The organism is Rossellomorea sp. SC111 (genome assembly GCF_024733565.1).
In the GTDB taxonomy this organism is placed as follows: domain Bacteria; phylum Bacillota; class Bacilli; order Bacillales; family Bacillaceae_B; genus Rossellomorea.
Window position 1 is genome coordinate 100,682 of sequence record NZ_JANIOC010000010.1, and the last position, 56,209, is coordinate 156,890.

At 43.5% G+C, this 56,209-nt stretch carries 60 protein-coding genes (2 of these 60 cut by a window edge); 37 read left to right on the forward strand and 23 right to left on the reverse strand.

Going from position 1 to position 56,209, the window contains the following annotated elements; all coding sequences use genetic code 11:
• The 3 genes from NQ095_RS14320 to fumC all read left to right on the forward strand — a co-directional run.
• Nucleotides 1–203, forward strand: partial view of an amino acid ABC transporter permease gene (locus NQ095_RS14320; protein ID WP_258264142.1) — the final stretch only. Its footprint begins 493 nt before the window's first position; 203 of the gene's 696 nt are visible here — the last part of the coding sequence; the start codon falls outside the window, past its left edge; it ends in the stop codon at nt 201–203.
• An 18-nt stretch (nt 204–221) separates the two neighbouring features.
• A complete protein-coding gene (locus NQ095_RS14325; RefSeq protein ID WP_258264143.1) occupies nt 222–956 on the forward strand; it encodes an amino acid ABC transporter ATP-binding protein in 735 nt (244 codons plus the stop codon).
• A gap of 154 nt (nt 957–1,110) precedes the next feature.
• Nucleotides 1,111–2,496 (forward strand): class II fumarate hydratase, encoded by a 1,386-nt coding sequence (gene fumC, locus NQ095_RS14330; RefSeq protein ID WP_258264146.1) that lies wholly within the window; start codon nt 1,111–1,113, stop codon nt 2,494–2,496.
• Between the two features lie 91 nt (nt 2,497–2,587).
• On the opposite strand, the gene NQ095_RS14335 is transcribed toward fumC, so the two are convergent.
• The gene (locus NQ095_RS14335) at nt 2,588–2,806 is read right to left on the reverse strand and encodes an alpha/beta-type small acid-soluble spore protein (RefSeq protein ID WP_034763234.1); all 219 of its coding nucleotides are present in this window, start codon (nt 2,804–2,806) and stop codon (nt 2,588–2,590) included.
• Between the two features lie 294 nt (nt 2,807–3,100).
• On the opposite strand from NQ095_RS14335, the gene NQ095_RS14340 reads away from it, so the two are divergent.
• Nucleotides 3,101–3,352 carry a hypothetical protein gene (locus tag NQ095_RS14340; protein WP_152968513.1) on the forward strand — a complete coding sequence of 84 codons (252 nt, stop codon included), beginning with the start codon at nt 3,101–3,103 and terminating at the stop codon, nt 3,350–3,352.
• A 48-nt stretch (nt 3,353–3,400) separates the two neighbouring features.
• Here the strand turns inward: NQ095_RS14340 and NQ095_RS14345 are convergent, their stop codons facing one another.
• Complete coding sequence (locus NQ095_RS14345; RefSeq protein WP_258264148.1) at nt 3,401–4,498, reverse strand: ABC transporter ATP-binding protein; 1,098 nt, start codon at nt 4,496–4,498, stop codon at nt 3,401–3,403.
• A gap of 96 nt (nt 4,499–4,594) precedes the next feature.
• Nucleotides 4,595–5,512, reverse strand: coding sequence for a PucR family transcriptional regulator (locus NQ095_RS14350; RefSeq protein WP_258264149.1), 918 nt, complete (start codon nt 5,510–5,512; stop codon nt 4,595–4,597).
• Nucleotides 5,513–5,659: 147 nt separating this feature from the next.
• On the opposite strand from NQ095_RS14350, the gene NQ095_RS14355 reads away from it, so the two are divergent.
• Complete coding sequence (locus NQ095_RS14355; protein ID WP_258264150.1) at nt 5,660–5,920, forward strand: metal-sensitive transcriptional regulator; 261 nt, start codon at nt 5,660–5,662, stop codon at nt 5,918–5,920.
• 415 nt (nt 5,921–6,335) lie between these two features.
• Here the strand turns inward: NQ095_RS14355 and NQ095_RS14360 are convergent, their stop codons facing one another.
• Nucleotides 6,336–6,524, reverse strand: coding sequence for a hypothetical protein (locus NQ095_RS14360; RefSeq protein WP_258264151.1), 189 nt, complete (start codon nt 6,522–6,524; stop codon nt 6,336–6,338).
• 98 nt (nt 6,525–6,622) lie between these two features.
• Nucleotides 6,623–6,832 (reverse strand): YheE family protein, encoded by a 210-nt coding sequence (locus NQ095_RS14365; RefSeq protein ID WP_258264241.1) that lies wholly within the window; start codon nt 6,830–6,832, stop codon nt 6,623–6,625.
• A gap of 126 nt (nt 6,833–6,958) precedes the next feature.
• Here NQ095_RS14365 and NQ095_RS14370 point away from each other — a divergent pair, with 126 nt between their 5' ends.
• Nucleotides 6,959–7,357, forward strand: a complete 399-nt coding sequence (locus tag NQ095_RS14370; RefSeq protein WP_258264152.1) for a ferritin-like domain-containing protein — start codon at nt 6,959–6,961, stop codon at nt 7,355–7,357.
• Nucleotides 7,358–7,399: 42 nt separating this feature from the next.
• On the opposite strand, the gene NQ095_RS14375 is transcribed toward NQ095_RS14370, so the two are convergent.
• From NQ095_RS14375 to NQ095_RS14390, 4 genes are read right to left on the reverse strand one after another with little or no spacing between them, the layout of a single operon-like run.
• The gene (locus NQ095_RS14375) at nt 7,400–8,572 is read right to left on the reverse strand and encodes a YheC/YheD family endospore coat-associated protein (protein WP_258264153.1); all 1,173 of its coding nucleotides are present in this window, start codon (nt 8,570–8,572) and stop codon (nt 7,400–7,402) included.
• Between the two features lie 17 nt (nt 8,573–8,589).
• Entirely contained in the window at nt 8,590–9,963 is a 1,374-nt protein-coding gene (locus tag NQ095_RS14380) for a YheC/YheD family endospore coat-associated protein (protein WP_258264154.1), read from the reverse strand.
• Complete coding sequence (locus NQ095_RS14385; protein WP_258264155.1) at nt 9,963–11,054, reverse strand: YheC/YheD family endospore coat-associated protein; 1,092 nt, start codon at nt 11,052–11,054, stop codon at nt 9,963–9,965. Before NQ095_RS14385 ends, NQ095_RS14380 begins: the two co-directional genes overlap by 1 nt.
• A 15-nt stretch (nt 11,055–11,069) precedes the next feature.
• Complete coding sequence (locus NQ095_RS14390) at nt 11,070–12,293, reverse strand: YheC/YheD family endospore coat-associated protein (protein ID WP_258264156.1); 1,224 nt, start codon at nt 12,291–12,293, stop codon at nt 11,070–11,072.
• Between the two features lie 233 nt (nt 12,294–12,526).
• Between NQ095_RS14390 and NQ095_RS14395 the strand changes: the two genes are divergently transcribed.
• The 6 genes from NQ095_RS14395 to NQ095_RS14420 all read left to right on the forward strand — a co-directional run bounded on the left by NQ095_RS14395 (nt 12,527) and on the right by NQ095_RS14420 (nt 20,173).
• Nucleotides 12,527–13,666 carry a DUF445 domain-containing protein gene (locus tag NQ095_RS14395; RefSeq protein ID WP_258264157.1) on the forward strand — a complete coding sequence of 380 codons (1,140 nt, stop codon included), beginning with the start codon at nt 12,527–12,529 and terminating at the stop codon, nt 13,664–13,666.
• Between the two features lie 74 nt (nt 13,667–13,740).
• Entirely contained in the window at nt 13,741–14,094 is a 354-nt protein-coding gene (locus tag NQ095_RS14400; RefSeq protein ID WP_258264158.1) for a YlbF/YmcA family competence regulator, read from the forward strand.
• A gap of 269 nt (nt 14,095–14,363) precedes the next feature.
• Complete coding sequence (locus NQ095_RS14405) at nt 14,364–15,236, forward strand: Cof-type HAD-IIB family hydrolase (protein WP_309137647.1); 873 nt, start codon at nt 14,364–14,366, stop codon at nt 15,234–15,236.
• A 133-nt stretch (nt 15,237–15,369) separates the two neighbouring features.
• Nucleotides 15,370–16,869: a coproporphyrinogen III oxidase gene (locus tag NQ095_RS14410; protein ID WP_258264159.1), complete on the forward strand. Its 1,500-nt coding sequence runs from the start codon at nt 15,370–15,372 to the stop codon at nt 16,867–16,869.
• Nucleotides 16,870–17,663: 794 nt separating this feature from the next.
• Entirely contained in the window at nt 17,664–19,277 is a 1,614-nt protein-coding gene (locus NQ095_RS14415) for a long-chain fatty acid--CoA ligase (RefSeq protein ID WP_258264160.1), read from the forward strand.
• A 101-nt stretch (nt 19,278–19,378) separates the two neighbouring features.
• Nucleotides 19,379–20,173, forward strand: coding sequence for an enoyl-CoA hydratase (locus NQ095_RS14420; RefSeq protein ID WP_258264161.1), 795 nt, complete (start codon nt 19,379–19,381; stop codon nt 20,171–20,173).
• A 103-nt stretch (nt 20,174–20,276) separates the two neighbouring features.
• On the opposite strand, the gene NQ095_RS14425 is transcribed toward NQ095_RS14420, so the two are convergent.
• A complete protein-coding gene (locus NQ095_RS14425; protein WP_258264162.1) occupies nt 20,277–20,462 on the reverse strand; it encodes a YhzD family protein in 186 nt (61 codons plus the stop codon).
• A gap of 192 nt (nt 20,463–20,654) precedes the next feature.
• Between NQ095_RS14425 and NQ095_RS14430 the strand changes: the two genes are divergently transcribed.
• From NQ095_RS14430 to NQ095_RS14455, 6 genes are all read left to right on the forward strand, one after another.
• Complete coding sequence (locus NQ095_RS14430; protein ID WP_258264163.1) at nt 20,655–21,554, forward strand: ABC transporter ATP-binding protein; 900 nt, start codon at nt 20,655–20,657, stop codon at nt 21,552–21,554.
• The gene (locus NQ095_RS14435) at nt 21,547–22,797 is read left to right on the forward strand and encodes an ABC transporter permease (RefSeq protein WP_258264164.1); all 1,251 of its coding nucleotides are present in this window, start codon (nt 21,547–21,549) and stop codon (nt 22,795–22,797) included. The genes NQ095_RS14430 and NQ095_RS14435 overlap by 8 nt, the downstream gene beginning before the upstream one ends.
• 143 nt (nt 22,798–22,940) lie before the next feature.
• Nucleotides 22,941–24,152 (forward strand): metallophosphoesterase family protein, encoded by a 1,212-nt coding sequence (locus NQ095_RS14440; RefSeq protein ID WP_258264165.1) that lies wholly within the window; start codon nt 22,941–22,943, stop codon nt 24,150–24,152.
• A gap of 5 nt (nt 24,153–24,157) precedes the next feature.
• Complete coding sequence (locus tag NQ095_RS14445) at nt 24,158–27,109, forward strand: ATP-binding protein (RefSeq protein ID WP_258264243.1); 2,952 nt, start codon at nt 24,158–24,160, stop codon at nt 27,107–27,109.
• A 54-nt stretch (nt 27,110–27,163) separates the two neighbouring features.
• Nucleotides 27,164–28,105, forward strand: coding sequence for a 3'-5' exoribonuclease YhaM (gene yhaM / locus NQ095_RS14450; RefSeq protein WP_258264166.1), 942 nt, complete (start codon nt 27,164–27,166; stop codon nt 28,103–28,105).
• A 117-nt stretch (nt 28,106–28,222) separates the two neighbouring features.
• Nucleotides 28,223–28,402: a sporulation YhaL family protein gene (locus NQ095_RS14455; RefSeq protein WP_258264167.1), complete on the forward strand. Its 180-nt coding sequence runs from the start codon at nt 28,223–28,225 to the stop codon at nt 28,400–28,402.
• A gap of 53 nt (nt 28,403–28,455) precedes the next feature.
• On the opposite strand, the gene NQ095_RS14460 is transcribed toward NQ095_RS14455, so the two are convergent.
• Nucleotides 28,456–29,409, reverse strand: coding sequence for a peptidylprolyl isomerase (locus NQ095_RS14460; RefSeq protein WP_258264168.1), 954 nt, complete (start codon nt 29,407–29,409; stop codon nt 28,456–28,458).
• 186 nt (nt 29,410–29,595) lie between these two features.
• Here NQ095_RS14460 and NQ095_RS14465 point away from each other — a divergent pair, with 186 nt between their 5' ends.
• From NQ095_RS14465 to NQ095_RS14475, 3 genes are all read left to right on the forward strand, one after another.
• On the forward strand, nt 29,596–29,682 hold the full coding sequence (locus NQ095_RS14465; RefSeq protein ID WP_034763301.1) for a YjcZ family sporulation protein: 87 nt from the start codon (nt 29,596–29,598) through the stop codon (nt 29,680–29,682).
• Between the two features lie 85 nt (nt 29,683–29,767).
• Nucleotides 29,768–29,851: a YjcZ family sporulation protein gene (locus NQ095_RS14470; protein WP_032089274.1), complete on the forward strand. Its 84-nt coding sequence runs from the start codon at nt 29,768–29,770 to the stop codon at nt 29,849–29,851.
• Nucleotides 29,852–29,980: 129 nt separating this feature from the next.
• Nucleotides 29,981–30,076 (forward strand): YjcZ family sporulation protein, encoded by a 96-nt coding sequence (locus NQ095_RS14475; protein ID WP_079534381.1) that lies wholly within the window; start codon nt 29,981–29,983, stop codon nt 30,074–30,076.
• A gap of 64 nt (nt 30,077–30,140) precedes the next feature.
• On the opposite strand, the gene NQ095_RS14480 is transcribed toward NQ095_RS14475, so the two are convergent.
• Both NQ095_RS14480 and NQ095_RS14485 read right to left on the reverse strand, forming a co-directional pair.
• Complete coding sequence (locus NQ095_RS14480; protein ID WP_034763303.1) at nt 30,141–30,320, reverse strand: hypothetical protein; 180 nt, start codon at nt 30,318–30,320, stop codon at nt 30,141–30,143.
• 221 nt (nt 30,321–30,541) lie between these two features.
• Entirely contained in the window at nt 30,542–31,078 is a 537-nt protein-coding gene (locus NQ095_RS14485) for a DUF3267 domain-containing protein (protein ID WP_034763304.1), read from the reverse strand.
• Nucleotides 31,079–31,261: 183 nt separating this feature from the next.
• Between NQ095_RS14485 and NQ095_RS14490 the strand changes: the two genes are divergently transcribed.
• On the forward strand, nt 31,262–31,591 hold the full coding sequence (locus NQ095_RS14490) for a YhaI family protein (RefSeq protein WP_258264169.1): 330 nt from the start codon (nt 31,262–31,264) through the stop codon (nt 31,589–31,591).
• Nucleotide 31,592: 1 nt separating this feature from the next.
• Here NQ095_RS14490 and NQ095_RS14495 read toward each other — a convergent pair whose 3' ends face one another.
• Complete coding sequence (locus tag NQ095_RS14495; RefSeq protein WP_258264171.1) at nt 31,593–32,168, reverse strand: HTH-type transcriptional regulator Hpr; 576 nt, start codon at nt 32,166–32,168, stop codon at nt 31,593–31,595.
• 372 nt (nt 32,169–32,540) lie between these two features.
• Complete coding sequence (locus NQ095_RS14500; RefSeq protein WP_258264172.1) at nt 32,541–32,912, reverse strand: YtxH domain-containing protein; 372 nt, start codon at nt 32,910–32,912, stop codon at nt 32,541–32,543.
• 165 nt (nt 32,913–33,077) lie between these two features.
• On the opposite strand from NQ095_RS14500, the gene yhzF reads away from it, so the two are divergent.
• Nucleotides 33,078–33,272: a membrane protein YhzF gene (gene yhzF, locus NQ095_RS14505; RefSeq protein ID WP_034763309.1), complete on the forward strand. Its 195-nt coding sequence runs from the start codon at nt 33,078–33,080 to the stop codon at nt 33,270–33,272.
• Between the two features lie 64 nt (nt 33,273–33,336).
• On the opposite strand, the gene NQ095_RS14510 is transcribed toward yhzF, so the two are convergent.
• The 3 genes from NQ095_RS14510 to NQ095_RS14520 all read right to left on the reverse strand — a co-directional run bounded on the left by NQ095_RS14510 (nt 33,337) and on the right by NQ095_RS14520 (nt 35,053).
• Nucleotides 33,337–33,873 carry a tryptophan transporter gene (locus NQ095_RS14510; protein ID WP_258264173.1) on the reverse strand — a complete coding sequence of 179 codons (537 nt, stop codon included), beginning with the start codon at nt 33,871–33,873 and terminating at the stop codon, nt 33,337–33,339.
• 171 nt (nt 33,874–34,044) lie between these two features.
• Nucleotides 34,045–34,467, reverse strand: coding sequence for an HIT family protein (locus NQ095_RS14515; protein WP_258264174.1), 423 nt, complete (start codon nt 34,465–34,467; stop codon nt 34,045–34,047).
• A gap of 463 nt (nt 34,468–34,930) precedes the next feature.
• Complete coding sequence (locus tag NQ095_RS14520; protein WP_258264175.1) at nt 34,931–35,053, reverse strand: hypothetical protein; 123 nt, start codon at nt 35,051–35,053, stop codon at nt 34,931–34,933.
• A 727-nt stretch (nt 35,054–35,780) separates the two neighbouring features.
• Here NQ095_RS14520 and NQ095_RS14525 point away from each other — a divergent pair.
• From NQ095_RS14525 to NQ095_RS14540, 4 genes are all read left to right on the forward strand, one after another.
• Nucleotides 35,781–36,524, forward strand: coding sequence for an ABC transporter ATP-binding protein (locus tag NQ095_RS14525; RefSeq protein WP_258264176.1), 744 nt, complete (start codon nt 35,781–35,783; stop codon nt 36,522–36,524).
• Nucleotides 36,514–37,743: an ABC transporter permease gene (locus NQ095_RS14530; RefSeq protein WP_258264177.1), complete on the forward strand. Its 1,230-nt coding sequence runs from the start codon at nt 36,514–36,516 to the stop codon at nt 37,741–37,743. The genes NQ095_RS14525 and NQ095_RS14530 overlap by 11 nt, the downstream gene beginning before the upstream one ends.
• 61 nt (nt 37,744–37,804) lie before the next feature.
• Nucleotides 37,805–38,509, forward strand: coding sequence for an EcsC family protein (locus NQ095_RS14535; protein WP_258264178.1), 705 nt, complete (start codon nt 37,805–37,807; stop codon nt 38,507–38,509).
• 142 nt (nt 38,510–38,651) lie between these two features.
• Entirely contained in the window at nt 38,652–39,059 is a 408-nt protein-coding gene (locus tag NQ095_RS14540; RefSeq protein ID WP_258264179.1) for a DoxX family protein, read from the forward strand.
• Nucleotides 39,060–39,099: 40 nt separating this feature from the next.
• Here the strand turns inward: NQ095_RS14540 and NQ095_RS14545 are convergent, their stop codons facing one another.
• A complete protein-coding gene (locus NQ095_RS14545; protein WP_309137648.1) occupies nt 39,100–40,302 on the reverse strand; it encodes a M20 family metallopeptidase in 1,203 nt (400 codons plus the stop codon).
• A gap of 95 nt (nt 40,303–40,397) precedes the next feature.
• On the opposite strand from NQ095_RS14545, the gene NQ095_RS14550 reads away from it, so the two are divergent.
• Nucleotides 40,398–40,991 (forward strand): phosphatase PAP2 family protein, encoded by a 594-nt coding sequence (locus tag NQ095_RS14550; RefSeq protein ID WP_258264180.1) that lies wholly within the window; start codon nt 40,398–40,400, stop codon nt 40,989–40,991.
• Nucleotides 40,992–41,031: 40 nt separating this feature from the next.
• Here the strand turns inward: NQ095_RS14550 and NQ095_RS14555 are convergent, their stop codons facing one another.
• Nucleotides 41,032–42,429, reverse strand: a complete 1,398-nt coding sequence (locus tag NQ095_RS14555) for a hypothetical protein (protein ID WP_258264181.1) — start codon at nt 42,427–42,429, stop codon at nt 41,032–41,034.
• 243 nt (nt 42,430–42,672) lie between these two features.
• Between NQ095_RS14555 and liaF the strand changes: the two genes are divergently transcribed.
• Genes liaF through NQ095_RS14570 form a run of 3 tightly spaced genes read left to right on the forward strand, consistent with a single transcriptional unit; the run spans nt 42,673 to nt 45,211 of the window.
• Entirely contained in the window at nt 42,673–43,485 is an 813-nt protein-coding gene (gene liaF / locus NQ095_RS14560; RefSeq protein ID WP_258264182.1) for a cell wall-active antibiotics response protein LiaF, read from the forward strand.
• Nucleotides 43,486–43,510: 25 nt separating this feature from the next.
• A complete protein-coding gene (locus NQ095_RS14565; protein WP_258264183.1) occupies nt 43,511–44,539 on the forward strand; it encodes a sensor histidine kinase in 1,029 nt (342 codons plus the stop codon).
• An 18-nt stretch (nt 44,540–44,557) separates the two neighbouring features.
• Nucleotides 44,558–45,211, forward strand: a complete 654-nt coding sequence (locus tag NQ095_RS14570; protein WP_309137649.1) for a response regulator transcription factor — start codon at nt 44,558–44,560, stop codon at nt 45,209–45,211.
• Between the two features lie 92 nt (nt 45,212–45,303).
• Here NQ095_RS14570 and NQ095_RS14575 read toward each other — a convergent pair whose 3' ends face one another.
• Together NQ095_RS14575 and NQ095_RS14580 are read right to left on the reverse strand one after the other, a co-directional pair.
• On the reverse strand, nt 45,304–45,879 hold the full coding sequence (locus tag NQ095_RS14575; protein WP_258264184.1) for a cysteine hydrolase family protein: 576 nt from the start codon (nt 45,877–45,879) through the stop codon (nt 45,304–45,306).
• Nucleotides 45,880–46,025: 146 nt separating this feature from the next.
• Nucleotides 46,026–46,532 carry an antibiotic biosynthesis monooxygenase family protein gene (locus NQ095_RS14580; RefSeq protein WP_258264185.1) on the reverse strand — a complete coding sequence of 169 codons (507 nt, stop codon included), beginning with the start codon at nt 46,530–46,532 and terminating at the stop codon, nt 46,026–46,028.
• Between the two features lie 881 nt (nt 46,533–47,413).
• On the opposite strand from NQ095_RS14580, the gene hemE reads away from it, so the two are divergent.
• The 3 genes from hemE (at nt 47,414) to hemY (ending at nt 50,978) form a co-directional block, all read left to right on the forward strand.
• Nucleotides 47,414–48,442 (forward strand): uroporphyrinogen decarboxylase, encoded by a 1,029-nt coding sequence (hemE, locus tag NQ095_RS14585; protein WP_258264186.1) that lies wholly within the window; start codon nt 47,414–47,416, stop codon nt 48,440–48,442.
• Nucleotides 48,443–48,532: 90 nt separating this feature from the next.
• The gene (hemH, locus tag NQ095_RS14590; RefSeq protein ID WP_258264187.1) at nt 48,533–49,465 is read left to right on the forward strand and encodes a ferrochelatase; all 933 of its coding nucleotides are present in this window, start codon (nt 48,533–48,535) and stop codon (nt 49,463–49,465) included.
• Between the two features lie 115 nt (nt 49,466–49,580).
• Nucleotides 49,581–50,978 carry a protoporphyrinogen oxidase gene (gene hemY / locus NQ095_RS14595; RefSeq protein WP_258264246.1) on the forward strand — a complete coding sequence of 466 codons (1,398 nt, stop codon included), beginning with the start codon at nt 49,581–49,583 and terminating at the stop codon, nt 50,976–50,978.
• A gap of 102 nt (nt 50,979–51,080) precedes the next feature.
• On the opposite strand, the gene NQ095_RS14600 is transcribed toward hemY, so the two are convergent.
• Nucleotides 51,081–52,487, reverse strand: coding sequence for a LysM peptidoglycan-binding domain-containing protein (locus NQ095_RS14600; protein ID WP_258264189.1), 1,407 nt, complete (start codon nt 52,485–52,487; stop codon nt 51,081–51,083).
• Nucleotides 52,488–52,675: 188 nt separating this feature from the next.
• Here NQ095_RS14600 and NQ095_RS14605 point away from each other — a divergent pair, with 188 nt between their 5' ends.
• From NQ095_RS14605 to NQ095_RS14615, 3 genes are all read left to right on the forward strand, one after another.
• Complete coding sequence (locus NQ095_RS14605) at nt 52,676–53,248, forward strand: TetR/AcrR family transcriptional regulator (RefSeq protein ID WP_258264190.1); 573 nt, start codon at nt 52,676–52,678, stop codon at nt 53,246–53,248.
• Nucleotides 53,249–53,373: 125 nt separating this feature from the next.
• A complete protein-coding gene (locus NQ095_RS14610; RefSeq protein ID WP_258264191.1) occupies nt 53,374–55,572 on the forward strand; it encodes a YhgE/Pip domain-containing protein in 2,199 nt (732 codons plus the stop codon).
• A 142-nt stretch (nt 55,573–55,714) separates the two neighbouring features.
• Nucleotides 55,715–56,209 carry the 5' portion of a FixH family protein gene (locus NQ095_RS14615; protein ID WP_258264192.1) on the forward strand. Its footprint extends 252 nt past the window's final position, so 495 of the gene's 747 nt are visible here — the first part of the coding sequence; the start codon lies at nt 55,715–55,717; its stop codon lies off the right edge, out of view.

The window sequence follows — 56,209 nt, forward strand, 5'->3', positions numbered from 1 at the left end:
TCAGTCTAGTGAAAGATACGTCCCTTGCATCCTTGATCTTAGTAACAGAAATGTTTAGAAAAGCCCAGGAAATCGCTGCAACGAATTATGAGTTCCTGCTCATGTATATGGAAGCAGCCGTACTTTACTGGATCATCTGCTTTATATTATCGATCATACAGGGCCGCATCGAGAACAGGCTGGATCGATATATTGCCAAGTAATTTAAAAGGAGATTGAATATGATTTCCATCAAAGGATTAACGAAACGATTTGATCAGTTAGAAGTCTTAAAGGGTATGGACGTAGAAGTCGATAAAGGGCAGGTCATCGTCCTGATCGGCCCTTCAGGCTCAGGGAAGACAACTTTCCTCCGTTGTCTGAATGCCCTTGAAATCCCGAATGACGGGACTGTTTCAATAGGAGGTACGACTGTAGACTTCACTAAGAAAGCATCGAGGCAAGAGCTTCTTCAACTAAGAAGAAAAACGGGGATGGTATTTCAAAATTATAATCTGTTCCCCCACATGACTGCTCTTGAGAACGTGATGGAAGGTCCTACGGTCGTCCAAAAGCGTAACAAGTCGGAAACAAGAAAGAAAGCCATCCAGCTCCTTGAAAAAGTGGGACTCGGAGATAAGGTCGATTACTATCCATTCCAGCTTTCAGGTGGACAGCAGCAGAGGGTCGGCATCGCAAGGGCCCTCGCCATCGAGCCGGAAGTGATGCTCTTCGATGAGCCAACCTCTGCACTTGATCCCGAACTGATAGGTGAGGTCCTCAAGGTCATGAAAGATCTTGCTGAAGAAGGCATGACAATGGTCGTCGTGACACACGAAATGCGGTTCGCGAAAGAAGCGGCCGATAAAGTCATCTTCATGGATGGGGGCCATATTGTCGAAGAAGGCACTCCTCAGGAAGTATTCGAGAATCCGACGAATGAACGGACGAAGCAATTCCTTAATTTAATACAATAAAGTGAAAAGGTGAATGGGACGTGGTCTCATTCATCTTTTTTTAAATTTTGTTCATATAGTCAACTAACGCTAATAATCTTTTCAGAAAAAGGTTAGAAGGAACGTTTTAGTGGAAATATGGTAGTAGTTGGATCATTTACAGGGAGGAATGACAATGGAATACCGTATTGAACGTGACACAATAGGAGAAATGAAGGTGCCAAAGGAAAAATATTGGGGGGCCCAGACTCAACGGAGTAAGGAAAACTTCCAGATCGGTACAGAGAAGATGCCCATCGAGGTTACATATGCCTTTGCACAGTTGAAGAAAGCGGCAGCAGTCGTCAATCATTCACTTGGAAAGCTTTCTGAAGGGAAGATGAAGGCGATTGGGATGGCATGTGATGAAATTTTGGAAGGGACATGGGATGAACATTTCCCCCTGGTTGTCTGGCAAACGGGAAGCGGGACTCAGTCCAATATGAACGTAAACGAAGTAGTGGCTTATCGTGCCAATGAACTTCTCGGTGAAAACGGCTCGGAGGAGAGGGTCCATCCCAATGATGATGTGAACATGTCTCAAAGTTCCAATGATACATTCCCGACTGCCATGCACGTAGCGGCGTATCAGGAAATTGAATCCAAGCTGTTTCCCGTGCTCCAGCAATTCACTGCAACACTGAAAGAGAAAGAAAATCAATTTCAGGATATTATTAAAATCGGCCGTACCCATCTCCAGGATGCCACGCCGTTAACTCTCGGGCAGGAAATCAGTGGATGGCGCTCCATGATGGAAAAATCCTATAGCATGATAAGAGAAAGTGTACAGCGTCTGGTCAACCTTGCCATTGGGGGAACGGCAGTAGGAACCGGGATCAATGCAGATCCAACTTTTGGTGGCAAGGTTGCGGCACAATTAGAAGTACAGACAGGCATCAAATTCGTTTCATCTGATAATAAGTTCCATGCCCTGACATCCCATGATGAAGTCGTGTTCGTCCACGGTGCCATTAAGGCATTGGCAGCGGATCTAATGAAAATTGCGAATGATGTCAGATGGCTTTCAAGCGGACCCCGAAGCGGTATAGGGGAGATGACGATACCTGCCAATGAACCAGGCAGCTCCATCATGCCGGGGAAAGTGAATCCTACGCAAAGCGAGGCTGTGACGATGGTTGCCACACAAGTGTTTGGAAATGATGCAGCCATAGGCTTTGCTGCAAGTCAGGGGAACTTTGAACTGAATGTATTCAAACCGGTCATCATTTATAATATGCTGCAATCCGTAAGGCTGCTTGCAGATGGGATAAAGTCCTTCAACGACAAATGTGTGAAGGGTTTAGAGGCAAATCGGGAGGTCATTGAAGACTTTGTGCAAAGGTCACTCATGCTCGTGACGGCACTAAACCCGCACATCGGATATGAGAAGGCGGCAGAAATTGCAAAGAAGGCCCATCAGGACGGGTCCACATTAAAAGAAGCAGCCCTCGAGTCAGGTTATCTGACAGAAGAACAGTATGATAAATGGATCGATCCTGCAGCTATGGTCCATAATAAATGATGGGAAAGCAAGGGCTTGAAATTTATTTACGACATAATGAAACTCCCGGCCTTAAGACCGGGAGTTTTAGCCATTCATATTAAATTGCTTATTATTTTTGGTACCCGCCACCGATTTGTTGTTCAGCCATTTGAACTAGGCGCTTAGTGATTTCTCCACCTACAGAACCGTTAGCACGAGCTGTTGCATCAGGTCCTAATTGTACGCCGAACTCAGAAGCGATTTCGTACTTCATTTGGTCGATTGCTTGTTGAGCTCCTGGAGCTACTAGTTGGTTAGATGAATTGCTGCGAGATTGTTGCTGTTGCATAATCTGTCATCTCCTTAGAATGTATAAGTTTTTTGGTTGGGTTAGCTGGAATTGCACCAGCCCGCTATTCCATGAGCGACCATCTTGTTATGGTGTAACCCATCGAGTGGGGTTTAGAGAAGGCTTGTTGCTGCCTTGTTACTAGGTATTATGGTTTCTCTGAAGAATAATATTCAAGGGGATGACAGGGAATTTATTCCTATTAAATCCCTGCAAGTTTTCTACATAAATCACCATGATTGTAAAAAGGCTAACACTATATAAAGATTTAGATTGAAAGTATGGTGACACATCATGAAAGCTTGCGCGTTATGTAACGGAATCGTTGAATACAGGGGACTTTGCAAAAAGTGTGGGGACTCGACAACGGATCAGGGTAGATATTATGATTTTTACGATGAGTATAGTGCGTATATGGATATTCAGCACGTGCAGTTAGCCGACGGCATTCCCAATAGCAGCTGCTCTGATACTTGTCTTCATCTCTTTACATGCATCCGGTGTGGGGAAGAAGAAGGCAAAAGTATAGACCTGACGGAATTTTAATAAAAAATGGCGCATCCTAAAAGCAGGGTGCGCCATTTTCTTATATGTTTATCGGATTCTTGACTCAGACTCTGAATCAAAGAAATGAGCTTTATTCATATCAAATGCCAGGTCGATCGTTTGACCTGCAACGATATCTGTACGGGAGTCAACGCGGGCTACAAACTCTTGTCCTTCTAATTGAGAATATAACATCGTTTCAGCACCCGTTAATTCAGATACTTCAATCTTCGCCGTGATTTTCGCACCTTGAGCAGTATCCAGGAAAAGAGGCTCGTCATGAATATCTTCAGGACGCACACCAAGTACGATGCTCTTTCCTACATGACCCTGTTCGCGAAGCACTTTCATTTTTCCTTCCGGCACAGAAACTTTCGTATTACCGATGACGAATTTCCCATCTTCCAGTGACCCGTGGAAGAAGTTCATGGCAGGTGACCCGATGAATCCGCCTACGAAAATATTCTCCGGTTTATCATATACTTCTTTAGGAGAACCAACTTGTTGAATCACACCGTCTTTCATGACAACGATACGTGTAGCCATCGTCATCGCTTCAGTCTGGTCATGTGTTACGTATATCGTTGTTGTTTGTAGACGCTGGTGAAGCTTGGCGATTTCAGCACGCATCTGTACACGAAGCTTGGCATCAAGATTGGATAAAGGCTCATCCATCAAGAATACTTTCGCATCTCGGACGATGGCACGACCAAGTGCTACACGCTGACGCTGACCACCTGATAATGCTTTCGGTTTACGATCAAGCAGTGCTTCAAGACCAAGGATCTTAGCAGCTTCCTGTACGCGACGATCAATTTCCTGTTTATCGAACTTTCGCAGTTTAAGACCGAAGGCCATATTATCATACACACTCATATGAGGGTATAGGGCATAGTTCTGAAAAACCATTGCGATGTCGCGGTCTTTTGGTGCTACATCGTTGACGCGCTTTCCGTCAATGGAGAAATCGCCTTTGGATATTTCTTCCAGACCAGCAATCATGCGCAGGGTAGTGGATTTCCCGCAGCCCGATGGACCGACAAATACGATGAATTCTTTATCTTGAATGTGAAGATTAAAGTCATTTACCGCCGTTACCTTACTATCATAAACCTTGTGGATATGTTCTAATTTTAATTCAGCCATATCTTTTCTCCTCCTCGAAATGCAATCGTTTTCATCTATAGGTTCATTGTAGAGAAAGCGGATTCAAAACGATATGGTCAACCTGCACAAAGTTGCCTAACCATTATTGGGCAGGTTGTCAGATTGGAAGCTTAAACACGCAAAGTAGGCAAGGATTCCTCCTTGAAAGCTTTTTATATCTATATTTGTTTTTTCGATAAACTTATCAATCCGGTACTGTACGCTGTTCCGGTGCATGAATAAAGTCTTGGCGGTCTGACTGATATTAGATTGATTTTCGAGAAATGCCTTGATGGTGTGAATCTGTTCAGGATCTTCAGAAAAAAAGTCGGCGACCTGTTTAAAGAAATGCTCCTCCCACTCGTGTGGAAAGTGATGGAGGGCGAATTCAGGGAGAACCGTCACAGCCGACTGGATGAATACCTGCTTATGAATGGTTCTTGAGAATGAAAATAGCTCACGCTCATGGGCAAAAAAAGTAGGTAGATGTAAATCTGCTTCATGAAACTGCCCTATGTAAAAAGAAGGGCTGACGAAGAAGTCCGATTCAATGACATGGGAAATCGACAGCAGCTGCTCCTCATCCATTGTCCACTCATGCTTCTTTTCTATAAGCAGTCCCATGCGATCGGCAAGGAAAACGAGGACGGTCCCATGTGGTAACAAATGCTGAAACGCTTCTCTCAGTTGAAGCTGATCTCTGCCTTCCTTCAGACTGAATTGAATGATGCGGAACTCTCCATCATTCATTGAGGGGACCGGACCGTTTTCCAATAAATAATTGTACCACTCGGCGGAATCGTGAGAATCATTCACAAATCCAGGTGATGGGGTGACCTCTTTAAACAAGCAATATAATAAATCCAATTCCGGCTGGGAAATGCCTGATTGATCGATCCCTATATACTCATCTTCTTGTTCGTTTGTAAACCATACTTTCGTAGACTCGATGCTTGTGGGATAATGGTGCTGAATGATGGCACCAGGATATTTTTTACGTAAAGATGTAAACATGTGATCCCTCTTTGTTCATTATTATAGTAAAAAAGGTTATAATGACATTGTACTGAAATAACAGGAGTAATCAAAGAGTGCATGATTGCAAAAGTACAATAATTTTAATACTATTGTACAATGAATAATTCTTATGGGGTGTCCTGAATGGAATATACGAAAGAAGTAACCAATCGAATGAAACGTCTTGAAGGTCAGGTCCGCGGCGTATTGAAAATGATGGAGGATGAGAAACATTGTAAGGATGTTGTGACTCAACTATCAGCTGTTCGTACTGCTGTTGACCGCACGATCGGCCTCATTGTGGCAAAGAATTTGGAAGCGTGCATACGCGAATCAGAAGAAGAGGGCATGAAGGCGGAAGATGCGATTCAAGAAGCTGTCAATATGCTCGTTAAAAGTCGATAAAAGGTAAAAGCTGCCGTAGGGAAGATTCCTGATTGGCAGCTTTTTTTGTCCAGCTTCAGGGGCTTGGGGCTCGAGGTCATAAGCCCATTCACCCAAAAAGGCAAAGAGCCTTTCCGGGTGACTCGTCTTATGCTTGTCGCCACAGGGCGAGCCACTTCCGCTTTTCTAATGTCCAGCTCCGGCGGCTAGAGGCTCGAGGTCATAAGCCAAGAATGCCAAAAAGGCCAAGTGCGCCTTTCCGGCATTCTTGTCTTATGCTTGTCGCCTCTGGACAAGCCGCCTCCGCTTTTCTAATGTCCAGCTCCGGCGGCTAGAGGCTCGAGGTCATAAGCCAAGAATGCCAAAAAGGCCAAGTACGCCTTTCCGGCATTATCGTCTTATGCTTGTCGCCTCTGAACAAGCCGCCTCCGCTTTTCTATTTCGGTGGTTCTTCGTAGTCGGTGATTTCGATCGCTTCTTCGATGTTCGTCGTGTTTTCCCTCATGTGGACGGAACCTCCGGACATACCTTCGTTGATGAAACGGTCGACATCGAGAAATGCTTTTTCTTTTCCTTCGTAATTCGTATCAGCAAGGAATTGATCGTTCTTATTGTCTTTTTTCATGCTCATCAGCCTCCTTTCTATAGTTTTAGAAAGGGAGCTGAAGTTATGCATGGGAGCAGGATTAAATTCTTTCAAACTGGGGTATTATGTAGTTTGCATCAATCATAAACATGGAAAAGCATCAGTTCGTGCAGCTGCTTCTTAAGTATCTCTTCCTTATCAGATGGAGGAATGGGACCGGTCCATTCGATCCTTCCATCTTTATGGTATGTTCCTACGTATTTCGTCCCGCTGAAATAAAAGGAAAACGTCCAGCCGGGCAGCTGTTTATTTTCGTACATGTTTTTAAATTGAAAATGTTGGATCATCATTTGTCACCTCCACTCATATTGTAAACGTTTTAATTCCAGCTGTGTAGCACCGACCGTGAAATGTATCATAAATGGGGTGCTCCTCTAATAGAATTTACTGAAGAGATAGGGGAGGGACGAAGAATGAATTCGTTTATTCGTGATTTAGAGAAGGCGATCAGTGATGAATGGACAGGTTATTATTTCTATAAAGAGCTAAAAGCGCGAACCAATAATCCACTGTACGTTGAGTTTATTGAACACGCTCAAAAAGACGAAAAAGAACATTATGAAATGTTTCAATATCTTCATTATTTATTGACGGGTGAGTATTATGAGCACAAGAAAGAAAAGGTGGGGTTCACCACCTTTAAGGAAGGGGTGCTCCGTGCACTGAAGGATGAACTTGAGGCGGCGGAATTCTACCGGGATATGCTCCTTGAGATTCCCAATCAGCAGGCGTATAAACCGCTTTTTATTGCGATGACAGATGAACAGGAACATGCTACCAGATTTTCAACCATCTATAATTCCTTACGATAAGCAATAAAGAAAAAGGTTGAACCTTGTGTCATTCACGAAGATTCAACCTTCATTGTTTTGGGCACTGAGTGTCATGAACGTACGGACAAGTTGATCTCTCCGCTTCTTCTCAATTTCTATCTCATCGAAACTCATTGGCTTTGAATTAATTTCAAACAAAACGAATCCCCTTTGTTCTCTGGGAGCAAGGTCAATGGAAAACTCCCCTACATAGCCAAACGATTTAGCCAGTTCGTCCCCGCATGTTTGAACGATCCTCGAAATTTCTTTTTTTGTTTCTGCATCCGCTACTTCCTTCAAGGAAATGATTTTACCACCGGCAGGTACATGTGTGGTGACTTCCTGGCGCTGTGACATGCGGACCCCGATACCGATCAAACGGAATTCTTCTCCTGTGTGAAGGACTAATATGCGAAAGTCGAAACGGTGTTCCTGCACTGATTTACATGGAACCGCTTCCTGCATGATCCACAGATTGCCCATAAACCATTCGTTATACGTTTGATGAAGACGGGAAATCGAAACGAACCTCTCTATTTTCTTAATGCTTTTACACAGGACTCGACCTTTGTCATCCATTTCTATCAGGCGGATTCCTTTTCCCTGTGAAGCGAGTGAATGTTTTACATATACTTTCCTATGAGTGGTCAGGAAGCGTGAAAGGGAAGCTTCATCGGTAATCAGTTCGGTCTTTGGCAGGTATGCTGTGAGTTCATCATTTTTGGATAACAGCTGGTAGATTTCCCATTTGTTAAAGAAATGGGGGTTGAAGAAAGGAATCCCATGCTTCTTGATAAAACGAAGAAGCTTTCCATAGGATTGATTTTGTTCGGCATGCCTTGATGGGACCCGGTTGTATATGACGTTTGGAACAGGAAATAGGCATCTTACCCATTTGTGTAAATCATGATTATACATGATCCCCTCAATCGAATCACCCAGAACATCCTGCGGGGAAAAAACGAAACAGATTCCTCCAGACTGCTCGACGTCCTGTTGTATCGACCGGAATAATTCAAAGTTTCCCTTATATTTATTTCTTCCTTCTTTACTTGAGACGATGCCGACTAAGGGAATCGTGGGACGATTCCTCTTTCGGTGGGAAATCGTAAATGTATAGCACTGATTGGAAGCTTTAGAGAATAAGAGAAAGGAATCCTTTGCAAAACCATAGGTGGTAATAGGTTCTTCCCCGTGAAAAAAGGTCTTCTTCATCCGGTCGTAAAGGATAATCACGGAATCATTTCCTCGGGATGATCCAGGCTTTGATGAGTGAGGAAAATCCCAAATGATAAGGCGAGTTTCCTTGTTAATAAATCAAATCTTTTTAAGTCAGGATGTGAGAATATCGATCTGCCAGGTTTTGAGTTTGCTTCAAACATCCAAATGCGATGTTTATCGTCCACACCGAAGTCGAAGCCTATTTCACCGATGAATCCTTCAAGATTCCCCTCAATGGCATGTGACAGCAATAAAGCCGCATCCTTTAAAGCCTCTTCAATGGTCTGTCTTTCACTTTCATCCGGGAACAGTTCTGAAAGGATCCTCACTTCTCCACCATTGTTCGCATGTGTTGTCACACTTCCTGCTCCGGCCACTTTTCCCGCCATTGCACTGACTTGCCAGTTGCCTTCTTCGTCTTTATTCGTATGGACCCGGAAGTCGATGGGGCGACTATTCTCTTTCAGTAAGGAGATTCCCTGCTGGACGACAAAGGAGTCCAGGTTCCTGTTTTTGAACACGTTATTGGCCAGCTGTTCCAGTGATTTAAACTTAAGTAAACGGTTCTTCTGATCTCCGTCTCTGAAACGGCAATAATACTCTTCTGTGGACCGGTTAAACGTGATTTTGTGTATTCCGTTCCCGAGACTTCCGTTTTTCGGCTTCAAATAAATATGGTTATAGGCTGAAAGCATTCGTTCCATTTCCTCAAATGATTGGAATGGTCTGGTTTCTGGAAGGAAGTGTTGAACAGTGCGATCATTTTCCAATCTCTCGAAAAGGTCGAGTTTATTGAAGAACCCTGGATTATACCACGGAATTCCGTACTCTCTTTCCAATCTCTCCTTCAGTCCCTGATATGTTTTCCGTTTTTCACTCTGCCTGTTCGGAAGTCTGTCGTAGATCACATTCGGGAAAGGGATTTCTTCGATTTCCCAGCCTTCCCCAAAATGAAAAAATCCTTTTATGAGTCCATTTTCCCAATCAATATGACGTTCACCAAATACAAATGGGATGACTCCCAAGGAAGATTGAACCGATAACAGCTTTTTGAAAAAGTGGGATCGTTGGCCGATGGGACTTAATCGGAAACTTGTGAAACCGGCAGTGAATATTCCAATCAGTACTCCTGCGTGTAAACATTTATCTTTATAATAAAGGGAGAGGGAATCCACTTTTGAAGGAAGGTGCAGCTTTTCTTGCAAACCTGTACTGATCCCCATTACATTCCGGCCATTTGGATGGCGCCTGCAGGTGGCAGGTTGTCTTCTGGTTCCAAGTATCACAGTATGTGGAAGGATGTCCTCCTCGGTTTTGAATCCAGACGGAAGGTAGAGGATGCTTTCTTCATCTTGGAAGTATTCGACTTTATATGCATGAAGCATTAGAAATCACCTCGCCTTAAGGATGAAAGAGATTGTGAGGATAGAAAGTCACAATAATCTAACGGTGCCTGATATAATGTTGATAGTTTCCCGGGATGTAATGCATCCACTACCTTATGCCCGGGCTTAGAGTTCATATCCAGGATCCATAGGGAATGATCATCCCCGATAATGAGGTCGATCCCAATTTCAAAAAGAGGAGAAAAATGATTTTCGAGAAGTATAGGGACTTCTTCCAAAATGGATGTGAGTTCCTCGTCGATAAAATCCCATGCATGCGAATCGTGTTTATCTTTCCACTCCCTGTAGGAAAGATAGGAAGCACCGCGGCTGATATTCGTCAGGATTCCATTCTCCTCCCCTTTACGGATTGCACGTTGAAATTCCCTCCATTGTCCCTTGCGATCTTTATTCATAAGAATGCGCATATCAAAAGGGGCATTTCCTTTCGTCAGGTTTGGCAGCCTTTTTTGACAAATGAACGTGTTAAGCTTGAGCATGTGATCAACCCATTTTAGAAAGACATCTTCATTTGCAAATGATTGCTCTATGATTCCTTGCTTTTTGGTGGTGCGAACCACAATTCCATGTGGATGTGCAACGAGATGATAAACGGCATTACCATGAGCCCCGTCGACAGGTTTGATTATTATATCTTTATGTTTGATGAGAAGATTTAATAAATGTTTTCCATCGGATACTAAGGAGGTTACAGGGATATAGGGGGCGAGGGAGGTCTGTTTCAGCTTTTCATATAGATGCCATTTGTTTGGTAATCCGTAACCAAGGAAACGAATATGCTTCTGGTTTTTTAACCATTGAACGACGGCTCTCGCCTGCCTGGATTTCATATCCTTCTGATAATATGTTCTGTCATAGATGTACTCCGGGATTTCAAAGGCATCTTTTTCCCATTCCCCCGTCACCCTGTCAAAATAAAAACCTTCCACGGTTTCGTTTAGAGGAGATATCCCCTGTGGGGAAAGCAGGTAAAGATCAATTGGATAGGAAATGGACTGCTTTGCGATTTCGAGAAAGTATTCGTTTGTCACATCTGGTGTAAGGGTCATGATGCCCAGTGAGTGATTCATCGTGTAAGTTCCTCCTTATTTAATCCATTTGGCAAAACTAAATTCATAAAGCGCTTTAACCGAAGGACGGATTCTGTCGTTCTCTAAGTAGGTTCGTTTAGAGGGCTTGGAATTCACCTCGATCAGCCATGGTTTCCCCGACTTATCAATTCCAATATCGATGCCAAACTCTGCGAAATTGCCTTCGATGCTATCGGCTAGAAGCTTTGAAGCGTGTATACATAATTCTTTCATTTCTTTCATGATAGCGACGCTCTCATTTGGAGAAAAAATAGTTTGCAAGACTACGAGGGGCTTTTCGATCCGGCCGCCCTGGTCGACATTTGCCACGAATTGATCTTGAGAAGCAATTCTCGCAACCGATGAGACCAGCCCCCAGTCTTCATCGCGGTTCTGGTGACAAAGAAATCGAAAGTCCAAAGGCTGTCCTTCGACTGTAAGAAAGTGGATCGTCTCCTGAACCAGATAAGAGTTATTGCACCAGGCCTTAAGCTGTTTGTACAGAGCAGGGTAGGTCGGGAAAGTGAGAGGATTCTCAGGAGAAAATGAATTCTGCTGCATGTAATATCCATCGTCTCTTTTTTGGATCCTCATGATATAGCGTCCTTTACTCCCATTTATCCCTTTGACGAAAACATCGTGATATAAAGTAAGCATCTTCTCCAAGGGATGTAGTCCCTTTACGGTTTCGGGCAGGTGAGGAGAGAGGACGGGACTGTCTTTTAATGCGTTGTAGACCTGGTCTTTGGACAAAAAACCAGAATTGAAAACCTGAATGCCTCGGACCAGTGAGTGGCCAAGAGCCTTTTGAAAGGAAGGTGATCTCTCGGTCTTTCGTGAGTGACATCGATTGTATAGTACATGGGGAGCAGGTAGAGGCCAGGTTTCCCAATCGTTCCCGTTATAATAAACACCTTCCGTTTTATTCCCGACGAAGGAGGAAAGGGGGAGCAGGTAGAAAAATCCACCTTTTCGTTGAAACCATTCCACACACTCTGTAAAATATTCTTTTAAAGAGTGTGAATGGATGGTACCCAGGGAAGATTGATTGAGTAAGAGTGCCACAACCGGTCCCATATGGATCAAGGCATTCCTGGTGTCGATGGAAATCCATATATTTTGTAGTGGCGGGATGGATGCGAATAATGAATCTGATGTATCCAACATAATCTGTAAAGAATCCGTTTTTGTTTCCACGCATGTAACGTCAAGAAGGGAGCTGCCACATTTCAACGTCATATATCGTTGAAAAGGGAAGCGGTCCATCCATTTTCCTGGAATATATAAATGATGATGCTCCTTATTATGTTGATGCGAAATAAATGAACATTTTATCTTCATCCGACATTCCCCGTTTGCATAACCCGTTAGATTGACTTTATAATAATTTATTGGGCTAATGTTGATATAGCATTCTATGTAAACATAGGCAAAATGTTCAAACGAGAGAAGTAGAAAAGGAAGGTGCACTCATGCTAGATGCTTTCATCCTGGTATTATTCATGGTAATCGTTGGTGCCCTTATTGGGGGAGTCACCAATTCACTCGCAATAAAAATGTTATTCAGGCCTTATCGGGCATACTATATCGGAAAATTCAAAGTTCCATTTACACCGGGACTGATCCCGAAACGCCGGGAGGAATTGGCGGAACAACTCGGGAAGATGGTGGTGGACCACTTAATCACCCCTGAAAGCCTTCAGAAGAAAGTGATGAATGAGGACTTCCAAAAGGATGTGACCATTTGGCTATCCGAAGAATTACAACCGGTATTCACATCCGATAGAACGGTGAATGAGTGGCTCGAGACCCTTCAAATCCCCATTTCCTCCGATCGACTCAATGAATGGCTTGAGGACTGGATCGCAGTAAAAATTAAGGATGCAAAGACGTCCTATACTTCTATGAAACTGGAAGAGGCACTTCCTGAGAAGTGGCAGGAAAAGGTTTCAGAAAGGATCCCGAAGCTTGTCGACTTCATTGCCAACAGGGCTGAAACGTATTTCACAAGCCCGGAAGGAAAGATGAAAGTGAAGATCATGATCGATGATTTCCTGAAAGAACGCGGCATGCTCGGGAACATGCTGGGTATGTTCCTTGGTAACACGTCGGTTGCGGATAAAGTGCAGCCGGAAATCGTCAAGTTCATCAAGCATGAAGGCACACAGGAGATCCTCTTTAACCTCTTGTCCAAAGAGTGGTCGAAGCTGAAACAAATGAAGCTGGAAGAATTCATCGACAGATTGCCGGAAGAAGACTTGATCAGGACGGCCCAAACCTCCCTGGTCAAGCTCGTCAACATCGACGGTCACCTCTCCAAGCCGCTCAAGTCTTGGCTCGAGCCGCACAAGCATTCCTTTTTCGACAAACAACTGCCGAAATGGGTGGATAGAGGGACGGACCTCTTATCCAAGAAGATTCCGAACCTCATGGAGAAGATGCACCTGCAACAAATCGTTCAAGAGCAGGTGGAATCCTTCTCTGTCGGGAGGTTGGAAGAACTTGTCCTCGGCATTTCGCGGCGTGAATTCAAAATGATCACCTATCTCGGGGCTTTGCTCGGCGGCGTGATCGGGATCATTCAGGGAATGATCGCCCTTATGATATCCTGATAAGGGTCCTTCCTAGAAATCCACCCTATTGTTTGTTATAGTGAAGGAGAATGAAATTTTAGGAGGTACGTATTTTGGCTATTAACTTATACGATCAAGCGAACGAACTGGAAAGCGCATTGCGTCAGAGCGATGAATTCCTGCAACTGAAGAAAATGTATGATGAAGTAAACAATGACGAATCTGCTAGCAAGATGTTTGAAAACTTCAGAAACATTCAAATGACTCTTCAACAAAAACAAATGAGCGGTGAAGAAATTTCTCAGGAAGAAGTGGAGCAGGCTCAAAAAACGGCTCAACTTGTTCAACAGCATGAAAAGATTGCGAAGCTTATGGAAGCTGAGCAACGCATGAGCATGGTGATCAATGACTTAAACAAAGTCATCATGAAGCCGCTTGAAGAACTTTACGGTTCTATGCAAAAATAATCGTGATGAGTAGGGACCGACTTCCTGATGGGGAGTCGGTCTTTTTTTGTTGGGCTACTGAACGGGGTTGGAGTGGTTTTTCCTTTTATTGTAAAATGACGCAATCATCATCCCGAGCAAAACATATACATTCTCCAATCGAACTCCTCAACGCTCCATCTCCCCATTCCCAACGAATAGTCATCATTTCCTATCCTCCTTGTCATATTTGTCTCCCATCCTTCATAAAAGTAGAGAAAGGGAGTAGACAACATATAGGGGGGACACCAATGATGATCTATCGAATGCTGGCTTTGAATATTGATGGCACGATTGTAAATGAAAACGGAAAAATTGCGAAGGAAACGAAGGAAGCAATTGAGTACGTTCAAGATAAAGGGGTTCCGGTCACATTGGTTACTAGCCGGAGTTTTGCATCAGCCAAGAAAGTAGCCAAAGCCCTGAAGCTTGAAAGTCCGATTGTTACACACAGCGGTGCCTATATCGCAGGCGAGCTTGAGAAACCGATGTACGTGAAAAAAATTGCGGAAGACATTACCTATGAAATCTCTCAATTCCTTGAAGGCTTTTCATGCCAGGTACACTTGTCCCATGAAAAGCGGTCCATCGTAGGCAAGACCAGTACCCAGGCACGTGAGATGGCAAGGGTCTCGTGGCAAAAAGAATCGAAATTACTATACAGCAAACAGTTTGTGGACCGGGTCAGTCATCACCTGTTGGAGAATCCGATGTCTGTACCGAAGATTTCGGTTGTAATGGAGCACAAGGAAGACGTGTTGGACGTTGTCGCTTCGCTAAAAGGAATGTATGAAGAAGTGGACGCGATCCCGACGTCTGACTATAAATTGGATATCGTGCCAAGGGGTGTTTCAAAGCTCCGGGGATTGATGTATCTGTCTGAGCGTCTCGGAGTGAAGAAGCATCAAATCGTGATGGTCGGATCCGGGATCGATGACATCGATTCCATGGAGTGCTCGGGCCTCGGTGTCGCCATGGGCGATGCACCGCGTCAAGTGCGGGAAGCAGCGGACTGGATCACACGCAGTCAGGTTGAAAAAGGGATTCCGTACTTTGTCACTGAGTTATTCCGTAAACAACATCCCATCCCATTCTTGAAAAAAATGAACATCATAAAATCGTAACCATAGGAACACCCCGTTTTTCCAACAGGAATACGGGGTGTTATTTTGTTGGGAGGTTTCGGACCATTGACCATTTCCACCCCTTTCTGTACACTTATAAAAGCTTATTAGTTTTATGAAAGGTGATTAGAACGTGAATGTTTTGATAAAAGGAATCGAGGATGAGCGTTTTGAACGTCCCCTGCGATTGATAGCGAATTTATTCTTTGAAGAGTCTGCCATTCACTTCGGTGATTGTGATGAGGCCGACCTTCAAGTCCATATAGAACTTTCTTCAGAAGACAAGATAGAGGCAGAAGCTGTATTAACTCCCTCAAGAGAACAAGAACAATCATACACGGCGCGCTATGAGCATGACTGGGTGCCTTATGAAAATGAGAAAGAACGGTTCAAACAGCTGAAAACGGCTGTTTCCCATGTGTATTTGAATGTTCTTCAAGATTTGACGGGGATCAGACAGAAATGGGGCATCTTGACGGGAATCCGTCCCACGAAACTCATTCATAAGCAAACCCAGCTTGGATTGCCTAAACAAGAGATTCATGAGAAATTAAAAAAAGAATACCTGATCACGGATGAAAAGATTGAGCTGATGCAAAACATCGTCGACCGTCAATTATCCGTTGTACCGGATCTCTATGATCTACAGCATGAAGTGAGCATTTATATCGGCATTCCCTTTTGTCCGACCAAATGTGCTTATTGTACATTTCCTGCCTATGCGATTCTCGGTAAACAAGGGAGGGTGGATTCCTTCCTTGCGGGACTTCACTACGAAATTCAGGAAATGGGACGCTGGATGAAGGAAAATAATATCAAGATTACGACCATCTATTACGGCGGGGGTACACCAACATCCATCACAGCCGAAGAAATGGATGCCCTGTATGAAGAGATGTACCGTTCCTTCCCGGATGTCGACAAGGTAAGGGAAGTGACAGTGGAAGCAGGGAGACCGGATACGATATCCGAGGATAAACTCGAAGTGCTCAATAAATGGAACATCGACCGGATCTCCATCAATCCTCAATCGTACACCCAGGAAACCTTAAAAGCGATCGGGCGTCATCATACAGTGGAAGAAACGATTGATAAGTTTCATTTATCCCGTGGCATGGGAATGAACAACATCAATATGGACCTCATCATTGGTCTTCCAGGCGAGGAGCTTCCTGAACTTCAGCATTCTTTGGACGAAACAGAGAAGCTTATGCCGGAATCATTGACGGTTCACACCTTGTCCTTTAAGCGGGCGTCTGAAATGACGAAGAACAAGGACAAGTACAAAGTGGCGGATCGGGTTGAGATCGGGAAGATGATGAATCTTGCGGAAGAATGGACCAAGGAGCATGGATATGGGCCGTACTATCTATACCGTCAAAAAAACATTCTCGGCAACCTGGAAAATGTGGGATACGCCCTTCCTGAGCAAGACAGCATCTATAACATCATGATCATGGAAGAAGTCCAAACCATCATCGGTATCGGTTGCGGGGCGGCAAGCAAATTCATCGATCCAAAGACAGGAAAAATCACGCATTTCGCCAATCCGAAAGAACCGAATGCCTATAACCTTGGGTTCAAAGAATATACAGAGAAGAAAATCAAGATTTTGAATGATTTGTTTTCATAAAAAGATACACGCCGCTTCATGAGTGGCGTGTTTTTTTATCATGCTCTTTTTGTAAAGCTTGTTGCTACTTATGGTAGCGAGTGGTGGTTGATTTCCGCTGCAGGTGCTCGCTTTCCGCGGGGCTGGCGGTGAGCCTCCTCGGCTTCGCCTGCGGGGCACCTGTCCAGCTCCGTCGGCCAGCCCCTCGAGGTCATAAGATGAATAGTCCAAGAAGGCAAAGTGCGCCTTCCCGGCCCCTTCATCTTATGCTTGTCGGGTCTGTGCGAGCCGCCTGCGCTTTTCGTACTGTCCAGCGTTTCCCGCAGGAGTCGAGCAACTTCCGCTCCAATCAACTAGCATACACCTCCAGAAAACATCTTTCTTGTCCAGTGGCCACAAGTAGCTAATAGTAAGATCCAAATTTATTAATTTTTTTGCTAGTAAGCTCTGTCACGGTATCTCTTCAAGATGGTGAGGGGAACGGCGTAGACTCTTGCGGAAAAACGTGCGTGCCGAGACCCCGTTCGGCTAAGCTGAGGAGGCTTGGCCGTTCGTCCGCCGGAAAGCGAAGCCGTTCCCATCACCATCTATCGCACTCACACATAGACAGAGCCTTGGCAGTGCCTATGTAAGAAAACAACAATCTTTGTGAAAAGAACTTTTTATTATAATGACTTTCGTTTCCTAGTTCATTACAGGAATATTTCAACCCATGCTTAAAGGATAAATCATCATGAAAGGAGAATTAGTAAGATAGACATAGAGAATCAGACATTTTTTGTAAACGCTTACTATATTGAGGGGAGAGATCGAATATGATGCAAACACCTCTGCTATTGACACAAATGATTGAACGAGCCGAAAAATATTTCCCTAAGAAAGAAATCGTATCCCGGACGGAATCCGGTATCAACCGCTTCACATACAAACAGTGGGCCGAAAGAACGCGGAGGCTGGCAAGCTCCCTATCCAAACTCGGTATCGAAGAAGGGGACAAAGTCGGTACACTTGCATGGAATCATCACCGTCATCTGGAAGCGTACTTTGCGATTCCATGCAGCGGAGCCGTACTACATACGATCAATATCCGCTTATCGCCCCAACATATCGTTTACATCATCAATCATGCCAGGGATCAAGTATTGCTCATCGACCCGGACATCGTCCCGCTCATTGAAAAGGTCAAGGACCAGATCCCGACGGTTAAAGCCTTCATTGTCATGACCGATGGAGAGTTGCCTGAAACGACTCTTGAGCCTGTGTATCATTATGAAAGATTGTTGGAAGAAGGAGATCCATCGTTCCAATTTCGTAACGACATTGATGAAAATGCCCCTGCGGGAATGTGTTACACGTCCGCCACGACCGGAAACCCCAAAGGAGTCATTTATTCCCATCGGGGAATCGTACTCCATGCAATGGCACTTGGACTGGCTGATACGACAGGCGTCAGTGAAAGGGACGTTGCATTGCCGGTGGTGCCGATGTTCCATGTGAACGCCTGGGGACTACCGTTTGCGTCGGTCTGGTTCGGGAGTAAGCAGGTTCTGCCGGGACCTTATTTCACCCCTGGCCTGCTTGCAGGGCTCATGCAGGATGAGAAAGTGACCATTTCCGCAGGGGTACCGACGATTTGGCTTGGGTTACTCAATGAATTGGAGAAGAATGAGTATGATCTTTCAAGCCTCCGTTCCGTTCTTTGTGGGGGATCAGCAGCCCCTAAAGGGATGATCAGAACATTTGAAGAAAAGTTCGGCATCCCGTTCATGCATGCCTATGGAATGACCGAAACGAGCCCACTCGCTGTGATCGCTGCATCAAAAAGCTATCATGACGAACTTTCTGCCGAAGAGAAGCTCGACTTGAAAGCGAAGCAGGGGATCCTTGTACCCGGATTAGATATGAAAATCGTCGGGAAAGACGGGGAAGTGGCATGGGATGGAATTGAAATGGGGGAGCTTGCCTTAAGGGGTCCATGGATTGCTTCAGAGTATTATGAAGATGATCGCACCAAGGATGCGTTCAGGGATGGCTGGCTGTATACAGGGGATGTCGTCACCATTGATGAAGAGGGATATATCAAGATCGTCGATCGTACGAAGGACCTGATCAAATCGGGCGGGGAATGGATTTCTTCCGTAGATCTTGAAAATGCCCTCATGGCCCATGAACATATCTTTGAAGCCGCTGTGGTGGCCGTTCCCCATGAGGAGTGGCAGGAACGTCCGATTGCCTGTGTCGTCTTAAAGGAATCGGGAAAAGGAAATGTGACCAAAGAAGAAATCATGGACTTCCTTAAGCCACAGTTTGCAAAATGGTGGCTGCCGGATGAGATACTGTTCCTGGATGAAATCCCGAAAACCTCTGTTGGGAAATTCTTGAAGAGGGCTCTCAGGGATCAGGTGCAGGATCGGATGAAACAAATTTAATTGAGGCGGGAGATCGGCTCTATGTCGATTTCCATTTTGAATTATTGTACTTTTCTAAATAATCATTCTGCGCTATGCTAATAGAAAGGGGAGGGGTTTTTTTGACAGTGTCAAACCAATATGAAACAGTAAAATTACATAAGGATGGGAAGGTGGCGAGGGTTCACTTGAACCGGCCGCAATCCCTGAACGCATTGGATGCCCGGCTTATGGAAGAGTTGCTGGCTGCTTTGAAGGAAGTGAAAAATGATCCATCGATTTCATTATTGATCCTGACAGGGGAGGGTAAGGGATTTTCCTCCGGGGGAGATATTAAGTCCATGCTGTCATTAAGTGGAGAGGATCAGTTTTCACGTATCATGGATACGATCAGTGAACTTGTGATGACCTTGTACTCCATGCCGAAAGTGGTCCTGACAGGCATTCACGGGGCAGCGGCGGGGCTTGGGTTGAGCCTCGCCCTGGCTTCTGATTATATTCTTTGTGAAGAAGATAGTAAGCTCGCCATGAACTTTATCGGAATCGCTTTGATACCGGATGGAGGAAGTCATTTCCTCCTTCAGGAACGACTGGGGACGCATAAGGCAAAACGTTTGATCTGGAATGGAAAAGTATTTGAAGGACAGGAAGCCCTAATGAAAGGACTTGTCGATGAAGCCATTCCTTCAGGGAAATTGGAGGAAGGCATAGAACGCTATACAAAACAGGTATTAAGTGCTCCAACGAAAGCTATGCTGAAAACGAAAGAAGTATATGTTGAGTTGAACAAAGAAAGATTGCAGCATGCACTCGATCTTGAGAAGGAAGGCCAGTGGCTAATGCGCCAAACCTCCGATCACCAGGAAGGCATTCGTGCATTTGTGGAAAAGAGAAGACCTGAATTCAAGGGTGAATAATGAATCGATAAAGGGAATCAGCCTTAAAGGGTTGGTTCCCTTTTTGAACATGCGCAAAAAAAATGCATTACAGCCATCGAAGTCTGTAATGCAAGAAGTAATCCTACACATGAAACAACAAGAGTTTCCCAAGTGGGGACGTACAGCGATGCGTATGTTCAGCATAGCCTTTTTCCTCAAGCATTGTTTCTCCCATTTTCTTCGCTTCGCTGTCAGACGATGCCTCGAATGATTCATCCAGGATCTTTTTTCCGTCATGCTCAAATACCGTCAGTTTATATACCTTCATTATGTAATACCCCTTTTTTCTTAAAATGATGTTCTTCTTTATTTTTTCATATTATCATTTTTTTTGGAAGTCTAAATAGTTTGATAATGAAAAAACACTGGAAAATGAAACCTTTTATGGATAGAATCGTAGAGTACTAGAGAGATAAGAATGAAGGATTTCAATAATGGGCAACAGGAGGGAAAGCGAAAGATGAGTTTGAAATTACAACAGGTGACCAAAAGGTTTGGGGATTTCACAGCGGTAGATCAGCTGTCACTCGACATTCCCCCAAGTGAAATGTTCGGGTTCCTTGGAGCGAATGGAGCCGGAAAGACGACGACCTTTCGAATGGTGTTAGGATTATTGGATGCAACAGAAGGCAGGATCACGTGGGACGGAAAGGGGATTGATTATACCACCAGTCCGGAAATCGGGTATCTCCCTGAAGAAAGAGGACTATATCCGAAAATGAAGGTAAGTGATCAAATCGTCTATTTGGCACGCCTCCGGGGGATGGAGAAGAAGACGATCCTGCAAGAATTGGATTATTGGCTGAAGCGATTCAATGTTCCTCAATACCTCAATAAAAAAGTGGAGGAACTCTCAAAGGGGAATCAGCAAAAAATTCAATTCATCGCATCGGTCATTCATAAGCCGAAACTATTAATCCTCGATGAACCATTCAGCGGTCTTGATCCCGTGAATGTGGAGCTATTGAAGGACGCCGTAAGGGAAATCAAAAAGAATGGAACGACCATCGTGTTCTCAAGTCACCGGATGGAGCATGTAGAGGAGCTCTGTGAAAGCTTATGCATCATGCATAAAGGTCGTCCAGTGGTACATGGCGGACTGAAGGAAATCAAACGTTCCTTTGGAAAGAAGAATGTCGTGATCCATGCAGACTTTGATCTTACTTACTTAAAGGACATGCAGGGAGTGACAAAGCTTAAGGAAACGACGGAAGGAGTCCTGCTTCAGGTGGAATCCGAGGCTGCCGCTCAAGGGGTATTCCATGATGTCGTCCAAAAGGGCTTCCTGCGCAAATTCGAGCTGGAGGAACCTTCACTGAACGATATATTTATAGAAAAGGTGGGAACTTCTTATGAATAATTTCTTCTTGATCCTCGGTCATTCCTATATGTCAAAATTGAAAGCTAAGTCTTTTATCATATCCACCGTCATCATTGCCGCTGCACTTGTCCTACTGGCCAATTTCGACAGCGTCATTTCGAGTTTCACAGATGATGAAGGGAGCAGGGTAGCGGTACAGGATGAAACGGGCAAATTATATGAACCGCTCCTGCAGCAGCTGGAGACGATGAATAGTGAGATTCAATTAGAGTCTGCTTCGGAATCAACAAAGGAGATCGAGAAAAAAATAGAGTCAGAAGAATTTAAAGGCTTACTGGTATTAAGTGAAAACAGTGATGGCCTCCCACAGGCTCTGTATAAATCGAACTCATTATCAGAGTCCGCCGTGACCGGGGAATTGCAGGCAGCCTTGCAAAATGTAAAATCGTCCCTTGCTTCGAGTAAACTGAATTTGTCCGGGGAGGAGCTCTCCTTGTTAAGTGCCCCCGTTGAATTCGAGAAAGAAGCACTCCTTGAGGGGGCGAAGTCTGAAGAAGAACTTAGTCAGGCGAGGGGCATTGTTTACGTCTTATTATTCTTTATCTATTTCTCGGTGATTGCCTATGCCAATATGACGGCGATGGAGGTCGCCACCGAGAAAAGCTCCAGGGTCATGGAAATCCTCATATCAAGTGTGTCACCGGTGAAACAAATGTTTGCCAAAATCATTGGAATCGGTCTCGTTGGCTTGACTCAATTAGCCGTCATCCTTGGTGTAGGTTATTTTACCCTGATTCGTAAGAAGGATGAACTGGTAGGGGGCTTCTTTGAAGGATTCGGATTTGAATCCCTATCACTCAGTGTCATCATTTATGCTGTCATCTTCTTTCTGCTCGGTTATTTCCTGTATGCAACCCTGGCAGCGCTACTTGGTTCACTTGTGAGCAGAATTGAAGATGTCCAGCAGATGATCATGCCGATGACCTTCCTGATCATGATCGGATTCTTCATATCCATGTTTGGCCTCGGGAGTCCGGAATCGGGCTTTGTGACGGTAACATCTTACATTCCATTTTTCACACCGATGGTCATGTTCCTGCGTGTCGGGATGCTGAACCTGCCTGTGTATGAGCCGGTCATCGGGATACTCGTCCTGCTTGTGTCCATCACTCTTCTTGGAGTTTTCGGTGCGCGTGTCTATCGAGGAGGGGTGCTTCTATACGGGAAGTCCAATTCATATAAAGATATTAAGAAAGCAATCGATTTAACATCAAAGAAATAAGTGGAAGGCTGTCACCTTTAAAGGGGCAGCCTTTTTATCATGAATCGGATAATTTGAGAATACATACTGAAAACTTCTCCGGTTTTAGGATATAATGAATGAATATCAGAACGTATATTCGTAGTGTTAGAGGAGGGGACTTCATGGAGAACATACGGTTTTTTCATGTAGCAGACTTGCATTTAGACAGTCCGTTTACAGGACTGAAGCATTTACCAAAAGAAGTATTCGAACGAATACATAATAGTACCTTTGCTTCCTTTGAAAAAGTGGTGAAAGAAGCAATAGGAAGAGAAGTCGACTTTATAATTCTCAGTGGGGATTTGTTTGATGAAGAAGACCGAAGCATCAGGGCGCAGGCAAAGTTAGTGAAACAATTTCAAATACTTCATTCACATGATATCCCTGTCTACGTCGTTCACGGAAATCATGATCATCTCAGCAGCCGTAGATTAGAACTGGATATGCCGGATAACATACATATTTTCAACGAGAAAACTGAAGTGAAACAGCTTACTACAAAGAATGGTACCCCTGTTGATATTGTAGGATTCAGCTATGGAACAAGGCATATCCGGGAAAGAAGGATCGGGGAATATCCTAAAGGAGCGGCAGAGCGTTATACAATCGGAATCCTGCATGGAAGTGAAGGGAGCATGCATTCTTCTCATGAAACGTATGCCCCTTTTACGATAAATGAATTATTGGAGAAGAATTACCATTACTGGGCACTCGGGCATATTCATCAACGCCGGATTTTGCATGAAGAGCCCTTTATCGTCTATCCCGGAAATATCCAGGGCAGGCATCGAAAGGAGACCGGTGCGAAGGGGTGCTATGAAGTCATACTTGGTGAGCATCAGACAGAGCTGACGTTCATTCCCACCCATGATTTGATATGGGAAACATGCGATGTACACCTGCATGGTATAGGGAGGTTTGGAGAGGTGTTTCAGCGGATCCAACAGGCGATGGAAACCATAAGTGAAGATAGCTTGATTGAAATCGTCCTAACCGATGAAGATTCACTCCCTGAAGATATGATGAGCAAGGTTGAAAATGGTGATCTCCTGGAGGCACTGCAATCCGATATTGAAGATCATGGGAAATTGAAATGGGTACACTCCATACGCCGGTCTCCCGGCACCACAGTGTTAAAGGAACATGATCCCTTTCTACAGGATGTGATTTCAACCATTGAAAGCTTGGAAGGGGAAGAGTGGAAAGAAGTCCTGGCAGACCTGTATGAACATCCGTCGATCTACCGATTTCTTGAACCTTTGGAGGACGAAGAGAAGAACGATCTGATAGAAGAAACAAAGCACTTACTGAAAAATGGTGGTGAAAGAAATTGAAGCTGATGGAACTTCATATTTACGGATATGGGAAGCTTGAGAACAAGCGTTATACACTTAGCGATCTTCAATTATTCTATGGAGAAAATGAAGCGGGTAAATCGACGATCATGTCCTTCATTCATAGCATTCTATTCGGTTTTCCTACGAAACAGCAATCTTTGTTGAGGTACGTACCGAAATCATCGACCGAGTATGGTGGGAAAATCCTTTGTCAAATGGACGTGCAAGGGATTGTGAGCATCGAGCGGATCAAAGGGAAGGCTGCAGGAGACGTAACTGTCCAATTTGAAGATGGAAGTGTGGAGGGAGAAGAAACCCTCCAACAAATGTTGGGGAAAATGGACCGGTCCACCTATCAAAACATCTTCTCATTCAACCTGGATGGCCTTCAAAACATCCAACGACTCAAAAAAGAGGAGCTGAACCAGTATTTATTCACAGCGGGTTCAACAGGGACGGACCTTCTAATGAAGCTTTCGCAGGACTGGCAGAAAGAAAGGGAATTGCTGTTTAAGAAATCAGGGAGAAAACCGAAGATCAATGTAGTCATTTCCCAACTGAAAGACCTTGAAAAACAAGTAAAGGAAGGGAAGGAGAAAAACGATCAGTACCTGCCCCTCATAGAGAGACGCAGATCACTGGAGTCGGATATATCAGCCATGGAGAGGGAAAAGGAGCTTCTTTCTGAAAAGAGAGAAAATCTTGTTTCCGTAAATGAAAATTGGGAGACACTTGTCCAATTTTATGATGTGGAAACACGCCTCTCCCGGCTGAATGACCTCGATTTCCCTCCAAACGGATTAGAAAGAATGAACGAGCTGAAAATCGAAGAAAGACAAACGTCAGCCTATCTTGAGACCCTGAAGAGCAAGCAAAAGAATCTACAAGAAAAGTTGGAATCAAACGATCAGGACCTTACATTAAAGGAAGACATTCCGTATATGGAGAAACTATTGTCCCAGCAATCCTCTTATCTGAAATGGAAAGAAGAGAGCAGGGAACGAAGCAGAGAATTGAGAATTGTCCAAAGTAAAATCAACGACACAATCAGGGAATTGGGACTGCAGATTGACATGGAAAATATCCCGACATTGAACACAAGCCTGATGATGTCTGAAAACATCCAACAGGCTTTGGACCATCAGACCAAACTCCTTCACGAACGGGAAAGCCTGGATAAGCTTCAAGAAGAGGAAATGGAAGAACTTCAAGCCATCGAAAAAAAATGCGAAAACTTAGAAAAACGATTAATGGAAGAGGATGAATATCAAGAATTACAACGAAAGGTCAAAGCTCTCACCGGCAGGCATTCTACGATGGAGCAGATGGAATGGATGAATCTGCAAGTAAAGGAGGCAGAGGAAAACTATAGTCGAAAAAAAGCTTCCTATTCGTATCAGATGCTTATCAGTGGTGGAGCACTCTTGATTGCAATGGGATTCGGTTTATGGGGGATGTTCTCCGGCAATTGGATCATGGCAGGTCTGAGCTTGCTGTTTCTGATGGCTATCGGTGGAACCATCTTTCAATCGAGGAAGAATGTCAGGAAAGAAACCCTCACCCTCCAAAAGCTCAAGGCAAGAGCCAAAGAAATTCAACCGGAGAAAAGCGGGACTCTGGATACAGCAGAACAAAGCCTGTTGGAACAAATGGAATTTCGTAACGAGTGGAAGCAGCGGGTCCTATCGTTGGAAGAACAGGAACTGAAAATCCAGAAGCTTCATGGGAGAAAGGAAGAGCTTGAGAAAGCAATCGTCCAGGGAGAGGGAAGGATAGAACGCCTGAAAAAGGAGTTATACTTACCTTCCGATTTTCATTGGAAGTGGCTGCGTGATGCATTTGCCAAGATGAAAGAATTAGTTTCTTCCTATGAAAGGTATACTCATCTATCCGATGAAGAGGCTTATTCAGGGGAGAAAGTGAAGGAATTCACTGAAGAATGCCGGGATTGGTTTCACCGTCATTCCCTCTTGTTCACGACGGTGGAGGAAGGACTCCTTCAATTGAAAAGGATGATGCAGGATCTGGAGAAACGTCAGCTGGTAGTCGAAAATATTGCTGCAGAGTTAGAGCCATTATACTTGGATATCGAAAAACATTCCATAGAAGTTGAGAAAATCCGTCATGATATGCATGACCTTATTGATATAACTGGCTGCTCCGGGGAAATGGAATTCCGGGAGAAGGCTCTGAAGGTTCAGGATCGTAACGAACTCTGGACTCAATATAGGGGGATGAAAACGAGATTGACCCAAAAAACCCTTGATACGTTCCTTGAGTTTCCATCGTTGGAAGAAAGTAAGAGGGAATCGACCCGGGTCTTACAATCCATCGATGAGTTGTCAAAGGAGATGTCCGCTCAGCAAAAAGAACTGGCCTCCCTTTCGTATGAAATCAAAACGTTAGAGGAAGGAAAGAGCTATTCGACCCTCCTTCAAGAATTCCAAAGTAAAAAAGCCGAGGTGGCAGAGCTAGCCTTCGAATGGTCTAAATATACATTGGCAGAAGTCTCCTTAAAGAGAACTATGGAACTATATCAGAAAACCAAAATGCCGAAAGTCATTGAGCTAGCAGAAGAAAACTTCAGGGAACTGACAGAAGGGCATTATCAACGCATTTTCTTGCTGGAGGATGAAATGATCAAGGTTGAGAGGAAGGATGGGACCATCTTTCATGCAATCGAACTAAGTCAAGGTACGAAAGAGCAGCTTTTTATTTCGATTCGCTTTGCCCTCATTCAATCAATCGGTGATAAATATCCTTTGCCTGTTTTGATAGATGATGGGGTAGTCAACTTTGACCTGGCCAGGACAAAGGCATTTCTTTCGCTCCTAAGGAAAGTGGCAAGGGACCATCAAGTGTTATTCTTTACCTGCCACCCCCATATCAAACAATCGTTTGCGGATGAAGAGACGATTGTGTTAAAGAGGAAGGAAGCGACCCGGACTTCTTGAGTACAAAAATATGATATACTGAAACTACTTTTATTTAGGAACGGAGGAGAAGAGATGTCAGGTATTACACAATTTAGCGTAGGTGAGACGATCGACTTGCCATTATTGATCAAGCAAATGATCAAAGGTACCACAAATACAGGAAAACCGTTTCTCACGCTGATTCTGCAGGATAAGAGCGGAGATATGGAAGCGAAGCTCTGGGATGCTTCTGAGCAGGATGAGAAGGCATACCAGCCTGAAACGATTGTGAGGGTTGTGGGGGACATACACAGCTACCGTGGAAAGAATCAGCTAAAGATCAAACAAATCCGGCCAGCTTCCCCTGCGGATGGCTTTGCCATTTCAGACTTCCTTGAAACGGCACCGGTGAGCATAGATGAGATGACAAGCAAGATTACACAGTATATCTTTGAAATGAGAAACCCGAACATCCAGCGCATCACAAGGCACCTGATCAAGAAATATCAAAAGCCATTCCTTGAATATCCGGCAGCTACGAAGAATCATCATGAATTCGTATCAGGACTCGCCTATCATGTGGTCTCGATGCTGGATCTTTCGAAAGCCATTGCCGGACTGTATCCTTCTCTGGATTCGGATCTTCTCTATGCCGGTGTGATCCTTCACGATTTAGGGAAAGTCATCGAGCTGTCGGGTCCTACCTCGACAACGTACACGATTGAAGGGAATTTGATCGGGCACATTTCGATCATGGTGAATGAAATCGGGAAGGCGGCGGATGAACTGGGAATCGAAGGCGAAGAGGTCATGATCCTTCAACATCTCGTATTGAGTCATCACGGGAAAGCCGAGTGGGGAAGTCCTAAGCCACCCCTGATCCGGGAAGCTGAAATCCTTCACTACATCGATAATGTCGACGCAAAGATGAACATGCTTGATCGGGCACTTGAGCGGGTGAAGCCGGGAGAGTATACGGAGAGAGTATTTGCACTCGACAACCGTTCGTTCTATAAACCAACCTTTCATAAATAAAGATGAAAAGAATCCGGTCCATGGACCGGATTCTTTTTTGAATCATAGGTCATATTTTCTTCCAGACCCTCATATAGTGTTAATAAATGAGGACAAACCTAAAAGGAGATGAAGCAAATGACCCTGCCTATTTGGATGTACCTGGTTGTAGCAGGAATTTTCGGTAGTGCCTTTATGACGATCAAATCGGCGAAGGAAGAAAAGACGATGGAAGATGAGTGGATTGAGAAAGAAGGGGAAGTCTATATTCATCGAATGGAAGAAGAAAAAGAGAAGAAGCGTCAACTGACGTCATGATCATTTCATAAAAAAAGGACTGATGGCTCATAATAGCCGTCAGTCCTTTTCGATTATTCCTGTTTTTCAGTTGCAGGAGCTTCGCCTTCAGGTGCGGGTGTTTGTCCGCCTTCAGGTGTTGCAGAAGGATTCAGTACTTGATCGAATGATTTTTTCAGATCTTTATCTTTGATGTTCAGATCAGCTTTTTCGATTTCTGCTTTCATCGCTTCCTGGATTTTTTGAGGATCCACTTTGGAAAGTTTCAGTTCTTTTTCGATTTCCTTTTTCATTTCGTCAAAGGATTTCTTTTCTTTTTTATCTGTCACTTCGATGATGTGGTAACCATAATCTGTTTTGATCGGCTCACTTACTTTTCCTTTTTCAAGAGTGTCGAGGGCTTTCGAGAATTCAGGAACAAAGTTTTGACGTCCAGCGTAGTCTACCCATCCTAAGCTTCCGCCGTTTTCAGCAGAACCGGGATCTGTGGAATATTCCTTTGCTAGATCTTCGAATTTCGCTCCATCTGCCAATTTTTGTTTGACTTCTTTTGCTGTTTTTTCATCTTCTACAAGGATATGGCGAACTTTAATTTCAGGCTTCCATTTCTCGTAGTACTCTTTGACTTCTTTATCCGTTACTTTCACATCGGAAATGGCGGCTTTTTCTTGAAGCAATTGAAGCTTTAAGTATTGTTTGAATGATTTTTCGTCCAGGTTATATTGTTGTAAGAAACTATCGAATTGAGGCCCTAATTGATCTTTCGCTTCATTCAGCTTTTCATCAACTTCCTCTTTTGACACGTCATACTTTTCTTCAAGTACTTTTGTATAAACCAGTTCCTGAAGAGCCTGTTCCATTTGTGGAGTGAATTTTTGTTTCATTGATTTGTAAAGTTCATCTTTTGTTACATCTCCGGCTTTTGTTGTTGCAACAACGTCATTGTTTCCTTCAGCACCGTCACCGCTGCATCCTGCAAGTCCTACGACTCCCGCAGCCAATGATACTGAAATGATCCATTTTTTCATGGTGACCAACTCCTACAATAATTTCGTTTGATGGCTTGTCAAAATCTACAAAACATACTATAACACACTTCTTCCATTTAAAAAAATATTTTCCAACTTAATCTTCAGAAAAATGGGCATTTTACACACCCATTTCCTAGGTACTTTCATATGATAAGAGCGAAGAGAGAAAAGGAGGTAATAAATATGAGCTGTGGATACAATTCCGGATTCGCGTTAATCGTAGTGCTGTTCATCTTATTAATCATCGTTGGTGCCGCATATATTTACTAAAAAATTTAATTTATGACATTAGCCTAAAACAAAAGGCGGCTAACTTGAATAAGATAAAGTAGCGCTTCAAAGGAGGTGGAAAGTTATGGGTAATGCATACGGCGGAGGTTTCGCGTTAATCGTAGTACTGTTCATCCTGTTAATCATTGTGGGTGCAGCATGGCTATAATTTTAGCCTCAGGGGTTTAGGTTCACCGGATAAAGACTGTAAGAGGGGGCAATACCTAACGAAAGGCTGGCCCCTTTTGCTTCATATTCATATGTTAATGCTTTTCATACATGAAAGGAGGAAGCGCATATGTCAGGTGCTTGCGGCGGGTACGGCGGAGGTTTCGCGTTAATCGTAGTTTTATTCATTTTGTTAATCATCATTGGTGCAGCATACGTTTGCTAATATAAAGAAATTAAAAAGCAGATCCGGTTTATAAGGATCTGCTTTTTTTCTCACTTTTCATGTTCTATGTAAATAGTATCTCTATGTAAGAAGAAACCAGCAGTATGGTGATTAGGATATTGATGGTCCTAAATACCTTAGGTTGGCGTTCTTCAGGTATTTCTTTTTGTAAACATAATGCGTTGGTCATTTTATTTATATAAAATAAGATGAAGACAGCAAATACTAAAAACATGGAGATCATCCAAACCCCTCCCCGTTATCTCCTATAGACTATACATTACCAAATTATTTCCCTAATTGGTAGCAAGAGTGTTGCCTACCTTCATGTAAATGAAGCTTTTTTCGTATATGAGGCCCTTCCGGTATGAAGAACAGATAAATGAAAGCAGGGAATCATCCTGAAAAATATGAGAAGGATGATTTCATCCATCGAGTGTGTGCATCAATGGCCATCCATCATCCTTACTGATAAATCAATATTTCATATCCATCTTCATTTTCTTCGATTAATGCATTCTTTGGTGAGTCCATCAACTGTTTCGCATAAATGAAATCAATGGCACAGATCCCTGAATGGAATGCAAGGAGCATTGTAAAGTAATGCGAATAGTGCGGGAAATGGAAGCACCCGTATAATAAAATACTGTTTAGTACAAAGAATGGGGCCACAAGGGCGACCAAATAACGGTATTTTGAAATTGGTTGATCCACCCGCAATGAAAGTATCGGCAAAAAATACATTTTTCTGTTGCATTTGCATTTTATTTTTCTCACAAAAGGCAAGATGGGCACGATGTGAAAAAATTTATGCAATGGATAGATACTGATCAGTCCCACGAAGAATCCCAGGAAATGCTTATCGTAAAAAGCACTCGGAAATAGTAAATTGATTGGTACGTATATTAATGAGAATACCATCATCATGATGATGGATGAAAGTAAAAAGACTCGGTAGAATCCAAATTGTTTTTCCAGGTTGATTGTTTTCCAGCAATGCATAAAAAAATCGCCTCCATTAGACGAATAGTGGTTAATTAAGTGCTTTACATACTTTATTACGATTGCCGGAAAAAATCAACACATTTCCGAAGGATTTTTCTTATTTTTTGGAGGGAGTTTTGGGCGACATGTATGTTATAGTTTTGTACAATAAGAGTATGAGATAAATAGCGGGTGATAAAGATGCACGAACTAATGAAGCGAATAGAAAAACTTGAATACCAACAGAGGTTGATGGCTGAAATGTGCCCCGAAAATGGGTTTCCCTTTAATCGGCTGATCATTCGGAATGGGTTGTCAGAGAAGGAAGTGAAGGAGTTCTTTCAAACTTGTGATAGATTGAGCATAAAACTTGAAAAACAAAAAGCGGAAGGATTCGTCTACAATACTCCGCTTTTTAAAGAATTTGAAGATGAGCTTCATGCAAAGCTGAAGGTGCATGAAGTCGTGAATAGTTGCCTGGTTCAGGATATTTATCCAGCTTTGATGAAACAATTACAGAAGAGCTTGTAAATCAGGCAAGTTCTTCCTCATCTTCAAATAGTTCACCGAGCTTTCCATTATCATCAGAAAAATCATTTTCAATATTGTGAAATGATTTTTCGAATATTTCCATAAAATCATTTCCATAAATATTACGGACGACGGTCATCATTTCGATCATCTCAGGGAACTTCCCATATAATTCCCGTAATGGAGCCACTCCCTGGAAAATAGAATGACTTTCAGGCTGATAGTTCTTCATTAGATCGAGAAGGATATTCTCCCCCTTGGCCGTCAGTTGAATATAAGTATTACGCTTATCATTCTCCCGTTTGGAAAATTCAAGAAGTTCACGTTCCTCTAATTTCTTCGAAAAATTAAATGCCGTTGAAACATGCATAACACCGAATTTGGCCACGTCCGAAATGGAAGCGCCCTTTAAATGATACGCAATCCAGAGAATATGATGTTCATTGATATTTAAGTCGTATGGCTTGATCCATTGCTGCCAGTCCTTTTCTATGGCCTTCCACAAAGCTTTACTAAGCTGAGCCATTCTTTGACTGAAGAGCATTGCCTCTTTCAAAGTAAATTCTCTATCCTTCATCTCATTCACCCACTTTGCTAGAAAATCTTTTTACTATAAGCTGTTCTTGAAATGGTAGCGTTGTAAATAGTTCCAGAGGATTCACTAAAACAACGATCATCAAAAAAAGAAAGCGCTTATATTTTATTATGCCAATAAAGTAATAATTAATAAAGGCTAAATTGACAAAATTTTTCGAAGTATATAATTTCTGGTTGGTTTACCGGCTTCATACTGGAAATATCAGAGGGTTTGAACCCTGTAATGACGGGATTCGTATAGGGAATCACTATTCTGAAAAAAATCGGGGTAAAAATAATTTTTATTTTAAATAAAATAGAATCCCCGCAAGCCAAAACCCATAAACGGGTAAAAAGCAAAACGGGGATAGGGTTATTGATTCGTTGTGTTGGCTGAGTTGATCGATTTTTCCAGCTCTTCGATGGTTCGTTGGATGGATTGGATTTCTTCCTGAAGACGCTGGTTGTTCGGCTCGGTTGAAGCCTGCCATTGCTTGAAGGAAGCTTGAAGATCCTTGGAAAGCTGCAGGACGGTTTCCTTTCCTTCCTGTGACAGGGTGCCGATTGACTCTTTCAATTCACCGATATGGCCTTTCATCTCCTCGATGACCGCTGTCCAATCGTCTTTCTTGTCTTTGATTTGTGCACGGATTTCTTTACCTGATGAAGGGGACGTCAACAGGGATGCGACCCCTCCGACCACTCCACCGATTAATAATCCGTAGGCAAGAGATTTTTTTTTCACTATATTCACCTCGTTCTTCTAATTCTATAATACTATATTTCTACAATCAGTTTGTATTCTCCTTTTCCCTTTTAGAACAGATTAAAACAAGTAGGTTCATATCTTCCTCTTCAAACGCATAAAAATAAGAAATGAGGTGGTGAAGAGGGGGGAGGTTCTAACAGCATGGATGGAATAATCTTTGGTTTCTTTGCTCTCAGTACTGTTTTATTTCTAAGTATGGTATATAACTTCATTAGTATTCAAAGACCTGGAATGTATCCTCCTAAAAATATATTAAAAAAGCGTGCGACCATATTGGGTTCAGGTGGATTGATCACATTTCTCATAGGGATATTGCTCTGGTTTGCAGTCAGTTAATAAAAAAGCCCCCCATTATTATGTGAAGGATCACAAGACATGGAGGGTGTTTTTATTATTTCGTTTAGGATAGCTGTTCTGATGTGACAGCTTCTCGAATGGTTGAACGTTTCAAAATACCGTTGATAATCGGATACACAACGAACATTGCGCCGGCGTTCACAAGTGTTGCCGGAAGTACGACTGCTGCGAATAGAGCGAAGAAAGCTCCAGGCAGGCCTACGATCACATATGCAGAAAGCAGGAAAACACTTCCTGATACGAGGGTACCGATTGCGGTTAGAACAGAAGCGCCTAACAGTGAACGAGTGATTTTCTTTGTTGCCAAGAATAATCCGTAAAAGACGAATGCTGTGACCGGTTTATCGATCAGGTTTGGTAAGAAACCAGCAGGGAATTGTGTTGTCAATCCTGAAATGACTCCTGTCAGTAAACCTAAAAGCAAGACGTTTTTCTTTGCAGGAAACAGAATGATTCCCAAGAACATCATCGTCAGCATCATATCCGGTTTCATCCCTAAGAATATGCCCGGAATCACTGTGTGCAGTACCGCTCCGATCCCTACTAATAATGACAGGGATACAAGTGTTTTTGTATTCATTTCTCATCTCTCCTCAACTAAACTATACTTTGTAATCTGCTTCTCCTAATGTGCACTATTGCCATTAGCGAAAAGGTAGGTACATTATAACATAGTAAGACTCCGTGTCAAAGATGAATATTTCTGAAAAAAGCCCGGCCGCTTTACTGACAAAGGGCCGGGCTTTCAATCCTATGACAGATGATGTGCGATAGATTCGGCGATCGTTTTTAAGTCTTCGTGGCTGTAGTCGTCGTTATGGGTTTTCCAAACAGCTCCGAAACCATCCCCATTGCCGTAGCGTGGTATGAAGTGCATGTGGAAATGGAAGACGGATTGTCCTGCTTCTTCACCTGCATTGCTTAAAAGGTTCATTCCCACAGGGTGAAACTCAGCCTTGATGCTGTTTGCGATCTTTGGTGCAACAGAGAAGAGGTGACTTGCCACATCAGGGGTCAGCTCGTAGACGTTTTCTTTATGTACTTTCGGAATAAGGAGGGTATGACCTTTCGTCACTTGGCTGATGTCAAGAAATGCAAGGACATGGTCATCTTCGTACACTTTCATTGCCGGGATTTCTCCATCGATGATTTTACAAAAAATACAGTCACTCATGCTCATTTCCACCTTTCAGTAATGGTGTATGTATTTTACCATTAAAGTAAAAATAAATGAAGAAGAGACAGGAACGATTTTCCTGCCTCTCTTCTTAGAAGGGGTAAAACTTTAAAGGTTTATATGTCAGGCTTCATTCTCTTTGATAAACACCTCATTCGCTAGTAGCTGCAGTGATACCATTCTTGGGTAGAATGAACATTGTTCAATGCGACCATCCCCTTATCTTTTTGCTATTTAAGCATTCAGACAATAGAAACTGTTAGCCGTCTTGGACAAACACCTCATTTGCTATAAGGATGATATGTGTAAATCGTTAGAAACATGAATGACTCTGTGCAAACTGACCATCCCCTTATCTTGTAGGCTAAAAAAAGCTTAGTAAGAAAGTTGATTTAGTCAAAATGTGCTTTAACAAACACCTCATTTATCAATTTTTGATGAAATGATTTGGGTGAGTGTGTCATTCACTAAAGAAGACGACGAATTCCTTCAAGTCGCAAACAATAGTGAAATCGGTTAGCTGGTCTTTAACAACCATCCCCTTTTTCTTATTGCTGACCCCTTCTGATAATATGTTGTGCATTCTTGGGGATGGTTATGAATGCTAAAATGTGGAAGGTTTCTAATTCAAACGGTTGTTGTAATTCTCCACCTGAGAAGGAGTGAGTTCTGGTTGATTTCCGCTGAAGGTGCTCGCTTTCCGCGGGGCTGGCGGTGAGCCTCCTCGGCTGCGCCTCCGGGGTCTCACCTGCCCAGCGTTTCCCGCAGGAGTCGAGCACCTTCCGCTCCAATCAACTTTCCAAGTGAAGTGTTTAACTAAAACAATTTAATGACGAGATTGCTACACCATTGCATACAGCACTCTTATCATTTTAGTTGTAGTAATGCCCCGTTCTGCTAAAACTTCCAAGCGACCGAACATTCTAAAACTAAAGTCTGTGTATGAATAACCAAGACCTGGTGAAATGGGCCTTTTACAATTATTGCTAAAGTATAGTCAGTCACAGGTGGATCTAGCTATTGATTGGAGTGCAAGACGGAGACTCCTGCGGGAAAAGCGGAATAGGTAAGACCCCGCAGGAGCGTAAGCGACGAGGAGGCTTGCCTTCCGCCCCGAGGAAAGCGAAGTCTTGCACGGAAATCAATAGCGGTATAGAAAGTGATCCCGACAAATTACTTTCTTGTGTTCGTCTTTAGAGGAAATGAATTAGCCCATTGGGGAAAATGATTCATATTCAAAACATGCCTTTACTTTAAAGTTTTGATAAAATAGAAATAATACATATAGAAGAGAAAGGACGTTGCTGCTCGTGTCGTTATTAGAAATTAAGCACCTTGTCGGTGGCTATACAAGGAAGCCGGTTTTAAAGGATATTTCCTTTTCCATTCATTCGAACGAAATTGTTGGATTAATCGGATTGAACGGAGCCGGTAAAAGTACGACCATCAAGCATATCATCGGTCTGATGGAGGCAAAGCAAGGGCAAGTTTCCATCAATGGTCATACGTTGAAAGGGGATGCCGATCAATACCGCAAGCAATTCTCATACATACCGGAAACACCGATTTTATATGATGAATTAACCTTGGAGGAGCATCTGAAGCTTACGGCCATGGCCTACGGATTATCAGATGCGGAATATAAGGGAAGAATAGATAAATTGTTGAAAGCGTTCCGCATGGAGAAGAAGATGAGCTGGTTTCCTGCCCATTTTTCAAAAGGGATGAAACAAAAAGTGATGATCATGTGTGCCTTTCTAATCCAGCCCAGTCTATACATCATAGACGAACCGTTTGTTGGATTGGACCCACTCGGGATCCAGTCATTACTTGATTGGATGCAGGAAATGAAACAAAATGGGGCGGGCATCCTGATGTCTACCCACATATTAGCTACTGCCGAGAGATATTGCGATTCATTCATCATCCTTCATGAAGGGAAAATCCGGGCAAAAGGGACTCTCGAAGAGCTTCGCAGTGAATTTACCATGCCTGAAGCTACCTTGGATGATATATATATCCAGCTGACAAAGGAAGAATCCCATGATGAATAACGTGGAGGGCATCTGGAAAAAGAGGATTGTAGAGTATAACCAGGAACTTCAAAAGTATTTGAAGTACATGTTCAACGATCATTTATTATTCGTCCTGATCTTCGCTTTAGGGGGCGCGGCATTTACGTATAATCAGTGGGTGAAGACCCTCGAGCCAACATTCCCGGCTCCTCTTATCATGTCGGTCATTCTTGGTCTCTTATTGGCATGGAGTCCTGTCTACACATTCCTCCGGGAAGCGGATGCTGTATTTCTTTTACCTTTAGAAAAACGTTTATCCGGTTATTACACGAAATGCATCTGGATCAGCTTTATGTTCCAATCTTACATTCAACTGCTTGTCCTGGCGGCCCTTATGCCTATGTATGTAGCTGTATCCGGAAACAGTTTCAGAAGCTTCTTTCCGTTACTTGCTTTAGTATTGATCATAAAAATATGGAATCTCTATGTTCGCTGGTTCATGTTAAGGTTTCAGGAGAGGGAAGCTCACCTGACGGACAACCTGGCCCGTTTTCTGTTGAGTGCCGCTCTTGTGTTCCTTGTTTTATCGGGAGCTGAGCTTTGGATGACAATCGTCGTGGCCGTCTTGATGCTCGGCTATGCATTTTATTTTCATCAAGCTACAAAGGGTAAGAACCTTAAATGGGATTTATTGATTAATCTTGAAGAGCAACGCATGCTGATCTTTTATCGCATCGCCAATATGTTCACGGATGTTCCAAAGCTGAAAGGGAAAGTGCACCGGAGAAAATGGCTCGACTGGCTTGTGAAGGCGCCTTTCTCACAAGCATCAACCTATCGCTATTTATATCTTCGCTCGCTTGTGAGGACAAGTGAATATTCAGGTCTGTATATACGCTTGACCCTTATCGGTGCGTTGCTGATTTATTCAAATTCATCTTTCGTCTTCAGTATCCTGACGGCTATGGTCTTTCTTTATTTGACTGCTTTTCAGATGATCCCATTATTCAAGCGCTTTGACTATAAGATTTGGGTGCTCATTTACCCCGTTTCAAGAGAATTGAAAACATCGACTTTTCAAAAAATCATGATTCAGGCGATGATGATCCAGGCACTTGTGTTTTCCTTGCCCCTTTTTGTAAGGGGAGAATGGCTACCGGGATTGATCACGCTGCTTGCAGGCTTAACCTTCTCCATCTTTTTCAGTCAGTTCTACCTGGTTCAAAGGTTGAAGAAGATGGAAGAAACGCTTTTTTAATGAAACAGGTAAGATGAACATAGTATGAGTAAAGGCTGACGAAAAAGGATGGTGGTTCATAATGAACCATGAGAGAGAAGAGCTCGAGCAGTGGAAACGAAGATACACCAGGAAATCATCCATCTTTCAGAGGGTTTCCAAACAGGCCCAAACGAAAGTGAATGGGTGGATACCTGAGAAAGCACATAAAGTTGTCACGGAAAGTATCAAGAAAATGGTGGAAATCACTCTGAAAGGCAGCGAATGGGTGTCCCTTCAGACGATCCCCTGTAGACCTGCGCTACAGGAACGGGAAGTCGTGATGAAGGAACGAATGGAATTTCACCGGAAAGCTGCCACCATCGAAGGGGCGGGAACCGGTGCCGGGGGGATCTTCCTTGGTCTTGCGGATTTTCCATTGCTCCTGTCCATTAAGATGAAATTTTTAAGCGAATGCTCCCTGATCCATGGGTATGATCCCAAACAATATGAGGAACGTCTATTTCTTCTGTATGTCTTTCAACTTGCATTCTCAAGCGACACCCATAAGAAAAAGGTCCTGCACATTATTGAGAATTGGGAGGAAGAAAAAGAAAAGCTGAAAGAACTTGACTGGAAAACCTTTCAACAGGAGTATCGGGATTACATCGATTTGGTGAAGATGCTCCAGCTCATCCCTGGTGTTGGGGCTGTTGTGGGTGCCTATGCCAATTATCAGCTTTTGGATCAGCTTGGTGAGGTGGCGAAATTTGCTTATCGGATTCGCTACTTTAATGAATTAGAATAGTAACGTATGAAGGTCGATCGTCATGATCGGTCTTCTTTTTATTGTGAGCAATGTGATGACAAACCCATCTTTTTATTTCCGCAATGACTTCATGTATAGTGATAAAGGTAGGGTAAATTGTGTTTAGTGAGGTGTGGAATAGATGAATAAACGGAAAAAAGCATGGAAGATCGTCGGGCTCATTTTATTCTCCTTCTTCTTCTTTCTGGCAGGAGTCTTTCATTTTATTGAAGCTCAAGGGTTTGCGAAAATGGTACCTGCGTTTATTCCTTTAAGGGAAGAGCTCGTATATATTACGGGAATCATTGAGTTCATTCTGTCAGTCCTGCTATTGATTCCGAAGACTCGCGAAAAAACCGGGATCATCACCGCGATTTATTTAGTTCTTGTCTTTCCTGCAAATATCTACGCAGCCATTAAAGGAATTCCGGCTCCGGGACAGGAAGATGCCAATCAACTGCTGCTTTGGGTCAGACTATTGTTTCAGCCCCTCTTGATCTGGTGGGTGTTGGTGGTCAGTAAAACTGAAAAAAATCATCGCTTTTATTAAAAAGGAAGGATCGGATGCGAGCGTCCGATCCTTCTTTATGTTATTTCGGAACGGCTTCCGAAACGGAATGTTTATCCTGATAATGAATTGTTGCACTTGCCAATGATTTTGCTGCAATGAGAAGCGCTTTTTCGTTAAGATCGAACTTGGGGTGGTGGTGAGGGAAAGCCGTTTTTACATTGTCGGGCTTGGCTCCCGTAAAGAAAAAAGTACCTTTTACATGTTCTAAATAAAAGGCAAAGTCCTCACCGCCCATTTGCATTTCGATTTCTTCCACCGTATGCACTTCATCTACAGTTTCCGCACTTTGAATGAATAGGTCTGTCTCTTCAGGGTGATTGACAACGGCCGGATACCCCCGGTCATACACATATTCATAATCGCAGCGCCCTGATAGGCATGCCCCTTTCAGGATCTGTTCGATTTCCTCTTCAATGAAGTCCCTGACTTCTGGGTTGAAGGTCCGTACCGTTCCAATCAATTTAGCTGAATCGGCTATGACATTAAACGCATTATCAGCTATAAACGAACCGATTGTCACGACGGCTGGATCAATCGGGTTCACTCTTCTGCTGACAATTTGTTGAAGATCTGAAACAATTTGGGCTCCGATCACAATGGAATCCTTCGTCTTATGAGGTTGAGCACCGTGCCCCCCGGATCCTTTGATCACAATTTCAAAGCGGTCCGCAGCGGCCATGATCGGGCCAGTTCGGTGGAGGACCTTACCAAGCGGTTCGGTTGCCCATAAATGGGTGCCGAAGATCACATCCACATCTTCGAGGCATCCCGCTTCAATCATGGACTTAGCTCCTCCCGGTGCATATTCTTCAGCGTGCTGATGAATAAGAACGACTGTACCTGAAAGGGATTCGCGCATTTCATGAAGGGTTTTCCCTAATACCAGTAGGGTCGCGGTATGGCCGTCATGACCACAGGCGTGCATGACACCCGGGACGGTAGAACGATATTCCACTTCCTTTTCATCCTGTATGGGAAGCGCGTCAAAGTCTGCACGGAGAGCTACGGTCTTTCCGGGGAGAGCACCTTCAACTCGCGCTACAACACCATTGCCCCCGACTTGTTCTTGAACGGGGACCCCGATCTTTTTGTAGTAATCCGCAATATATTTTGCCGTATTTTTTTCCTGGAAGGATAATTCCGGGTGTTGATGAAGAAATCTTCTGATATTAACCATTTCTATCCAACGATCTTCTAATTTCTGATATAATTCATTCAGCAAGTCCCCAACCTCCTAATGTTTGGTGAATATTACGAATATTATAACACTAAAAGTTCTCGGGAAGAGGGGATAAGTGAAATTCAAGGAGGGATCCAATGAATAAAATCTTATCCATAACGGCAATCATTTCATTTGTACTTTTTATGACCATTGCACATTTTGTTTATCATGACATGGAGATAATCGGAGAGGATTATCTTCTGACAAACATGGGCGACTTGAATGTTTTAGAATTATTTTCAGTGATAGGGACCGAACTGGTAATCGGTATTGCCACCATCACCTTGATCCTGTTCCTTTGGTGGGTTAAAAAAGATTATCCGGGAATCATAACTGTCGTGGTACTGGTAGCGGGAAGTAACGTCCTGAATAAAGCCATCAAAGGGTTGATGGAACGAGAAAGGCCTCCATTTTCCCATGAAGGAGAAGGATTCAGCTTTCCCAGTGGTCATGCCATGGTGGGACTTGTCTTTCTGCTAGTCATCGCTTATTTCGTCAGTAAAGAGGTCTCATCCTTCGGAATAAAAGTCGCGATCTTCACTACGGCCGTCCTCCTTTCCCTGTTGACGGGATTCAGCCGGGTAGCGGAACAGGCTCACTATCCAACTGATGTAGCTGCCGGTTTCCTTCTGGGTTACTCGTTTTTCGTGTTATGTATATTCCTATATGAAAAGCGCTCTGCAAATTAAGAGGGACGGACCTTCTGAGGTAAGGTCCGTCCCTCTATCTTTAGATTAAAAACATCGCTACGATGGTCGTTGCGATCAGCCCGATGACGACTGGAAGCAGATTCCGCCTGGCAAGTTCGAATGGGTCGACTCCGCATATGGCTGCTGCTGGAATGAGCGCCCATGGTACGAGAGTCCCGCCACCGACCCAGATGGCTGCCACCTGACCAAGGGCCGTGAGGGTAGCAATACCGGACCCGATGCTTTCAGCAAATAAATTGGCGACGGAACCGGCAAGGGAAATGCCAGAAAAGCCCGATCCATCAAGTCCCGTGATGGCACCGACCGCCGTAAGGGTAATGGCACCCACCGCCTTGGAAAGCGGTACGGCAGCAGCAAGGGATGCACCCAGGTCATTGACGATTCCATGTGATGTTGTCGGAAGAAAATCCCCAATGATTGTTTGAAATCCTGAGTCCCCTAAATAGAAGAAAGCGGCAATCGGTATCACCGGACCGAACACTTTAAACCCGAATTGAAACCCGTCAATCATGAAGCTGGTCGTTTTCTCCAACCCATTTCCTTTATAAGCGGCCAATGAAATCAATAAGAGAATGATGATGGAAGTGCCCCCGATAAGTGCGGTTGCATCCCCACCTTGCAGATCGAATAGAACCATCGCCGTAATATCAGCAGCGAATAAAATGGGGATGAGGATTGCGATGGCCTTTTTCCAACGGGATGACAATAGATCATGTGAAGAATCCTGATCTGTATCGATGGAAGAAAGGGAGCTGGAATCGACTGTAAGGATCCCTTTTTTCATATCTCGCTTAAGGAAGATGAATGCAGTAACGGTCGTGACGACTCCCATAACAATGATGAGGGGAATACTTGCCGAAATAACTTCAGAAACAGGAATACCTGCAGCGTCTGCCGTCAACTTTGGAGCAGCCTGGATTACAAAATCACCTGAAAGGGCGATTCCGTGACCGAATAAGTTCATGGCCATTGCGATGCCGAGGGCGGGTAATCCGACACGTAAGGCAACGGGTACTAACACTGCTCCCAAAAGTGCCACTGCGGGGGATGGCCAGAAAAACCACGAAATGAACATCATCACAAGACCTATTGTCCAATACGCAAGGGCAGGCGTGCGGATGAACTTAGTGAACGGTCGGATCATCACATCATTAATCCCTGTCGACGTCAGTCCTTTACTCATGGCAACAATGATAGAAATGACGAGAATGGTTGAGAGTAATTCAGTGATGGCAAAGATAAAGCTATTAAATATACTACTGATCGACCCACTGATCGAACCCGTAGCAACCCAAGCGATACTGAAGATTCCGAGAATGCATACGATGGTTGTGTCTTTGCGGAAAACCATAAATAGGATGATCAACCCTATGAAAACTAAATAAATCCAATGAAGAGCAGTCAAATCAATCCCCATTAGAAAAACCTCCTCAACATTTGTTCCACAAACCTTGGGCATTTGCCCTGATCTGTACTATAGATTATGAAAATGGAGATAAGGTGTGATATAGGATAGGAACATTTTTTCAGCCTCAGGACTGAGACGGAATCATTCCGATGCTCGTCAAACCACAAGGGAAATCAATTTATAATGGAAGAAGTAACAGGAATAGGCAAGATTAATAGCGAAAGTTATAAGTGATGTGAAGGTGGTGTTCGTATGAGATACAAAGGAAGAAAGCAATGGTTTTTCTCATTTTTGCTGATGGTGATAGGATTGTGGCTATTATTACTGAACATAGGTGTCATTTCCTTGGAAATAACACAGATATTTGTCAATATTATTCCTATTTTGTTATTACTGTTGGGTTTGAAGTGGTCAGTAGACAGTTTCTTAAAAAAAAGCTTCGGCAAATTACTATTCGGTCTTTTCAGCCTGGCACTTGGGATGCTGATCATCTTGGATAGATATGCTGTGTTGGATTTCGATTATGGGAATTGGTGGAAGTTATGGCCGGTTATCATTATAGCCATCGCCATTCATCGGATTGTCAGGAATAAACCTATCAAAGTGAGTATAAGCAGCGATTATCCGTTTGATAAACACGCTGACTCAAATGATTTGGGACAGCCGTTGGATCAAAAGATCCTCCAGAAGAAGAATAAGGTGAACAAAGGATTTATCGTCGGGGATATCCGTTTTGCCGAACCGAATTGGCCCCTGGAAAACATGAAGCTCTACAACGCTATCGGAGATTACTATTTTGATTTCAGTAAAGCCTTCATTCCTGAAGGGGAAACGCCTGTTGATATCAAGGGATGGATTGGCGATGTAAAGATGATCATACCGGAAAATGTTCCTGTGGAAATCACTTTGAAAGTGCAGGTGGGGGATGTGAAATTGTTTGATCAGAAATCTGCTGATATTCGTTCTGAACTGTATTATCGATCCCCCCGATATGTCGAGGCAAGTAAAAAAATCAAGCTGACTATTGATGTGAAAATCGGTTCGATCCGGATTACCCGGATATAGAGGCAGTGTAAAAGGAGGAATGAGATTGAATAAAACCTCAAATATCCGAAATTGGATCTTTAAAAGCTTTTTGATGATGTCTGTCATGGCCATTCTGCTTTTTTTTATCGTTTTGCAAGTCTATCTGTATCTTTCAGAAGATCCCAGTATCTCTCTTACACTTTCAATTTATTTGACCACTTGCCTGGCCATCATTTTATTACTATTAAGCACTTATTTCGGTTTTCGTACAGGGTATACATTTAAAGGCAGAATCGACGATATCTCCACTTTCGTCACCTTACTCCGAAGTGGAAAGTTCTCTGCGAGGGTGGACCGGTATGATCATGACGAGTTGGGGATTTTATCGGACGAATTGAATCAGCTTGCGGTATTCATTCAAGAGCAGGTGAAATCACTTCAGCGGCTGGCAGATGAAAAGTCAGAGCTTGCCGATCAGGCTCACCAGGCTGCTGTCATGGAAGAGAGGCAGAGGCTTGCCAGGGACTTGCATGATTCTGTCAGCCAGCAATTATTTGCACTGAATATGCTTTCTTCCGCGGCGCAAAAAAGCATAGGCACTGATTATAAAAAGGTTGAAATCATCGTGAAACAAGTAGCCGACATTGCAGGAAAGGCACAAGGTGAAATGAGAGCCCTTCTTCTCCATCTGCGACCAATTGACTTAAGGGGTGAAAATCTTCGAGAAGCGTTAACCATCTTAATCAGGGAATTGAAGGAAAAAACGCAAATTGAAATCGAGGCCACCCTGGATGGAATGGAAGACTTATCGAAAGGTACTGAAACGCATATGTTCAGGATCATCCAGGAGAGTCTTTCAAATATCCTTCGTCACTCGGAAGCAACGAAAGTGAAGATCGTGACGGAGAAAAAAGGGGGGTATGTCACCTTGTACATCAGTGATAACGGTAAGGGGTTTAATCTAAAGGAAAACAAGATGACCTCCTACGGACTTCAAACGATGAGAGAGCGGGCAGAGGAAATAGGAGGATTGTTTCAGATTCGCTCCAAAGAAAAAGAGGGAACGTATATTGATCTCCGCATCCCGGTTTAATTCAAAGGGGGAAGACACTTGGAAAAGATTAAAGTGATGATTGTTGATGATCACGAGATGGTACGACTGGGCATGAAAACCTATTTGCTGACAGAAGATCGAATTGATTTTCTTGGAGAAGCGAAAAGTGGAAATGAAGCGGCTCAGCTTGCCAAGCAGTATATGCCAGACGTCATATTAATGGATTTATTAATGGAGAATGGGAATGGCATCGAAGCCACAAGGAAGATCTTATCCTTTCATCCTCACTGTAAAATTATCATCCTAACAAGCTTTTATGACGATGAAAAGGTGTTTCCCGCCATCGAAGCAGGTGCTCATAGTTACTTATTGAAGACGGCAACTGCAGAAGAAGTAACCGGGGCGGTATATAAAGCGGTAAAGGGTGAGTCTGTCATAGCAAGCAAGGTTGCCGATAGGATGATGAACCGTTTCCGTCTGCAGGAAAGAAAGGCTCATGAAGAGCTGACGACTAGGGAAATGGATGTTTTGAAATGTTTGGGTGAGGGGATGACGAATCAGGAAATTTCAGAAGAGTTATTTATCGGTATCAAGACCGTCAAGACCCATGTGAGTAATATTTTGAGTAAGCTTGAAGTCGCGGACCGGACCCAGGCAGCCATTTATGCGAATCGAAACGGAATCTTGCATAAAACCGGAAAGGAAGAGTAGAGAAGTATTATGAAAAGCAGAATGGGCTTAGTCAAAAGGAATGAAAGCATTCCCCTTGACTAAGCCCATTCTGCTGAAAACGAAAATGATTATTATAAAATGACCGGTTTAGTTAATTTCAATAGGGATGATAGCAGGGACTCCGTTGAAGAGATGGAGGCAAATTCTTGGTGAAGATTTGCCAGGGACAGACCATGAACAATTTCAGCGGAAAATAGTGAACCATCAAACGAATAGGTTTCATAGCAAGCAGTGGCATCATAAGGGACCGTCACTTCATATCCCAGATCCGCTGCCATACGCACAGTAGTGGATATTGCGTGATTCGTCGTGAACCCCATTACAACAAGTGATTTATATTTTTCCCGTTTTAAATATAAATCCAGATCTGTATCGATAAAAGCGCTATTGACATGCTTAATGATGTGTTTTTCTTTTTGTACAGGGCGGAAACTCTCTATAAAATCAAAACCTGCTGAACTTGAATGAAGTGGTGATTCCATATCAAAAGAAGAATGTTGCACGTGTACAACCGGCCAGGCCTTTTCTCTCCAACCGTGCAAAAGCTGATAAGCGTTCTTTTCCATACTGGGATTATTCCTCTTTCCCCAAGAAGAATCACTAAATGCCTTTTGAAAATCAATCAGGATCAAACATGTTTCACTCATTGGAACTCCTCTCCTTCCATTCAGGATGTCTCTAACCAATACGATTAAGTATACTGTTAATAATTTGTAATTATGTATGTACACCTTCACTGTAATTGTAAAGATTGAAAAAGAAAAAAGCTGCCGGAAATCAGGCAGCTTTTTCTTCAGGATTGACCCGAAACATAGTATTTACTTACGTAGGAAGCACGTGGGAAGATATCCTTTTGATTATCAATTCCTTCTTCAGTGCCTCTCTTTGCATGGGCCTTCTCGTATTGCTTGGATTCCTGCCAGCCAAGGAAGCTTCGTTCGTCCTCCCAGAGGGTCATGATCACATATGTATCGTTGTCGAGTGGTCTAAGAACCCGAATCGCGGTAAACCCTGGCACCTCTTCAATCAAACCCGCACGATTCTTAAAGCGGTATTCAAAAAGCGGCCTTCCTTCGTCTGATACGGGGATGTTGTTGAAGACCACGTATCCTTTGCTTTCAAGTTCCCCCGATTGATCAACAACCTCATAGCTGCGAGGAGATTCAAAGACACTTTCCCCGCTTGTTTCATGTAAAAGAAGTGCATCTTCCCCCTGCATTAAGATCATTTTTTCACCCGCGTGCTGATCCATTATTTTTTGTAGGAAATCATGTGTACCTGTAGTCATATATAGCTTCATCCAAATCACCTCAATAAAGTAGTCACTTCTATTATACTCTTCCCTTTTCTTTCTCTCTTGTAACATGAATGATGGATATTTTTTCACCACCCTTCAAAAATCGGCAAATTTATGACATTTTCCCTTGATAACTATACAATTCTCCCTAAAACGTCTATAGTTTAAAAGGGTTACAATCTGTACGTTCATATTTAACATCTCTTGAATTTGCTAAAGGCTCTGTCAATCAGTGTGTGGTAGATGATGAGGGGAACCGCTTCGCTTTCCGGCGGACGAACGGCCGAGCCTCCTCAGCTGCCGCTTCCGGGGTCTCGGCACGTCCGTTTTCCGCAGGAGTCTACGCAGTTCCCTCACCATCTTAATAGGGATTGATTTGACAGAGCCCTAAAAAAGCTTCGACAGTCAAAAAAATAGTATTTCTACTAAATTATATGGAAACGACAATCAGGATTAAATTGGTTTTGTAAACTGGTCAGAAGATTAAATATGATACTTAGAAAGTTGATTGAAGCGGAAGGTGCTCGACTCCTGCGGGAAACGCGTGAAAGTACGAAAAGCGAAGGCGGCTCGTCCAGCCCCGACAAGCATAAGATGAATGGGCCGAGAAGGCGCTTTTTGCCTTATTGGACCATTTAACTTATGACCTCGAGGGGCTAGCCGCGTAGCTAGACAGTTGAGACCCCGCAGGGCTTTAGCCCGAGGAGGCTCAACTCACGCCCCGCGGAAAGCGAGCACCTGCAGCGGAAATCAACCACTACTCGCTTCATTTATAGCAACAAAGGCTGAACATACAGCAAATATAAATGACAATTTTAGAATCTACTCAAATTAGTTTACAATAGGGTTAATGGAGTTACATAGAAAGGTGGACGAACAAAGGTATGAAACAGATGAATGATACATTTTTACGAGCGGCAAGGGGAGAGAACACGGATTATACTCCGGTTTGGTATATGAGACAAGCGGGTCGTTCACAGCCTGAATACAGGAAGATCAAGGAGAAATATTCTCTTTTTGAGATCACACATCAGCCTGAACTTTGTGCATATGTGACAAGGCTGCCTGTTGAACAATATGATGTCGATGCAGCCATTCTTTATAAGGATATCATGTCACCACTTCCTTCGATTGGAGTGGATGTCGAAATCAAATCAGGCATCGGTCCAGTGATCGATAACCCTATCCGTACGGTTGCTGATGTTGAAAAGCTTGGGGAAATCAATCCTGAACAGGATGTTCCTTACGTATTGAATACAATCAAATTACTGACAAAGGAACAATTATCGGTCCCGTTGATCGGCTTTGCCGGTGCTCCGTTTACAATGGCAAGCTATATGATTGAAGGCGGCCCTTCCAAAAACTATAATAAAACAAAAGCGTTCATGTATGCAGAACCACAAGCTTGGTTTGCTTTAATGGATAAATTGGCAGCGATGACAATCACCTACGGAAAAGCCCAGATCAAAGCCGGGGCGTCTGCCTTCCAAATATTCGACTCCTGGGTAGGTGCATTGAATGTACAGGATTACAGGACATTCATCAAGCCGGTCATGGAAAGAATCTTTAATGAACTGAAGGAAGAGAATGTACCATTGATCATGTTTGGTGTCGGAGCAAGCCACCTTGCGAATGAATGGCATGATCTCCCCATCGATGTAGTCGGGCTTGATTGGAGATTGCCGATTAAGGAAGCAACAGAAAGAGGCATCTCCAAAACGGTGATGGGTAATCTGGATCCTGCGATCCTGCTGGCACCTTGGGACGTAATTGAAGAAAAAGCCAAAGAGATCCTGGATCAAGGGAAGGACCTAAGCCACATTTTCAACCTCGGACACGGAGTATTCCCTCAAGTCAATCCAGATACACTAAAGCGATTAGCATCCTTTGTGCATGAATACAGTGCCAGGTAGAGAACATCCCCACATCTCTATAAATGGATTCTAATGAAGAAACATGGCACAATAATGTAATGTATGAAACTGACAATGAGGTGAAATGGTATGTCAAAGAAGAAAATGGGTCTATTGGTGATGGCCTATGGTACACCCTATAAAGAAGAAGATCTGGAACGCTATTATACACATATCCGCCACGGAAGAGTCCCTTCCAGTGAACTTTTGGATGACTTGCGGGGACGTTACGAGGCAATCGGGGGGATTTCCCCACTGGCGAAGATCACCCTTGATCAGGCGAAAAGCCTGGAGGAGCATTTGAATTCGGTTCAAGACACCATTGAATTCAAAATGTATCTTGGATTAAAGCATATCGAACCGTTCGTAGAAGACGCTGTGGAACAAATGCATCAAGACGGCATTGAAGAAGCAGTTTCCATCGTACTCGCACCTCATTTCTCAACGTTCAGCGTCAAATCGTACAATGGACGTGCGAAAGAAATGGCGGAAAAGCTCGGCGGTCCAAAGATCACAACGATTGAAAGCTGGTATGAGGAACCTAAATTCATTCAGTACTGGGTGGACAGGGTAAAGGAAACCTTTGCAGGAATGAGTGATGAAGAGCGAAATAAAGCGGTTCTCATTGTATCTGCACACAGCCTTCCTGAACGCATTCTGCAATCAGGTGATCCATATCCGAAGCAATTAGAGGAAACGGCGAAGATGATTGCAGAGGGAGCTGGCGTCACGGATTATGCAGTGGGATGGCAAAGTGAAGGGAACACTCCCGACCCATGGATCGGTCCTGACGTTCAGGATCTGACAAGGGATCTTTACAGGGATAAGGGCTATACAACTTTTGTTTACACACCGGTAGGATTTGTAGCTGATCATCTTGAAGTACTCTATGACAATGATTATGAATGTAAAGTCGTAACAGATGATATCGGAGCTTCCTACTATCGTCCGGAAATGCCTAATGCCAAACCGGAATTCATTGATGCCATGGCAGAAGTCGTGTTAAAACACCTTAAAAAATAATTTCCCGTTTTTGGCTGTACAGGAAGGACTGAAGCGAGTGGGTTCACTCTCACCGCTTTAGTCCTTCTCTATTATTGAAAATGAAGATATTTTGTTAAAGAAGGCGATGAACGTGTTGGAACAACAAAACAAAAAGATTATAGTCGTTGGTGGGGGGATCACCGGCTTAACCACGGTCTACTATCTGCAACAGAAGATAATAGAAGAAAACCTGCCAATCGAAGTAAAACTTGTAGAAGCCACCCACCGATTAGGAGGAAAGGTCCAAACCCTCAATAAGGACGGCTATATCATCGAAAAGGGACCCGACTCTTGTTTATCAAGCAAAACGGAAATCTCCCGTTTAGCTGAAAAACTGGGTATAGAAGACAAGCTCGTTCGAAATCGCAAAGGCACATCCTACTGTATAGTAGGTGGTGAACTCTATCCAATACCCGGGGGATCCATTGTAGGAATTCCAACCCAAATCGCCCCTTTCATCACAACAAGTTTATTTTCACTATCAGGAAAAATGAGAGCTGCGGCGGATTTTATCCTTCCACGCTCACAGGAAAGAGAAGATCAGTCATTGGGGAAATTCTTCAGGAGAAGAATGGGGGATGAGGTAGTTGACCACTTGATCGAACCGCTCTTAACGGGCATATTCGCCGGGGATATCGATCAACTAAGCTTAATGTCTACCTTCCCTCAACTCTATGAATTGGAACAGAAACATCGGAGTTTAATAGCCGGCATCAAAAAGAGCGGACAAGCGGGAGAATCAAGCGAAAAAGGGAACTTCCTGACTTTTACTGGGGGTCTCCAATCATTGATCGATGTCATGGAAGCAAGTTTGGAACCAAATACGGTATACAAAAGCATGAAGGTAACCAACATAGAAAAAGAGATCAGCGATGATTATACAATCACTTTCACAAACGGGGATCAAATGGAAGCCGATAGCGTCATTGTCACGACCCCTCATCACGTATTGCAATCCATGTTTCCCTCCTATCCATTCTTACATTTTTTAAAGGAGATGCCTGCTACGTCAGTGGCGACGGTTGCAATGGGATTCTCACAAGAGGCTATAAAAAAAGATATCGCCGGAACAGAGTTCCTGGTATCGAGAAATAGCGATTACTCCCTGACTGCGGGAACGTGGACACATAAAAAATGGCCACACACGGCTCCGGAAGGAAAAGCATTATTGCGTTGCTACCTTGGTAAGTCGGGTGACGAAACCATCGTGGATTTATCCGATGACCATATCGAGCAAATCGTGCTCGATGATTTGAGTAAGTTCATGGAAATTGAAGGTCCGCCTGATTTCACGATCGTCTCTCGCTATAAAAATTCAATGCCTCAATACACGGTTGGCCACCGGGAACGTATTCAAAGTATGTATGATCAAGCAGAGTCCACTTTGCCAGGAGTATTTATCGCCGGGAGTTCATATGATGGATTGAGTATTCCCGACTGCATCGGGCAGGGGGAGAGGACCGTATCGAAAGTGTTGGATTATTTGAACTAGTTAATACGAAGACTGCCGGGAAACTGGTGGTCTTTTTTTTGCGGGTAATGCTTAATTTTCTTTTTCCAAATGAAAGGAAGCACCTTCAATTGAAGGTGCTTCCTACTTTACAACCCGATATCTTGAATGCTGAAGCACCCAATTCTGTGGAAAGGCAGAACCTAGCACCCAGTAGCTTAGCCCCCTTAATTTATAGGCATCCACCACCATTTGCTTTGCCAGCATGCTCCTTGCATCTTCAAACCAGACTTCATGCTGTTGCCCTGTTTCATCCCAATACTTGAAGAATGGAGACTCGTATTGGTCATTGTATTGAATTCGCACCCCGTATTTGCTTGCGAGATCAACTGCACCCTGAGGAGAGACTGACTTCGCAAAGGTTCCATCCACCCATGGGACTTTCCAGTCACGACCATATAAAGGAGCCCCCATGAGGATTTTATTGCGGGGTATGACTGTCACGGCATAGTCCAGTACTTTTTTTACTTCATTAATGGGTGCAATCGCCCATGGTTTCCCCCCTGCCCAGCCCCACTCGTAAGTCATAAGGACAACAAAGTCGACGATTTCTCCGTGAGCCTTATAGTCATGGGCTTCGTATAATAGCCCTTTTTGATCCCCCTTGATTTTCGGTGCGAGTGCAGTTGAGACAGAATAGCCTTTTGGTTTTAAAGCAGAGACCGTCCTCCTTAAAAAGGAATTATAATTTTCCCGGTCTTCGGGGTAAACATATTCGAAATCAATGTTCAATCCTTTATAACCCTTTGTCTCCATTTTCTTCACTATGGAAGAAATTAGCGTATTTTGCAGTGAATCACTTCTTAATATCGTTGCAACAAGATCAGAGTTGAATTTGCCGTCCACATAATTGGTCAGAACCAAAAGAGGATCGACCTTTTGATTTTCCGCAGCGGAAATAAGACCGGTATCGTTCAGTTCTGTAACCGAGCCGTCTTTTGTAATGGAATGTGTAAAAGGAGCAAGGTATGTGAAGTAGCTTCCCAGCCCATTCACTTCGGCTACCCCTTGACTGTCCGTCCTCGTGGTGTATGCATTCACCTCAATCACCGGTTTTGTGTTCGGGATCCGAATCTGTTGATTAGGGTAAATAAGGGATGGATTCGAGATAGCATTCGCATTTAAAATCTCTTGCATGGGAACTTTATAATTATAAGAAATGGTGTAAAGGGTGTCGCCTGTTCTGACGTTGTGTATGAAAGCAGGCATTACGATCAATTGACCGATAAATAGTGTGGAGGGGTCAGAGATCTGGTTGAACGTCTGTAGTTCATTGAGATCCATATGATACTTTTGACTGATCTTATAGAGCGTATCCCTTGGCTGGACAATATATTCCTTTAAAGGTTCAGGGATGAGAAGACTTTGTCCGATAACAAGAATATTGGGGTTCTTCAACTGATTCCCATAAGCGATCTGGTTCACCTCAACCCCGTACCTCGATGCGATTGACCAGAGTGAATCACCGCTTTTTACGACGTAAATATTCATATGACACCTCCTGGACCGTCTTATATCTATAGCCTATTCAAGAGGGCTTATTCGATATGTAAGAACAGGGATAAAGAAAATGAAAAATATCACTTGTGTAATGCTTGCAGATGTGATAAATTTATCAATGTTAATAAAATGACTAAATTACAAATTTGGTCAAACGGTCAAATGAGGGGAGTGAGTTCATGGCGATTGATCGAAAGAAACAGATCCTCGAAGCAGCTACCAATTCTTTTTCATTGTTTGGATATAAAGCCACGACGATGGATCAAGTAGCTAAAATAGCGAATGTGGGCAAGGGGACGATTTATACTTTCTTTAAGAATAAGGAAGAATTGTTCGACGAGATCGTTTCATCTTTAATTAATGAGATGACCTTTGAAGCAGAAGAAGTGATTGATCCCGAAGCTACATTTTCTGAAAATGTCCACCGTGCATTGTTTCGTCTTCTCGAATTTCGCAAAGAGCATAAGCTGACGATCAAGTTATATCAGGAAGCCCGTGAAATGGGAACACCTGCTGTATCCGAGGTCATTGACCGCATGGAAAAAGTGGTCATAGAATTCTTGAGTCACCGGATTGAAAAGGCCATTGCCTCAAGAGCGATTAAGCCCTGCAACCCGGAAATGACGGCATTTGTCCTGTTGAAGCTATACGTTTCCTTGATCTTCGATTGGGAACGTACACATGGTCCACTCGATAAAGATGAAATAGCCAACCTGTTTGAGCTGTATATCATTAAAGGGTTATCAAGCTGATAGTCCTTCATTTTTAACAATAAATGACCAGTTGAATGAAATAGTCATTTATTTTTATATTGTAATGACCGTTTGGGTTTATTGGTCAATAGTTCAATTCTGTGAATGAAAAATAGGAGGAAAACATGAAGAAATCATTTATTGGTTCAGAATTCAAAGCGATTTTTCGCAATAAGAAATTGCTCATCCCGATCCTTGCCGTGCTATTTATTCCTGTACTATACAGCGGCATGTTCCTATGGGCATTCTGGGATCCGTACGAACAACTTTCAGATCTTCCTGTAGCTGTAGTGAACAGTGACCAGGGTGCAGAGTTTGATGGTAAGGAGTTGCACATCGGATCGGAGCTTGTTGATAAGCTGAAGGAAAGCGATCAGTTCGATTTTCATTTCGTCGATAAAAAAGAAGGATACAAGAACCTGGAGAAACAAGACTACTATATGCTTGTGGAAATTCCAGAGGACTTCTCTGAAAACGGCACTACGTTGTTAGAAGAGAATCCTCAAAAACTTTCTCTGAAATATGTCCCGAATGAGAGCTTTAACTTCTTATCTGCTCAGATCGGGGATACGGCCATGAAAGAAATCAAAGCAAGTCTTTCTAAGTCGGTATCCGAAACATATGCTGAAACGATGTTTGATAAAATTCAGGAAATGGGAGATGGCTTCAAGACCGCCAGCGATAAAGCGGGCGAAATCAACAACGGGGCCATTGATCTCTCTCAAGGCGCGAAAAAGCTAAAAGACAATTTAGCAGTCCTTGCTGAAAAGAATGTCGAGATGACAGACGGGGTGGCCAAAACCCGTGCAGGTGCCGAGAAACTTGCAAATGGTTCTCAGGAATTATCTGAGGGCGTTGGAGTCATGACGGATAAATCACAACAATTATATAAAGGAACACAGGATGTTCAAACCGGGTTGAATTCCCTTGCTGCCGGAATCGATAAAAGCAAGGCAGGGCTTGAACAAGTGGATGCTGGGCTTGACAGTGCCGTGGACAATACGGCTAAATTGCAGGCCGGTTCTCAAAACCTTGCTGAGAAGATCGGAGCTCTGAAAGGTGGAGCCGACAGTGCGCAAGCAGGCGCTCAGGCAATCGGAGCTGGAGCCTCAAAGCTTGAAAGTGAATTGGCTCCATATATGGGAAGTCTGCCTGAAGAAAAGCAGGCTGAGCTAAAGGCTGCCATTAATCAAATTAAGCAGGGGGCATCCGGACTTGAAACGGGCACCGGTTCATTAAGTGCTGGAATAACAGGCTTACAAGGCGGAGCAAGTGACTTAGCTGTTGGAATCGGTAAATTAAATGAAGGTCAAAAGAAACTACAAGGCGGCGTCGATCAGCTTGTAGCAGGATCAACTCAGCTGGATGAAGGTTCTAATCAGCTTGTAGCAGGTCAAAACAAAGTGGTTGAAAACTACGGTTTATTAAATCAGAAACTTGGAGACGTATACCAGGGAACGGTAGGTCTTGCTTCAGGAGCGAATGAACTGAGCTCTGGCCTTAACCAGGTTTATGACGGATCCACTAAGCTTGCCGACGGTTCCAAAAAGCTTGCCGACGGTTCAACGGAGCTTGCAGATGGAACAACGAAACTATCAGATGGAACGACCGAATACGAAACGAAATTAAAAGACGCAGCAAAAGAAGCCAATAGTGTCAAAGCCGATGATGATACGTACGACATGATGGCAGGACCGGTTGATGTGAAAAACGAGAAAATCAATCACGTTCCAAACTATGGAACAGGATTTGCTCCTTATTTCTTGTCTCTTGGACTGTTCGTAGGAGCACTATTAATCTCAATTGTGTATCCGCTCCGGGAGCCATCCGACCGCCCATCAAGCGGAATAAGCTGGTTCATGGGTAAATTTACTGTCCTTACGACAGTAGGAATCATCCAATCACTGATAGCAGCAGCTATCTTACTCTTTGGATTGGGTCTTGAAGTGGAAAGTGTACCATTATTCTTACTTTCTACTATTATTACAAGTCTTACATTCTTGGCATTGATTCAAATGCTTGTGACGGTACTGGGTGATCCGGGACGATTTGTCGCCATCATCATCTTGATTCTGCAATTAACAACGAGTGCCGGTACATTCCCACTCGAACTAATTCCGACTGCACTGCAACCAATCAGTGCACTGCTACCGATGACATACTCGGTATCAGCCTTCAAAGCGGTCATCTCAAGCGGGGACTTTGCCTTCATGTGGCAGAACCTCTTCGTACTGCTTGGATACTTCATTGTGTTCGTTGCATTGACTGCGGTGTTCTTTGTTGGGTTATTCAAGAAACAATATACAAAAACAGTAGAAGCTTAAGGAAAAAAACGGTAGATGTCACACACATCTACCGTTTTTTCTTCATAAAATGGACAAACCCCGGGTATACATGAACGTGTATACTAAATGGTGAGAGGTACATAATGGTGATACACTGAAAAAGTCTAAAGGAGGATCAATCATGAAAAAAATAAGTTTATTTATGCTGGTAGGGTTTCTTGCATTGTTTATCGCTGCGTGCGGTAATTCAAATGAAGATAACGGAGCGAAGGACGACGAGAAATTAGAGCCCATCGAGGCAAAATTAGACGTACCTGAAAAAGGGGAAAAGGGTCAAACCATTTCTCTTTCCACCAAGGTCACACAAGGTGATGAGAACGTCGAGGATGCCGATGAAGTGAAATATGAAATCTGGAAGAATGATCATAAAGAAGAAAGTGAAATGATTGAAGCAAAGCACGATAAAGCCGGTGTATACAAGGCTGAGAAGACGTTTGAAGAAGACGGTGTTTATACCGTACAGGTTCATGTGACGGCCCGCGATATGCATACGATGCCTAAAACAGAGATTGCGATTGGCGAAGTAGAAGCAGGGGAACATGAGGAAGCAGGGGACGATCACCACCATGGCGAAAGCAGCGTGTCCATTCACCTGATGAAGACTGACAGTGTTACA

Excerpts from the sequence above, each read along its gene's own strand:
- NQ095_RS14325 (WP_258264143.1), top strand. The coding sequence starts at position 222 with ATGATTTCCATCAAAGGATTAACGAAACGATTTGATCAGTTAGAAGTC.
- fumC (WP_258264146.1), top strand. The coding sequence starts at position 1,111 with ATGGAATACCGTATTGAACGTGACACAATAGGAGAAATGAAGGTGCCA.
- NQ095_RS14335 (WP_034763234.1), bottom strand. The coding sequence starts at position 2,806 with ATGCAACAGCAACAATCTCGCAGCAATTCATCTAACCAACTAGTAGCT.
- NQ095_RS14340 (WP_152968513.1), top strand. The coding sequence starts at position 3,101 with ATGAAAGCTTGCGCGTTATGTAACGGAATCGTTGAATACAGGGGACTT.
- NQ095_RS14345 (WP_258264148.1), bottom strand. The coding sequence starts at position 4,498 with ATGGCTGAATTAAAATTAGAACATATCCACAAGGTTTATGATAGTAAG.
- NQ095_RS14350 (WP_258264149.1), bottom strand. The coding sequence starts at position 5,512 with ATGTTTACATCTTTACGTAAAAAATATCCTGGTGCCATCATTCAGCAC.
- NQ095_RS14355 (WP_258264150.1), top strand. The coding sequence starts at position 5,660 with ATGGAATATACGAAAGAAGTAACCAATCGAATGAAACGTCTTGAAGGT.
- NQ095_RS14360 (WP_258264151.1), bottom strand. The coding sequence starts at position 6,524 with ATGAAAAAAGACAATAAGAACGATCAATTCCTTGCTGATACGAATTAC.
- NQ095_RS14365 (WP_258264241.1), bottom strand. The coding sequence starts at position 6,832 with ATGATCCAACATTTTCAATTTAAAAACATGTACGAAAATAAACAGCTG.
- NQ095_RS14370 (WP_258264152.1), top strand. The coding sequence starts at position 6,959 with ATGAATTCGTTTATTCGTGATTTAGAGAAGGCGATCAGTGATGAATGG.
- NQ095_RS14375 (WP_258264153.1), bottom strand. The coding sequence starts at position 8,572 with ATGAAGAAGACCTTTTTTCACGGGGAAGAACCTATTACCACCTATGGT.
- NQ095_RS14380 (WP_258264154.1), bottom strand. The coding sequence starts at position 9,963 with ATGCTTCATGCATATAAAGTCGAATACTTCCAAGATGAAGAAAGCATC.
- NQ095_RS14385 (WP_258264155.1), bottom strand. The coding sequence starts at position 11,054 with ATGAATCACTCACTGGGCATCATGACCCTTACACCAGATGTGACAAAC.
- NQ095_RS14390 (WP_258264156.1), bottom strand. The coding sequence starts at position 12,293 with ATGACGTTGAAATGTGGCAGCTCCCTTCTTGACGTTACATGCGTGGAA.
- NQ095_RS14395 (WP_258264157.1), top strand. The coding sequence starts at position 12,527 with ATGCTAGATGCTTTCATCCTGGTATTATTCATGGTAATCGTTGGTGCC.
- NQ095_RS14405 (WP_309137647.1), top strand. The coding sequence starts at position 14,364 with ATGATGATCTATCGAATGCTGGCTTTGAATATTGATGGCACGATTGTA.
- NQ095_RS14415 (WP_258264160.1), top strand. The coding sequence starts at position 17,664 with ATGATGCAAACACCTCTGCTATTGACACAAATGATTGAACGAGCCGAA.
- NQ095_RS14425 (WP_258264162.1), bottom strand. The coding sequence starts at position 20,462 with ATGAAGGTATATAAACTGACGGTATTTGAGCATGACGGAAAAAAGATC.
- NQ095_RS14430 (WP_258264163.1), top strand. The coding sequence starts at position 20,655 with ATGAGTTTGAAATTACAACAGGTGACCAAAAGGTTTGGGGATTTCACA.
- NQ095_RS14435 (WP_258264164.1), top strand. The coding sequence starts at position 21,547 with ATGAATAATTTCTTCTTGATCCTCGGTCATTCCTATATGTCAAAATTG.
- NQ095_RS14440 (WP_258264165.1), top strand. The coding sequence starts at position 22,941 with ATGGAGAACATACGGTTTTTTCATGTAGCAGACTTGCATTTAGACAGT.
- NQ095_RS14445 (WP_258264243.1), top strand. The coding sequence starts at position 24,158 with ATGGAACTTCATATTTACGGATATGGGAAGCTTGAGAACAAGCGTTAT.
- yhaM (WP_258264166.1), top strand. The coding sequence starts at position 27,164 with ATGTCAGGTATTACACAATTTAGCGTAGGTGAGACGATCGACTTGCCA.
- NQ095_RS14455 (WP_258264167.1), top strand. The coding sequence starts at position 28,223 with ATGACCCTGCCTATTTGGATGTACCTGGTTGTAGCAGGAATTTTCGGT.
- NQ095_RS14460 (WP_258264168.1), bottom strand. The coding sequence starts at position 29,409 with ATGAAAAAATGGATCATTTCAGTATCATTGGCTGCGGGAGTCGTAGGA.
- NQ095_RS14465 (WP_034763301.1), top strand. The coding sequence starts at position 29,596 with ATGAGCTGTGGATACAATTCCGGATTCGCGTTAATCGTAGTGCTGTTC.
- NQ095_RS14470 (WP_032089274.1), top strand. The coding sequence starts at position 29,768 with ATGGGTAATGCATACGGCGGAGGTTTCGCGTTAATCGTAGTACTGTTC.
- NQ095_RS14475 (WP_079534381.1), top strand. The coding sequence starts at position 29,981 with ATGTCAGGTGCTTGCGGCGGGTACGGCGGAGGTTTCGCGTTAATCGTA.
- NQ095_RS14480 (WP_034763303.1), bottom strand. The coding sequence starts at position 30,320 with ATGATCTCCATGTTTTTAGTATTTGCTGTCTTCATCTTATTTTATATA.
- NQ095_RS14485 (WP_034763304.1), bottom strand. The coding sequence starts at position 31,078 with ATGCATTGCTGGAAAACAATCAACCTGGAAAAACAATTTGGATTCTAC.
- NQ095_RS14490 (WP_258264169.1), top strand. The coding sequence starts at position 31,262 with ATGCACGAACTAATGAAGCGAATAGAAAAACTTGAATACCAACAGAGG.
- NQ095_RS14495 (WP_258264171.1), bottom strand. The coding sequence starts at position 32,168 with ATGAAGGATAGAGAATTTACTTTGAAAGAGGCAATGCTCTTCAGTCAA.
- yhzF (WP_034763309.1), top strand. The coding sequence starts at position 33,078 with ATGGATGGAATAATCTTTGGTTTCTTTGCTCTCAGTACTGTTTTATTT.
- NQ095_RS14510 (WP_258264173.1), bottom strand. The coding sequence starts at position 33,873 with ATGAATACAAAAACACTTGTATCCCTGTCATTATTAGTAGGGATCGGA.
- NQ095_RS14515 (WP_258264174.1), bottom strand. The coding sequence starts at position 34,467 with ATGAGTGACTGTATTTTTTGTAAAATCATCGATGGAGAAATCCCGGCA.
- NQ095_RS14520 (WP_258264175.1), bottom strand. The coding sequence starts at position 35,053 with ATGCACAACATATTATCAGAAGGGGTCAGCAATAAGAAAAAGGGGATG.
- NQ095_RS14530 (WP_258264177.1), top strand. The coding sequence starts at position 36,514 with ATGATGAATAACGTGGAGGGCATCTGGAAAAAGAGGATTGTAGAGTAT.
- NQ095_RS14535 (WP_258264178.1), top strand. The coding sequence starts at position 37,805 with ATGAACCATGAGAGAGAAGAGCTCGAGCAGTGGAAACGAAGATACACC.
- NQ095_RS14540 (WP_258264179.1), top strand. The coding sequence starts at position 38,652 with ATGAATAAACGGAAAAAAGCATGGAAGATCGTCGGGCTCATTTTATTC.
- NQ095_RS14550 (WP_258264180.1), top strand. The coding sequence starts at position 40,398 with ATGAATAAAATCTTATCCATAACGGCAATCATTTCATTTGTACTTTTT.
- NQ095_RS14555 (WP_258264181.1), bottom strand. The coding sequence starts at position 42,429 with ATGGGGATTGATTTGACTGCTCTTCATTGGATTTATTTAGTTTTCATA.
- liaF (WP_258264182.1), top strand. The coding sequence starts at position 42,673 with ATGAGATACAAAGGAAGAAAGCAATGGTTTTTCTCATTTTTGCTGATG.
- NQ095_RS14575 (WP_258264184.1), bottom strand. The coding sequence starts at position 45,879 with ATGAGTGAAACATGTTTGATCCTGATTGATTTTCAAAAGGCATTTAGT.
- NQ095_RS14580 (WP_258264185.1), bottom strand. The coding sequence starts at position 46,532 with ATGAAGCTATATATGACTACAGGTACACATGATTTCCTACAAAAAATA.
- hemE (WP_258264186.1), top strand. The coding sequence starts at position 47,414 with ATGAAACAGATGAATGATACATTTTTACGAGCGGCAAGGGGAGAGAAC.
- hemH (WP_258264187.1), top strand. The coding sequence starts at position 48,533 with ATGTCAAAGAAGAAAATGGGTCTATTGGTGATGGCCTATGGTACACCC.
- NQ095_RS14600 (WP_258264189.1), bottom strand. The coding sequence starts at position 52,487 with ATGAATATTTACGTCGTAAAAAGCGGTGATTCACTCTGGTCAATCGCA.
- NQ095_RS14605 (WP_258264190.1), top strand. The coding sequence starts at position 52,676 with ATGGCGATTGATCGAAAGAAACAGATCCTCGAAGCAGCTACCAATTCT.
- NQ095_RS14610 (WP_258264191.1), top strand. The coding sequence starts at position 53,374 with ATGAAGAAATCATTTATTGGTTCAGAATTCAAAGCGATTTTTCGCAAT.